General features: G+C 60.1%; 56 protein-coding genes and 1 tRNA gene (1 of these 57 running past the window's edge). 27 read left to right on the forward strand and 30 right to left on the reverse strand.

The annotated features are described in order from the left end of the window. The 10 genes from glpK to QOM08_RS22065 form a co-directional block, all read left to right on the forward strand. Nucleotides 1-317, forward strand: partial view of a glycerol kinase GlpK gene (gene glpK, locus QOM08_RS22020; RefSeq protein ID WP_139049301.1) — the 3' portion only. It extends 1189 nt beyond the left edge of the window; 317 of the gene's 1506 nt are visible here — the last part of the coding sequence; its start codon lies off the left edge, out of view; it ends in the stop codon at nucleotides 315-317. 96 nt (nucleotides 318-413) lie between these two features. Further along, on the forward strand, nucleotides 414-1169 hold the full coding sequence (locus QOM08_RS22025) for a DeoR/GlpR family transcriptional regulator (protein ID WP_047227030.1): 756 nt from the start codon (nucleotides 414-416) through the stop codon (nucleotides 1167-1169). A gap of 326 nt (nucleotides 1170-1495) precedes the next feature. After that, a complete protein-coding gene (gene glpD / locus QOM08_RS22030; protein WP_316912125.1) occupies nucleotides 1496-3034 on the forward strand; it encodes a glycerol-3-phosphate dehydrogenase in 1539 nt (512 codons plus the stop codon). A 446-nt stretch (nucleotides 3035-3480) separates the two neighbouring features. Next, a complete protein-coding gene (locus QOM08_RS22035; RefSeq protein ID WP_047227033.1) occupies nucleotides 3481-4395 on the forward strand; it encodes a glutamate/aspartate ABC transporter substrate-binding protein in 915 nt (304 codons plus the stop codon). Nucleotides 4396-4588: 193 nt separating this feature from the next. Further along, the gene (locus tag QOM08_RS22040; RefSeq protein ID WP_047227034.1) at nucleotides 4589-5335 is read left to right on the forward strand and encodes an amino acid ABC transporter permease; all 747 of its coding nucleotides are present in this window, start codon (nucleotides 4589-4591) and stop codon (nucleotides 5333-5335) included. Next, on the forward strand, nucleotides 5335-6006 hold the full coding sequence (locus QOM08_RS22045; protein ID WP_047227035.1) for an amino acid ABC transporter permease: 672 nt from the start codon (nucleotides 5335-5337) through the stop codon (nucleotides 6004-6006). The genes QOM08_RS22040 and QOM08_RS22045 overlap by 1 nt, the downstream gene beginning before the upstream one ends. Then, nucleotides 6003-6737, forward strand: coding sequence for an amino acid ABC transporter ATP-binding protein (locus QOM08_RS22050; protein WP_047227036.1), 735 nt, complete (start codon nucleotides 6003-6005; stop codon nucleotides 6735-6737). Before QOM08_RS22045 ends, QOM08_RS22050 begins: the two co-directional genes overlap by 4 nt. Nucleotides 6738-6897: 160 nt before the next feature. Beyond that, on the forward strand, nucleotides 6898-8799 hold the full coding sequence (locus QOM08_RS22055) for a sensor histidine kinase (RefSeq protein ID WP_316912126.1): 1902 nt from the start codon (nucleotides 6898-6900) through the stop codon (nucleotides 8797-8799). Beyond that, nucleotides 8796-10124, forward strand: coding sequence for a sigma-54-dependent transcriptional regulator (locus QOM08_RS22060; protein ID WP_047227038.1), 1329 nt, complete (start codon nucleotides 8796-8798; stop codon nucleotides 10122-10124). The genes QOM08_RS22055 and QOM08_RS22060 overlap by 4 nt, the downstream gene beginning before the upstream one ends. A 26-nt stretch (nucleotides 10125-10150) precedes the next feature. Continuing rightward, the gene (locus tag QOM08_RS22065) at nucleotides 10151-10480 is read left to right on the forward strand and encodes a GlpM family protein (RefSeq protein ID WP_173407518.1); all 330 of its coding nucleotides are present in this window, start codon (nucleotides 10151-10153) and stop codon (nucleotides 10478-10480) included. Between the two features lie 31 nt (nucleotides 10481-10511). On the opposite strand, the gene QOM08_RS22070 is transcribed toward QOM08_RS22065, so the two are convergent. Continuing rightward, complete coding sequence (locus tag QOM08_RS22070) at nucleotides 10512-11126, reverse strand: NAD(P)-dependent oxidoreductase (protein WP_316912127.1); 615 nt, start codon at nucleotides 11124-11126, stop codon at nucleotides 10512-10514. 96 nt (nucleotides 11127-11222) lie between these two features. After that, nucleotides 11223-12101 (reverse strand): MBL fold metallo-hydrolase, encoded by an 879-nt coding sequence (locus QOM08_RS22075; RefSeq protein WP_316912128.1) that lies wholly within the window; start codon nucleotides 12099-12101, stop codon nucleotides 11223-11225. A gap of 112 nt (nucleotides 12102-12213) precedes the next feature. Between QOM08_RS22075 and QOM08_RS22080 the strand changes: the two genes are divergently transcribed. The 8 genes from QOM08_RS22080 to QOM08_RS22115 all read left to right on the forward strand — a co-directional run bounded on the left by QOM08_RS22080 (nucleotide 12214) and on the right by QOM08_RS22115 (nucleotide 22433). Continuing rightward, nucleotides 12214-13119 carry a LysR family transcriptional regulator gene (locus QOM08_RS22080; RefSeq protein WP_188252002.1) on the forward strand — a complete coding sequence of 302 codons (906 nt, stop codon included), beginning with the start codon at nucleotides 12214-12216 and terminating at the stop codon, nucleotides 13117-13119. Nucleotides 13120-13328: 209 nt separating this feature from the next. Next, a complete protein-coding gene (locus tag QOM08_RS22085; protein WP_047227043.1) occupies nucleotides 13329-14837 on the forward strand; it encodes a sigma-54-dependent transcriptional regulator in 1509 nt (502 codons plus the stop codon). Nucleotides 14838-15268: 431 nt separating this feature from the next. Beyond that, nucleotides 15269-15652 (forward strand): glycine cleavage system protein GcvH, encoded by a 384-nt coding sequence (gene gcvH / locus QOM08_RS22090; protein ID WP_139049293.1) that lies wholly within the window; start codon nucleotides 15269-15271, stop codon nucleotides 15650-15652. A 10-nt stretch (nucleotides 15653-15662) separates the two neighbouring features. After that, entirely contained in the window at nucleotides 15663-18512 is a 2850-nt protein-coding gene (gene gcvP, locus QOM08_RS22095) for an aminomethyl-transferring glycine dehydrogenase (protein WP_316912129.1), read from the forward strand. 186 nt (nucleotides 18513-18698) lie between these two features. Next, a complete protein-coding gene (locus QOM08_RS22100; protein WP_047227046.1) occupies nucleotides 18699-20075 on the forward strand; it encodes an L-serine ammonia-lyase in 1377 nt (458 codons plus the stop codon). A 39-nt stretch (nucleotides 20076-20114) separates the two neighbouring features. Then, nucleotides 20115-21239, forward strand: coding sequence for a glycine cleavage system aminomethyltransferase GcvT (gcvT, locus tag QOM08_RS22105; protein WP_139049290.1), 1125 nt, complete (start codon nucleotides 20115-20117; stop codon nucleotides 21237-21239). A gap of 393 nt (nucleotides 21240-21632) precedes the next feature. Beyond that, on the forward strand, nucleotides 21633-21845 hold the full coding sequence (locus QOM08_RS22110) for a cold-shock protein (RefSeq protein WP_139049289.1): 213 nt from the start codon (nucleotides 21633-21635) through the stop codon (nucleotides 21843-21845). Between the two features lie 99 nt (nucleotides 21846-21944). Continuing rightward, entirely contained in the window at nucleotides 21945-22433 is a 489-nt protein-coding gene (locus QOM08_RS22115; protein WP_316912130.1) for an RDD family protein, read from the forward strand. A 49-nt stretch (nucleotides 22434-22482) separates the two neighbouring features. Here the strand turns inward: QOM08_RS22115 and nadA are convergent, their stop codons facing one another. Further along, nucleotides 22483-23541 (reverse strand): quinolinate synthase NadA, encoded by a 1059-nt coding sequence (nadA, locus tag QOM08_RS22120; protein WP_047227049.1) that lies wholly within the window; start codon nucleotides 23539-23541, stop codon nucleotides 22483-22485. A 393-nt stretch (nucleotides 23542-23934) separates the two neighbouring features. Between nadA and QOM08_RS22125 the strand changes: the two genes are divergently transcribed. The 6 genes from QOM08_RS22125 to QOM08_RS22150 all read left to right on the forward strand — a co-directional run bounded on the left by QOM08_RS22125 (nucleotide 23935) and on the right by QOM08_RS22150 (nucleotide 30294). Then, complete coding sequence (locus QOM08_RS22125) at nucleotides 23935-25668, forward strand: copper resistance system multicopper oxidase (RefSeq protein WP_188252007.1); 1734 nt, start codon at nucleotides 23935-23937, stop codon at nucleotides 25666-25668. A gap of 10 nt (nucleotides 25669-25678) precedes the next feature. After that, complete coding sequence (locus QOM08_RS22130; protein WP_188252008.1) at nucleotides 25679-26581, forward strand: copper resistance protein B; 903 nt, start codon at nucleotides 25679-25681, stop codon at nucleotides 26579-26581. 60 nt (nucleotides 26582-26641) lie between these two features. Further along, a complete protein-coding gene (gene copC, locus QOM08_RS22135; protein WP_047227052.1) occupies nucleotides 26642-27028 on the forward strand; it encodes a copper homeostasis periplasmic binding protein CopC in 387 nt (128 codons plus the stop codon). A 1-nt stretch (nucleotide 27029) separates the two neighbouring features. Next, nucleotides 27030-27956, forward strand: coding sequence for a copper homeostasis membrane protein CopD (gene copD / locus QOM08_RS22140; protein WP_316912131.1), 927 nt, complete (start codon nucleotides 27030-27032; stop codon nucleotides 27954-27956). A 126-nt stretch (nucleotides 27957-28082) separates the two neighbouring features. Next, nucleotides 28083-29270 carry a cyanate transporter gene (locus tag QOM08_RS22145; RefSeq protein ID WP_047227053.1) on the forward strand — a complete coding sequence of 396 codons (1188 nt, stop codon included), beginning with the start codon at nucleotides 28083-28085 and terminating at the stop codon, nucleotides 29268-29270. 112 nt (nucleotides 29271-29382) lie between these two features. After that, on the forward strand, nucleotides 29383-30294 hold the full coding sequence (locus QOM08_RS22150; RefSeq protein WP_047227054.1) for a DMT family transporter: 912 nt from the start codon (nucleotides 29383-29385) through the stop codon (nucleotides 30292-30294). Nucleotides 30295-30300: 6 nt separating this feature from the next. On the opposite strand, the gene QOM08_RS22155 is transcribed toward QOM08_RS22150, so the two are convergent. From QOM08_RS22155 to QOM08_RS22180, 6 genes are read right to left on the reverse strand one after another with little or no spacing between them, the layout of a single operon-like run. Continuing rightward, the gene (locus QOM08_RS22155; RefSeq protein ID WP_177513902.1) at nucleotides 30301-31722 is read right to left on the reverse strand and encodes an amidase; all 1422 of its coding nucleotides are present in this window, start codon (nucleotides 31720-31722) and stop codon (nucleotides 30301-30303) included. Then, nucleotides 31719-33059: an aspartate aminotransferase family protein gene (locus QOM08_RS22160; protein WP_076383700.1), complete on the reverse strand. Its 1341-nt coding sequence runs from the start codon at nucleotides 33057-33059 to the stop codon at nucleotides 31719-31721. The genes QOM08_RS22155 and QOM08_RS22160 overlap by 4 nt, the downstream gene beginning before the upstream one ends. After that, on the reverse strand, nucleotides 33037-34164 hold the full coding sequence (locus QOM08_RS22165; protein WP_316912133.1) for an aminotransferase class III-fold pyridoxal phosphate-dependent enzyme: 1128 nt from the start codon (nucleotides 34162-34164) through the stop codon (nucleotides 33037-33039). Before QOM08_RS22165 ends, QOM08_RS22160 begins: the two co-directional genes overlap by 23 nt. A gap of 8 nt (nucleotides 34165-34172) precedes the next feature. Next, complete coding sequence (locus QOM08_RS22170; protein ID WP_316912134.1) at nucleotides 34173-35054, reverse strand: TauD/TfdA family dioxygenase; 882 nt, start codon at nucleotides 35052-35054, stop codon at nucleotides 34173-34175. Beyond that, nucleotides 35029-36594 (reverse strand): AMP-binding protein, encoded by a 1566-nt coding sequence (locus tag QOM08_RS22175; RefSeq protein WP_316912135.1) that lies wholly within the window; start codon nucleotides 36592-36594, stop codon nucleotides 35029-35031. Before QOM08_RS22175 ends, QOM08_RS22170 begins: the two co-directional genes overlap by 26 nt. Continuing rightward, nucleotides 36591-37208, reverse strand: coding sequence for a thermostable hemolysin (locus tag QOM08_RS22180; RefSeq protein WP_047227059.1), 618 nt, complete (start codon nucleotides 37206-37208; stop codon nucleotides 36591-36593). Before QOM08_RS22180 ends, QOM08_RS22175 begins: the two co-directional genes overlap by 4 nt. 171 nt (nucleotides 37209-37379) lie before the next feature. Between QOM08_RS22180 and QOM08_RS22185 the strand changes: the two genes are divergently transcribed. Next, nucleotides 37380-38315 (forward strand): LysR family transcriptional regulator, encoded by a 936-nt coding sequence (locus QOM08_RS22185; protein WP_047227126.1) that lies wholly within the window; start codon nucleotides 37380-37382, stop codon nucleotides 38313-38315. Between the two features lie 126 nt (nucleotides 38316-38441). Here QOM08_RS22185 and QOM08_RS22190 read toward each other — a convergent pair. From QOM08_RS22190 to QOM08_RS22275, 18 genes are all read right to left on the reverse strand, one after another. Next, nucleotides 38442-38517, reverse strand: a tRNA-Lys gene (locus QOM08_RS22190). A gap of 63 nt (nucleotides 38518-38580) precedes the next feature. After that, on the reverse strand, nucleotides 38581-39255 hold the full coding sequence (gene queC / locus QOM08_RS22195; protein WP_171061329.1) for a 7-cyano-7-deazaguanine synthase QueC: 675 nt from the start codon (nucleotides 39253-39255) through the stop codon (nucleotides 38581-38583). A gap of 19 nt (nucleotides 39256-39274) precedes the next feature. Then, nucleotides 39275-39922 (reverse strand): 7-carboxy-7-deazaguanine synthase QueE, encoded by a 648-nt coding sequence (queE, locus tag QOM08_RS22200; protein ID WP_047227061.1) that lies wholly within the window; start codon nucleotides 39920-39922, stop codon nucleotides 39275-39277. A gap of 166 nt (nucleotides 39923-40088) precedes the next feature. Continuing rightward, nucleotides 40089-40919 carry a tol-pal system protein YbgF gene (gene ybgF, locus QOM08_RS22205; protein ID WP_316912136.1) on the reverse strand — a complete coding sequence of 277 codons (831 nt, stop codon included), beginning with the start codon at nucleotides 40917-40919 and terminating at the stop codon, nucleotides 40089-40091. A gap of 6 nt (nucleotides 40920-40925) precedes the next feature. Continuing rightward, complete coding sequence (pal, locus tag QOM08_RS22210) at nucleotides 40926-41423, reverse strand: peptidoglycan-associated lipoprotein Pal (RefSeq protein ID WP_003205029.1); 498 nt, start codon at nucleotides 41421-41423, stop codon at nucleotides 40926-40928. Between the two features lie 52 nt (nucleotides 41424-41475). Further along, nucleotides 41476-42777: a Tol-Pal system beta propeller repeat protein TolB gene (gene tolB / locus QOM08_RS22215; RefSeq protein WP_076383695.1), complete on the reverse strand. Its 1302-nt coding sequence runs from the start codon at nucleotides 42775-42777 to the stop codon at nucleotides 41476-41478. Next, nucleotides 42774-43817: a cell envelope integrity protein TolA gene (tolA, locus tag QOM08_RS22220; protein WP_076383694.1), complete on the reverse strand. Its 1044-nt coding sequence runs from the start codon at nucleotides 43815-43817 to the stop codon at nucleotides 42774-42776. The genes tolB and tolA overlap by 4 nt, the downstream gene beginning before the upstream one ends. Then, nucleotides 43817-44269 carry a protein TolR gene (gene tolR / locus QOM08_RS22225; protein ID WP_160893274.1) on the reverse strand — a complete coding sequence of 151 codons (453 nt, stop codon included), beginning with the start codon at nucleotides 44267-44269 and terminating at the stop codon, nucleotides 43817-43819. Before tolR ends, tolA begins: the two co-directional genes overlap by 1 nt. A gap of 23 nt (nucleotides 44270-44292) precedes the next feature. After that, entirely contained in the window at nucleotides 44293-44988 is a 696-nt protein-coding gene (tolQ, locus tag QOM08_RS22230; RefSeq protein ID WP_047227067.1) for a protein TolQ, read from the reverse strand. Further along, nucleotides 44978-45445, reverse strand: a complete 468-nt coding sequence (ybgC, locus tag QOM08_RS22235) for a tol-pal system-associated acyl-CoA thioesterase (RefSeq protein ID WP_047227068.1) — start codon at nucleotides 45443-45445, stop codon at nucleotides 44978-44980. The genes tolQ and ybgC overlap by 11 nt, the downstream gene beginning before the upstream one ends. Nucleotides 45446-45573: 128 nt before the next feature. Then, on the reverse strand, nucleotides 45574-46635 hold the full coding sequence (gene ruvB / locus QOM08_RS22240; protein WP_092393303.1) for a Holliday junction branch migration DNA helicase RuvB: 1062 nt from the start codon (nucleotides 46633-46635) through the stop codon (nucleotides 45574-45576). Beyond that, a complete protein-coding gene (gene ruvA, locus QOM08_RS22245; RefSeq protein ID WP_047227070.1) occupies nucleotides 46636-47244 on the reverse strand; it encodes a Holliday junction branch migration protein RuvA in 609 nt (202 codons plus the stop codon). It lies immediately after the preceding gene. A gap of 114 nt (nucleotides 47245-47358) precedes the next feature. Further along, complete coding sequence (gene ruvC, locus QOM08_RS22250; RefSeq protein WP_030140802.1) at nucleotides 47359-47883, reverse strand: crossover junction endodeoxyribonuclease RuvC; 525 nt, start codon at nucleotides 47881-47883, stop codon at nucleotides 47359-47361. A gap of 162 nt (nucleotides 47884-48045) precedes the next feature. Continuing rightward, nucleotides 48046-48792, reverse strand: a complete 747-nt coding sequence (locus QOM08_RS22255) for a YebC/PmpR family DNA-binding transcriptional regulator (RefSeq protein WP_188252013.1) — start codon at nucleotides 48790-48792, stop codon at nucleotides 48046-48048. A 119-nt stretch (nucleotides 48793-48911) separates the two neighbouring features. After that, nucleotides 48912-50687: an aspartate--tRNA ligase gene (gene aspS, locus QOM08_RS22260; RefSeq protein ID WP_047227071.1), complete on the reverse strand. Its 1776-nt coding sequence runs from the start codon at nucleotides 50685-50687 to the stop codon at nucleotides 48912-48914. A 75-nt stretch (nucleotides 50688-50762) separates the two neighbouring features. Continuing rightward, nucleotides 50763-50984 carry an FmdB family zinc ribbon protein gene (locus QOM08_RS22265; RefSeq protein ID WP_003178589.1) on the reverse strand — a complete coding sequence of 74 codons (222 nt, stop codon included), beginning with the start codon at nucleotides 50982-50984 and terminating at the stop codon, nucleotides 50763-50765. A 123-nt stretch (nucleotides 50985-51107) separates the two neighbouring features. Further along, nucleotides 51108-51485 carry a ribbon-helix-helix domain-containing protein gene (locus QOM08_RS22270; protein ID WP_047227072.1) on the reverse strand — a complete coding sequence of 126 codons (378 nt, stop codon included), beginning with the start codon at nucleotides 51483-51485 and terminating at the stop codon, nucleotides 51108-51110. 206 nt (nucleotides 51486-51691) lie between these two features. After that, complete coding sequence (locus tag QOM08_RS22275; RefSeq protein WP_047227073.1) at nucleotides 51692-52165, reverse strand: Dps family protein; 474 nt, start codon at nucleotides 52163-52165, stop codon at nucleotides 51692-51694. A gap of 374 nt (nucleotides 52166-52539) precedes the next feature. On the opposite strand from QOM08_RS22275, the gene QOM08_RS22280 reads away from it, so the two are divergent. Further along, the gene (locus tag QOM08_RS22280) at nucleotides 52540-53145 is read left to right on the forward strand and encodes a cold-shock protein (RefSeq protein ID WP_047227074.1); all 606 of its coding nucleotides are present in this window, start codon (nucleotides 52540-52542) and stop codon (nucleotides 53143-53145) included. Nucleotides 53146-53215: 70 nt separating this feature from the next. Here QOM08_RS22280 and QOM08_RS22285 read toward each other — a convergent pair whose 3' ends face one another. Continuing rightward, on the reverse strand, nucleotides 53216-53422 hold the full coding sequence (locus tag QOM08_RS22285; RefSeq protein ID WP_047227075.1) for a SlyX family protein: 207 nt from the start codon (nucleotides 53420-53422) through the stop codon (nucleotides 53216-53218). A 3-nt stretch (nucleotides 53423-53425) separates the two neighbouring features. Further along, nucleotides 53426-53851, reverse strand: a complete 426-nt coding sequence (locus QOM08_RS22290; protein WP_076383691.1) for an HIT family protein — start codon at nucleotides 53849-53851, stop codon at nucleotides 53426-53428. An 854-nt stretch (nucleotides 53852-54705) separates the two neighbouring features. Between QOM08_RS22290 and QOM08_RS22295 the strand changes: the two genes are divergently transcribed. Then, entirely contained in the window at nucleotides 54706-55974 is a 1269-nt protein-coding gene (locus tag QOM08_RS22295) for an OprD family porin (protein ID WP_316912137.1), read from the forward strand. 151 nt (nucleotides 55975-56125) lie between these two features. Here QOM08_RS22295 and QOM08_RS22300 read toward each other — a convergent pair whose 3' ends face one another. After that, complete coding sequence (locus QOM08_RS22300; protein ID WP_047227078.1) at nucleotides 56126-56968, reverse strand: mechanosensitive ion channel family protein; 843 nt, start codon at nucleotides 56966-56968, stop codon at nucleotides 56126-56128. Nucleotides 56969-57031: the final 63 nt, after the last annotated feature.

The raw sequence follows: 57031 nt of genomic DNA on the forward strand, positions 1-57031 counted from the left end.
CGGGCGAACGCCTCAAGGCCCTGCGCGTGGACGGCGGCGCGGTAGCGAACAACTTCCTGATGCAGTTCCAGGCGGACATTCTCGGCACCCGGGTCGAACGCCCTAAAATGCGGGAAACCACGGCTTTGGGCGCCGCGTATCTGGCCGGCCTGGCGTGTGGTTTCTGGGGCAGCCTGGAAGAACTGCGCGGCAAGGCCGTGATCGAGCGCGAATTCGAACCGCAACTGGACGAGCAGGCCAAGGAAAAACTCTACGCCGGCTGGCAGAAAGCGGTCAGCCGCACCCGCGACTGGGAACCTCACGAAGACGCTGAATAAGCCGAAGCTGGGTACGACGAGGGTCGTGAAACTGGTCGGGAGGGGATTCCTGCGGCATCATGGGCAAATTTTGTATGGCAGCCCAAAGGAAGCCCCATGAATCTGCCTCCCCGTCAGCAGCAAATCCTCGAACTGGTCCGCGAACGCGGCTACGTCAGCATCGAGGAAATGGCGCAGCTATTCGTTGTCACCCCGCAGACCATCCGCCGCGACATCAATCAATTGGCGGAACTGAACCTGCTGCGTCGCTACCACGGCGGCGCGGCCTATGATTCGAGCGTTGAGAACACCGCCTACGCCATGCGCGCCGATCAGATGCGCGACGAGAAGCAACGCATCGCCGAAGCCATTGCCGCCCAGATCCCTGACCATGCCTCGCTGTTCATCAACATCGGCACCACCACCGAATCCATCGCCCGGGCGCTGCTCAATCACAACCACCTGAAGGTCATCACCAACAATCTGCACGTAGCTTCGATCCTCAGCGCCAAGGACGACTTCGAAGTCCTGATCGCAGGTGGAAATGTCAGACGCGACGGAGGCGTGGTAGGCCAGGCCAGCGTCGACTTCATCAACCAGTTCAAGGTCGACTTCGCCCTGGTGGGCATCAGCGGGATCGATGAAGACGGCAGCCTGCTGGATTTTGACTACCAGGAAGTGCGGGTCTCCCAGGCGATCATCGCCAACGCCCGGCAGGTGCTGCTGGCGGCGGACTCCAGCAAATTCGGGCGCAACGCCATGGTCAGGCTGGGACCGATCAGCCTGATCGATTGCCTGGTGACCGATCAGCAACCCGTGCCGGCCCTGGCGCAATTGCTGAGCCAGCACAAGATTCGATTGGAAGTGGTCTGAGCTCCCCCGAAACCCTGTGGCGAGGGGATTTATCCCCGCTTGGGCTGCGCAGCAGCCCCAATACAGTCAACTCAATTTGCCTCATATACCGAGTCGCCTGGTTTTAGGGCTGCTGTGAGCCCAGCGGATAAATCCCCTCGCCACAAAAGCATCTCCGACCACATCAGCGACCCGCTTCATGTTCGAAAATTTTCCTTTCAGCTTCCTTTGATCAGTATTTTCAATCGAAGTCTGCTGGCTGTTGCCGAGTTTATGGGCTAGTATTTTCGCAAATGAACATTAATGTTCGAATTCAAATATTTCGAAAAAAAGCCCGAGGCCAGCCGATGCCCACTTCTACCTTGCCTACGCCCCCTCTCGCTGAGGTTTACGACGTCGCCGTCATTGGCGGCGGGATCAACGGCGTAGGGATTGCCGCAGACGCAGCGGGTCGCGGCCTCTCGGTGTTCCTTTGCGAAAAGGACGACCTGGCCAGCCACACCTCCTCGGCCAGCAGCAAGCTGATCCATGGCGGCCTGCGCTACCTCGAACATTACGAATTCCGTCTGGTGCGCGAAGCGCTGGCCGAGCGCGAAGTGCTGTTGACCAAGGCTCCGCACATCGTCAAGCAGATGCGCTTCGTCTTGCCCCACCGCCCGCACTTGCGCCCCGCCTGGATGATTCGCGCCGGCCTGTTCCTCTACGATCACCTGGGCAAGCGCGAACAACTTGCCGGTTCCAAAAGCCTGAAATTCGGCGCCGACAGCGCGCTGAAAAGCGAGATCACTAAAGGCTTTGAATACTCCGACTGCTGGGTCGACGATGCGCGCCTGGTGGTGCTCAACGCCATGGCCGCCCGGGAAAAAGGCGCCCATGTCCACACTCGCACACGTTGCGTGAACGCCCGTCGCAGTAAAGGCTTGTGGCATTTGCATCTGGAACGCGCCGACGGCAGCCTGTTTTCGATCCGCGCCAAGGCGCTGGTCAACGCGGCCGGTCCTTGGGTTGCCAAGTTCATTCGCGACGACCTGAAGCTGGAGTCGCCTTACGGCATTCGTCTGATCCAGGGCAGCCACCTGATCGTGCCGAAACTCTACGAAGGCGAGCACGCGCACATTCTTCAGAACGAAGACCAGCGCATCGTCTTCACCATTCCGTATCTGAACCAGTTCACCTTGGTCGGCACGACCGACCGCGAATATACCGGCGACCCGGCCAAAGTGGCGATCACCGAGGGTGAAACCGATTATTTGCTCAAAGTGGTCAACGCGCACTTCAAGAAGCAGATCAGCCGCGACGATATCCTGCACAGTTATTCCGGTGTTCGGCCGTTGTGCAACGATGAATCCGACAACCCATCGGCCGTCACCCGGGACTACACCCTGGCGCTGTCGGGCAGTGCGGACGAAGCCCCGCTGCTGTCGGTGTTCGGCGGCAAGCTGACCACCTACCGCAAACTGGCCGAGTCGGCCATGGCGCAGTTGGCCCCGTATTTTACCCAGATGCGCCCCAGCTGGACTGCCGTGGCTACCCTCCCCGGCGGCGAAAGCATGACCACCCCGCAAGCGCTGTGCTCGGCGATTCGTGACAAATTCGACTGGGTGCCGACCGAGCTTGCCCGTCGCTGGGCCACCACCTATGGCAGCCGCACCTGGCGCATGCTTGAAGGCGTGCACAACCTCGGTGACATGGGCGAATACATCGGCGCGGGCCTCTACACCCGGGAAGTCGACTACCTGTGCAGCGATGAATGGGCCATCGATGCCCACGACATCCTGTGGCGCCGCAGCAAACTTGGCTTGTTCACCACCGCGGCCGAACAGCAGAAGCTGCAGCAATACCTGGACAAGGTGGAGCACAACCGTCGCAAGATCGAAGCGGCCTGATCGGTTAACCGCTTATACGAAAGCCCCTGAATCTGGCGATTCAGGGGCTTTTTGCTATCTGGCATACACCGCCGCCCTCTGTGGGAGCGAGCCTGCTCGCGATGAGGCCATCAACTTCAACATAAGTCTCGCCAGGCAGGCCGCTATCGCGAGCAGGCTCGCTCTCACAAGACATGGAGAGGCCGGAATGCATTCGGTTTTCCGAACAAGACTCACCAGTCAATTCGGCCAACCGGATAAACAACCTGTGGAAAAAATCAGAAAAAAGATTAATTACGTTTAAAAACAAACAGTTAATGTGAGTCAACTGGTCTGGCACGACTCATGCTCTACACTCCTTCGAGACGAATGCCTGCATGCCAACACAACAGGAGCTGCCAGGTACTTCGAAGCACTCAGGGCCGACGAACCGGCTGAATAAGAAAAACAATGTCGAGGAAATATCGATGCGCATCGTTCCCCATCTCCTGGGCGCAGCCATTGCTGCCGCTCTGATCAGCACCCCGGTTTTCGCTGCCGAACTGACCGGTACGCTGAAAAAGATCAAAGAGTCCGGCGTCATCACGCTCGGGCATCGCGACGCTTCCATTCCGTTTTCCTATATCGCGGACGCCTCCGGCAAACCGGTCGGCTATTCCCACGACATTCAGCTGAAAGTCGTCGAAGCCCTGAAAAAAGAACTGGACGTGCCGAACCTGCAGGTCAAGTACAACCTGGTGACCTCGCAAACCCGTATCCCACTGGTGCAAAACGGCACCGTCGACCTGGAATGCGGTTCCACCACCAACAACGTCGAACGTCAGCAGCAGGTTGATTTCTCCGTTGGCATCTTCGAGATCGGCACCAAGCTGCTGTCCAAGAAGGACTCCAAGTACAAGGACTTCGACGACCTCAAGGGCAAGAACGTCGTGACCACCGCCGGCACCACGTCCGAGCGCATCCTCAAGTCCATGAACGCCGATAAGCAAATGGGCATGAACGTGATCTCGGCCAAGGACCACGGCGAATCGTTCAACATGCTCGAAGGCGGCCGTGCCGTTGCCTTCATGATGGACGACGCCTTGCTGGCCGGTGAAATGGCCAAGGCCAAGAAACCAGGCGACTGGGCCGTGACCGGCACCCCGCAGTCCTTCGAAATCTACGGTTGCATGATGCGCAAGGGCGACGAGCCGTTCAAAAAAGCCGTCGATGACGCCATCAAGGCCACCTACGCTTCTGGCGAAATCAACAAGATCTACGAAAAATGGTTCATGCAGCCAATTCCGCCAAAAGGCCTGAACCTGAACTTCCCGATGAGCGAAGAGCTCAAGAAACTGATCGCCGAACCGACCGACAAAGCGGCCGACGAAAAGAAATCCTGATTCCTGACTAACCTTGTCCCCTGGAAGTGCTTTTGCGCTTTCAGGGGATGGTCACTCCCTGCTGGCATATCTGGAAACACTCGAACCGGTGGCTGTCGAGCCGATCGTGTGTGCCTGCCCTTCAAGGGTCAGGTGGGAATGGAGCTTCCCCAGGCGGGTATTTGCATATCGATCGATCTGAGGGGAGACCCTAATGAATTACAACTGGGACTGGGGCGTGTTCTTCAAGTCCACCGGCATCGGCAGCGAGATTTATCTCGACTGGTACGTGGCCGGCCTGGGCTGGACCATCGCCATCGCCGTCGCGGCCTGGATCATCGCCCTACTGCTGGGTTCGGTTCTGGGCGTGATGCGCACCGTGCCGAACCGGCTGGTGTCGGGTATCGCCACCGGCTACGTGGAGCTCTTTCGTAACGTACCGCTGCTGGTTCAGCTGTTCATCTGGTACTTCCTGGTGCCCGACTTGCTGCCTGCGGACCTGCAGGAGTGGTACAAGCAGGACCTGAACCCCACGACCTCGGCCTACCTGAGCGTCGTCGTGTGCCTGGGCCTGTTTACCGCCGCGCGGGTCTGCGAACAGGTTCGCACTGGTATTCAGGCGCTGCCGCGCGGCCAGGAATCCGCCGCCCGGGCCATGGGCTTCAAGCTGCCGCAAATCTACTGGAACGTGCTGCTGCCCCAGGCCTACCGGATCATCATTCCGCCGCTTACCTCGGAATTCTTGAACGTCTTCAAGAACTCCTCCGTGGCCTCGCTGATCGGCCTGATGGAATTGCTTGCACAGACCAAACAGACCGCCGAGTTCTCCGCCAACCTGTTCGAAGCCTTCACCCTGGCGACACTGATCTACTTCACCCTGAACATGAGCCTGATGCTGCTCATGCGCATGGTCGAGAAGAAAGTCGCGGTGCCCGGCCTGATTTCCGTGGGGGGTAAATAATGGAACTCGACTTCACTGGCATCATCCCGGCCATTCCCGGTTTGTGGAACGGCATGGTGATGACGCTCAAGCTGATGGCCCTGGGCGTCGTCGGCGGGATCATCCTGGGAACCATCCTGGCGCTGATGCGCCTGTCCCACAACAAGCTGATCTCCAGCATTGCCGGCGCCTACGTCAACTATTTCCGCTCGATCCCGCTGCTGCTGGTCATCACCTGGTTCTACCTGGCGGTGCCGTTCGTACTGCGCTGGATCACCGGCGAAGACACCCCTATCGGAGCGTTTGGCTCCTGCGTCGTGGCGTTCATGATGTTCGAGGCGGCCTACTTCTGCGAAATCGTGCGGGCCGGCGTGCAGTCGATCCCCAAGGGTCAGATGGGCGCCGCCCAGGCGCTGGGCATGAATTATGGCCAGACCATGCGCCTGATCATCCTGCCCCAGGCGTTTCGCAAGATGACCCCGCTGTTGTTGCAACAAAGCATCATCCTGTTTCAGGACACCTCGCTGGTCTACACCGTCGGTCTGGTGGATTTCCTCAATGCTTCGCGGGCCAATGGCGACATCATCGGCCGCTCCCATGAGTTCCTGATCATCGCAGGTCTCGTGTACTTCACAATCAGCTTTGCCGCCTCGCTGCTGGTCAAGCGTCTGCAAAAAAGGTTCGCCGTATGATCTCTATCAAGAACATCAACAAGTGGTATGGGGACTTCCAGGTACTGACCAATTGCAGCACCGAGGTCAGCAAGGGTGAAGTTGTGGTGGTGTGCGGCCCGTCGGGTTCGGGCAAGTCCACGCTGATCAAATGCGTGAACGCCCTGGAGCCGTTCCAGAAAGGCGACATCGTGGTCGACGGTACGTCCATCGCCGACCCGAAGACCAACCTGCCGAAACTGCGCTCGCGCGTTGGCATGGTGTTCCAGCACTTCGAGCTGTTCCCGCACCTGACCATCACCGAAAACCTGACCATCGCCCAGATCAAGGTGCTGGGCCGCAGCAAGGAAGAAGCCACCCAGAAAGGCCTGCAACTGCTTGAGCGGGTCGGTCTGTCGGCCCATGCCCACAAGCACCCGGGCCAGCTCTCCGGCGGCCAACAGCAGCGCGTGGCGATTGCCCGTGCCCTGGCGATGGACCCGATCGTGATGCTGTTCGACGAACCGACCTCGGCCCTTGACCCGGAAATGGTCAACGAAGTGCTCGACGTGATGGTGCAACTGGCCCACGAAGGCATGACCATGATGTGCGTGACCCACGAAATGGGCTTCGCCCGCAAAGTGGCGAACCGGGTGATCTTCATGGACCAGGGCCAGATCATCGAAGACTGCGAGAAGGAAGAGTTCTTCGGCGACATCAGCGCCCGCTCCGAACGTGCGCAGCATTTCCTTGAGAAAATCCTGCAGCACTAAACAACACCGCTTCCCACTGTGGGAGCGAGCTTGCTCGCGATAGCGGACTGCCAGTCACCTTATTGTCGACTGATCAGCAGTCATCGCGAGCAAGCTCGCTCCCACAAGGGAGCAGTGTTGGTTTGTCGATTTGTGTTGTGGTTGACCCAAGGCTTCTGTGATGAAATGCGACCCCACTCTCTATCGCGCCGCGCCGCCATCACTCGCCGTGAAGCCTCGTCTGATTCGCCATCTGTTCCTGCCGCCGCTGATCATCGCCCTGATGATCGGCCTGGGTTACCTCGGCTTCTGGATCAGTGAGCACTACGGCATTCGCAGCCTGGGCGAGAACGGCGAGCGCCAGTTGGAGCTGCACGCCCGCGCGGTCGAGAGCGAGATCAGCAAATACACCTACCTGCCCAGCCTGCTGGAGCTTGAATCCAGCGTATCGCAACTGCTCGACGACCCCACGCCCGAGCACCGCAAGACCGTCAACGAATACCTCGAAGGCCTGAACCGCCGCAGCCGCAGTCGGGCCATTTATGTGATGGACACCACAGGCCGGGTCATGGCGACCAGCAACTGGCGCGACGTCGACAGTTACCTGGGTGAAGACCTGTCCTTTCGCGCCTATTTCCAGAACGCCGTACGCGGTCAGCCCGGGCGCTTCTATGGCATCGGCAGCACCAGCGGCGAGCCTGGCTATTACCTGGCCCATGGCCTGGAACAGCAGGGCAAGATCATCGGCGTGGCGGTGGTCAAAGTGCGCCTGGAAGCCATGGAAGAGCGCTGGCAGCGCGCGCGCCTGGAAGCCTTCGTCAGCGACGAGAATGGCATCATCATTTTGTCCAGCGATCCGGCGCGGCGGCTCAAGTCCGTGCGACCGCTGAGCGACGAAACCAAAGAGCGCCTGGCCCGCAGCCTGCAATATTACTGGTTCCCACTGAACGAGCTGGTTCCCCTGGCTCGGGAACGGCTGGCCGAAGGCATGGAAAAACTGACCTTCCCGGCCAATGCCGAACTGGTGTCCGACGAGCGGCCCATCAGCTATCTGTCACAGACCCGCCCCCTGAGCGACACACCCTGGAATTTCACCCTGCTGACGCCACTTGAAGACCTGCGTCGCCAGGCAATCAACCAGGGCATCCTGGTGGCCGTGGCCTTCGCCCTGGTGGCTTTCCTGCTGATCGCCTGGAACGAGCGGCGCAAGGTCATCGCCACTCGCCTCGCTGCCCGGGAGGCCTTGCAGGAAGCCAACAACCAGCTCGAACGTCGGATTACCGAACGCACCACCGACCTGCGGGCCAGCAATGAACGGCTCAAGGGCCAGATCCGCGAACGGCGGCAGGCCGAAGAGACGTTGCGCCGGGCCCAGGACGAACTGGTGCAGGCTGGCAAACTCGCCGCCATTGGCCAGATGTCCACCAGCATCGCCCATGAACTCAACCAGCCGCTGGCCGCGCTGCGTACCCTGTCCGGCAACACCGTGCGCTTTCTTGAGCGGGGCCAGCTGGATATCGCCAGCGCCAACCTCAAGACCATCAACGACCTGATCGACCGCATGGGCCGGATCACCGCCAGCCTGCGCTCCTTCGCCCGGCGCGGGGACGATCAGGGCCGGGCCAGCCTCGGCAAGGCGGTCGAAGCCGCGCTGCAACTGCTGGGCGGCCGCCTCGAAAGCCTGAAGATCCAGGTGCATGCCGGTTACGATGACGTGCAGGTACAGATCGACCAGACGCGTCTTGAACAAATCCTGGTGAACCTGATCGGCAACGCCCTGGACGCCATGCAGAGCCAACCCGAGCCGCGGCTGTGGCTTGAAGGCACTGCCTCGGATGGCAAATATCGCCTGCGGGTGCGGGACAACGGCCATGGCATCGATCCCGAGGCGCGCAAACATTTGTTCGAACCCTTCTTCACCACCAAACCTGGCGAACAGGGCCTGGGCCTGGGCCTGACCCTTTCGGCGAGCCTGGCCGCCGCCGCGGGCGGGCATCTGGAGGTCGAACACCCGGCCGAAGGTGGAACCACGTTTGCCCTCAGTTTACCGTTGGTAAGCCCTTTACCTGCCGAGCAGCGATGAATAACGACCTGAGCGTACTGATCGTCGAAGACGACCCCCATGTCCTGCTGGGTTGCCAGCAGGCCCTGTCCCTGGAAGACATTCCCTGCATCGGCGTGGGCAGCGCCGAAGAGGCTCTGGAGCGGGTCGGCGATGACTTTGCCGGCATCGTCATCAGCGACATTCGCCTGCCGGGCATCGATGGCCTGGAGCTGCTGACCCGCCTCAAGGCCCGGGACCGCAGCCTGCCGGTGGTGCTGATCACCGGCCACGGTGACATCTCCATGGCCGTCGGCGCCATGCAAAAAGGCGCCTATGACTTCATGGAGAAACCCTTCTCCCCCGAACGCCTGGTGGACGTCGCCCGCCGCGCCCTGGAGCAACGCAGCCTGGCCCGGGAGGTTTCATCGCTGCGCCGGCAACTGGCCGAACGCGACTCCCTGGAAGGCCGGATCATCGGCCGTTCACCGGCCATGCAGCACCTGCGAGAACTGATCGCCAACGTAGCCGACACCTCGGCCAACGTGCTGATCGAAGGTGAAACCGGCACCGGCAAGGAACTGGTCGCGCGCTGCCTGCACGACTTCAGCCGACGTCACAGCAAACAATTCGTCGCGCTCAACTGCGGCGGCCTGCCGGAGAACCTGTTCGAAAGCGAGATTTTCGGCCACGAAGCCAACGCCTTTACCGGCGCCGGCAAACGACGGATCGGCAAGATCGAGCACGCCGACGGCGGCACGCTGTTTCTCGATGAAGTGGAAAGCATGCCCCTGCCCTTGCAGATCAAGTTGCTGCGGGTGTTGCAGGAACGCACCCTCGAGCGGCTGGGTTCGAACCAGAGTGTGGCCGTGGATTGCCGGGTCATCGCCGCGACCAAGTCCGACCTGGACGAACTGGGTCGGGCCGGGCAGTTTCGCAGCGACTTGTATTACCGCCTCAACGTGGTGACCCTGGAACTGCCGCCCCTGCGCGAGCGCCGCGAAGACATTCTGCAACTGTTCGAGCATTTCCTGCAGCAGTCATCCCTGCGTTTCGACCGCACGGTCCCGGAGCTGGACAACCAGACGCTGTCCAACCTGATGAGCCACGACTGGCCGGGCAACGTGCGGGAACTGCGCAACGTCGCCGAGCGCTATGCACTCGGCCTGCCGGCCTTCAAGAAGTCGGGGGCCAGCGGCGCCAGCCAGGGCCTGGCCTTCGCCGAAGCGGTGGAAGCCTTCGAACGCAACCTGCTGGTGGACGCTCTGCAACGCAGCGGTGGCAATCTGACCCAGGCCAGTCTCGAACTGGGCATGGCCAAGACCACGCTGTTCGACAAAGTCAAAAAATATGGCCTGAGCCATTAACCTGGGGCAGTAAACCTGTGGACCTGATTTTCAAAGCAGCGCTCGGTGCCGCCGTGGTGGTCATCCTGGCGATGCTCGCCAAGACCAAGAACTATTACATCGCCGGGCTGGTGCCACTGTTTCCCACCTTCGCCCTGATCGCCCACTACATTGTTGGCAAGGGCCGCTCGGTGGACGATCTGAAAACCACCATCGTGTTTGGCATGTGGTCGATCATCCCCTACTTCGTCTACCTGGCGACGCTGTATGTGATGGTCGACCGGATGCGTCTGGAGGCTTCTCTGGCCGTGGCGGCGGTGGCTTGGCTGATGGCGGCGACGGTGCTGGTCAGCGTGTGGATGAGACTCCACAGCTGACCCCGCAGGAGCGCCTGTCCAAACCAGTGGTTCAATAACCGACGGTAAAGCGCTGCCGCGAAAACTGCGGCGTCTCCACTTCATCGATCATTGCAATGGCGTAATCGGCAAAGCTGATCCAGCTGCGCCCGGTGGCGTCGAACAGCAGGTGATCCTTGCCGATACGGAACTGACCGGTGCGCTCGGTCTCGACGAACTCCGCCGAGGGCGAGAGGAAGGTCCAGTCCAGGTCCTGTTCCTTGAGCAGCACGTCCAGGAACAATACTCCGGCGCTGGCTTCGGCGAGGTATTCTTCAGGGAAGCCTTCGCTGTCGATCACACGGCTATTGTCCGGCAGCAGCAACGAACCGGCCCCGCCCACCACCAGCAAGCGCTTGACCCCGGCAGCCTTGATTGGGGCGATGACCTTGTCGGCCGGCACGGTGGCGAAATGGGCGGCGCAGATCACCACATCATGACCGGCTACCGCTGCGATTAAGGCCTCGCTGTCCAATACATCCAACTGCTGGCTGACCACACCGGCCCTCTTACCGATCTTGGCCGTGTTACGGGCAATGGCCGTCACGCTGTGGCCACGACGCAGGGCTTCTTCCAACAACTGGCTGCCGGCCCGACCGGTGGCGCCGATGATTGCGATTTTGCTCATGATGTTCTCCATTGGTTAGCGATGTTGAAATACAGGCTCTTGTGGCGAGAGGATTTATCCCCTCGCCACAACGGTGCTCTGATCAAAGATCGGTATTCACCACTTCATCTCACCCTTGGCCACCTTGGCACTGAGCTCCAGGGAGCTGTCTTCCCCCAGATCGGGGTAGCGCTGCTTCATGGCGGCGATCAGGGCGGCGGAGCCCTTGGCTTTGGCGGTTTCTTCGTCGAAGGCCTTGATGTACTCGGCGGTGAATTTCACCGGAGCCAGAGACCGGGCACTTTCACCCAGGTAATGGCCGGGAATCACGGTGTTCGGTTGCAGTTTTTCAATGCCCTCCAGCGTCGCCAGCCAATCCTTGTGGGACTGCGGCGTCTGCGTGTCGGCCATCCAGACGTGAATGTTCTCGGCCACCACGACGCCGCCGACCACCGCCTTGATCGACGGGATCCACACGAAGCTGCGGTCCGGTTGCGGGCCATCAAGACCGATGATCTGCAAGCGCTTGCCCTCCAGGGTCAGGCTGTCGCCCTTGAGTACCTGGGGTACGATCGCTTTGCTCGGCGCATCCGCCTTGAGGATCGGCCCCCAATATTTCAACTTGCCGTCCATGGTGTGCTTGATGTGTTCGACGGTCGGCGCAGAGGCCAGCACCTTGGCATCCGGGAACGCGGCGGTCAGGGTCTCCAGACCAAAATAGTAGTCGGGATCGCCGTGGCTGATGTAGATCGTGGTCAATTGCTTGCCGCTGGCGCGGATTTTCTGCACCACCTGTTCGGCCTGGGACTTGCCGAACTGGGCGTCCACCAACACCACTTCTTTTTCCCCACTGACCAATACCGAGGTCACCGGGAAAACGGCCGCCGCGCCAGGGTTGTAGACCTCCAGGACAAGGTCGGCTGCCCAGGTGTTGGCCGCAAAAATCATCGAAGCGCTGGTCAGCAGCAGACGCTTGAATAAGGTGGATCCGGTCATGTTGTGCTCCGTTGTGCATAAGCCCGATTGGGAATGAGCGCAGCTTAGGGACCTGACTCGTTTCAAAAAATGCGATGCTTGGACATAGTTTGTTTCTGAAATCGGGCAAATCATGGATCGTCTACAAGCAATGCAAGTGTTCGTCGCCGTGGTGGAACTGGGCAGTCAGTCGGCGGCAGCCGAACACCTGGACCTGTCACGACCGGTGGTGTCACGGTATCTGGCGGAACTGGAAGACTGGGTCGGTGCCCGGCTGATGCATCGCACCACCCGCAAATTGAGCCTGACGGCCGCGGGTTTGGAGATCCTGCCGCGCTGTCGGCAGATGCTGGATCTGTCCGGCGACATGCAGGCCGCCGTCAGTACGTCGGACGACGCGCCACGGGGCATGCTGCGCATCAGCGCCAGCACCTCGTTCGGCCAGGCCCAATTGGCGGCAGCCATGACCGAGTTCGTCGTGCGCTACCCAGGGGTCAGCGTCGACCTGCAAATGCTCGACCGCACCGTGAACCTGGTGGACGAGCGCATCGACCTGGCGATCCGCATGAGCAACGACCTAGACCCGAACCTGATTGCCCGGCGCCTCACAGTCTGTCGCTCGGTGATCTGCGCCTCGCCCGGCTACCTGCGTGAACACCCAACGCCCCAACGGGTCGAGGATTTGAGCCGGCACAACTGCCTGACCCACTCCTACGTCGGCAAGAGCCTGTGGCATTTCGAGCAGGACGGCGAGCAGGTCTCGGTGCCGGTGCAGGGCAACATCAGCGCCAACGAGGCCAGCACATTGCTGCAGGCCACGATAGCCGGTGCGGGCGTGGCGATGCTGCCCAGCTACCAGGCCGGCACGCACATCAAGAACGGCGAACTGATCCGCCTGTTGCCCCACGCCGAACCCCGCCGGATGAACATGTACGCGGTGTATGCCTCACGCAAACACATGCCGTCGGCGCTGCGCAGCCTGCTGGATTTTTTGGTACTCAAATTTCCCGAGAGGCCGGAGTGGGATGTTGGGTTGTAGCTGCCGCCTGAGGGACTTCTGTGGGAGCGAGCTTGCTCGCGATGGCGGCGTGTCAGCCACCCTTTTATTAACTGACACACCGCTATCGCGAGCAAGCTCGCTCCCACAGGGGGTCACCGCCGTTCTCAAGTACTGCACCAGGATTTCACCAATAGCCCGCCCCAAGGCATACTTGCCACCCTCCGTATTCCAGAACCCAGAACCGCCCCATGCGTATCCACGTCAGTTTCATCGACCGCGTCGGCATTACCCAGGAAGTCCTGGCGCTGCTCGGTGGGCGCAATCTCAATCTGGATGCGGTGGAGATGGTGCCGCCCAACGTCTACATCGATGCCCCGACCCTCAGCCCGCAGGTGCTGGACGAATTACGCGAGGCGCTGTTCAGCGTGCGGGGCGTGCAGGCGGTCACCGTGGTGGACATCCTGCCCGGCCAGCGTCGGCATTTGCAGCTCGACGCCCTGCTCGCGGCCATGACCGACCCGGTACTGGCCCTCGACAGCGCCGGCCACGTATTGCTGGCCAACCCGGCGTTGATCGCCCTGTACGGGCGTGAACCGGCCGGGGAAAGCGTTGCCGAGCTGTTCGGTGACGAAGCCCTGTTGGTCGCTCTGCTGGAGAATGGTTTCCGCCTGCCGCTGCGGGAAATCACCCTTAACGGCCAGACCTTACTGCTGGACGCCACGCCCATTACAAACGCCGGTGCGTTGCTGACCCTCTATCAGCCAAACCGCATCGGCGAACGCCTGTCGGCGCTGCACCACGACCACGCCGAAGGGTTTGACGCGTTGCTGGGCGAATCCCCGGCGATCCGCACCCTCAAGGCCCGGGCCCAGCGGGTAGCGGCGTTGGATGCACCGTTGCTGATCCAGGGCGAAACCGGCACGGGCAAAGAGCTGGTGGCCCGGGCCTGCCATGCCATCAGTGCCCGCCACGGCGCGCCGTTCCTGGCCCTGAACTGTGCGGCGCTGCCGGAGAATCTGGCCGAAAGTGAACTGTTCGGCTACGCCCCCGGCGCCTTCACCGGCGCGCAACGGGGTGGCAAGCCGGGGCTGATGGAACTGGCGAACCAGGGCACGGTATTTCTCGATGAAATCGGCGAGATGTCGCCCTACCTGCAAGCCAAGCTGCTGCGGTTCTTGAACGATGGCAGCTTCCGTCGGGTCGGCGGCGACCGGGAAATCAAGGTCAACGTGCGCATTCTTAGCGCGACCCACCGCAACCTGGAAAAAATGGTCAGCGAAGGTTCGTTCCGCGAAGACCTGTTCTATCGCCTGAACGTGCTCAACGTCGAAGTGCCGCCGCTGCGTGAGCGTGGCCAGGACATCTTGCTGCTGGCGCGCTACTTCATGCAGCAGGCCTGTGCGCAAATCCAGCGCCCGGTCTGCCGCTTGGCCCCCGGCACCTACCCGGCGCTGCTGGGCAACCGCTGGCCGGGCAATGTGCGGCAATTGCAGAACGTGATCTTCCGCGCCGCCGCCATTTGTGAAAGCAGCCTGGTGGACATTGGCGACCTGGACATTGCCGGCACGTCCGTGGCGCGCCAGGGTGACGTGGAAGTCGAGAGCCTTGAGCAAGCGGTGGAAGCCTTCGAAAAACACCTGCTCGAAAGCCTCTACGTCAACTACCCCTCGACCCGCCAGCTCGCCAGCCGCCTGCAAACCTCCCATACAGCGATTGCCCATCGATTGCGTAAATACGGGATTTCCGGCAAGCCGTAAGCACGCTGCTGCCCTCTGAGGGAGCGAGCCTGCTCGCGATAGCGATGTATCAGTCAATATCCGTGCTGGCTGACCCACCGCTATCGCGAGCAGGCTCGCTCCCACATTGGGACCTGCGGCGTATCTGGAACCTGGCTCAAAAACGACCTCCACCTGTACTGAAAGCGCTACAGCGGAACGATATCGATACACTTGGCGCTAAGCTGCGCCGCGCAAGGCTTTGATCCCACAACGATTTTTTCCAGGCGTATAGCTGTAGCGTTTTCGCTACAGCCCAATACAATCTGTGTTCGAAAAAACCAAATAAGCCATTGATATATAAGCATTTATTATCATTGGCCGCATTCTTGCTAAGGATATAACCATTCGGCCGGGCCAAGCCCCGCGCCTTTCTTCGCGTCCACCAGACGAATCTGGCCCCAGGAGTTTCCATGAGCGAGTTGCGTTTCACTGAAGATCACGAATGGCTGCGCACTGAAGCCGACGGCAGCGTTACCGTTGGTATTACCGCGTTTGCCCAGAACGCCTTGGGCGATGTGGTCTATGTTCAGTTACCGGAACTGCAAAGCTACGCCAAGGGTGACGAAGCCTCTACCGTGGAATCGGTGAAAGCCGCCAGCGGTGTGTACATGCCGCTGGACGGAGAAGTGCAGGAAGTGAACCCGGCCCTGGAAAGCAATCCGGAACTGGTCAACGAAGATCCGCTGGGCGAAGGCTGGTTTTTCCGATTCAAGCCCGCCGACGCCACCCAAGTTGACCAACTGCTGAATCAGGACGCCTATGACCGCCTGATCAAAGCCAACGCCGAAGCCTGAGGAGCGCAACATGACCGTTAATCTCGGCACCGCCAACGAATTCATCGCCCGCCACATCGGCCCGCGAGCCAGCGACGAGCAAGCCATGCTCGAGCGCCTGGGCTACGACTCCCTGGAAGCGTTGAGCGCCAGCGTCATTCCGGAAAGCATCAAGGGCACCAGCGTGCTGGACATGGGCGACGGCCAGAGCGAAGCCGATGCACTGGCCTCGATCAAGGCCATCGCCAGCAAGAACCAACTGTTCAAGACCTACATCGGCCAGGGCTACTACAACTGCCACACGCCAGCGCCGATCCTGCGCAACCTGCTGGAAAACCCGGCCTGGTACACCGCCTATACCCCCTACCAGCCGGAAATTTCCCAGGGCCGTCTCGAGGCACTGCTGAACTTCCAGACCTTGATCAGCGACCTGACCGGCCTGCCGATCGCCAACGCATCCTTGCTGGACGAAGCCACCGCCGCCGCCGAGGCCATGACCTTCTGCAAGCGCCTGAGCAAGAACAAGGGCAGCAATGCCTTCTTCGCTTCCCGCCATTGCCACCCGCAAACCCTCGATGTGCTGCGCACCCGTGCCGAGCCCTTGGGCATCGACGTGGTCGTGGGCGACGAACGCGAACTGACCGATGTCGGCAGTTTCTTCGGCGCGCTGTTGCAATACCCAGCCAGCAACGGTGACCTGTTCGATTACCGTGAACTGACCGAACGCTTCCATGCCGCCAACGCCCTGGTTGCTGTCGCCGCAGACCTGCTGGCCCTGACCCTGCTGACGGCACCGGGTGAGTTCGGCGCCGACGTGGCCATCGGCAGCGCCCAGCGCTTTGGCGTGCCATTGGGCTTTGGCGGCCCACACGCGGCGTATTTCTCTACCAAGGATGCCTTCAAGCGCGATATGCCGGGCCGCCTTGTGGGTGTTTCCGTGGACCGTTTCGGCAAGCCGGCCTTGCGCCTGGCGATGCAGACCCGCGAACAACACATCCGTCGCGAGAAAGCCACGAGCAACATTTGCACCGCCCAGGTCTTGCTGGCCAACATCGCCAGCATGTACGCCGTGTATCACGGCCCTAAAGGCCTGACTCAGATCGCCAACCGCATTCATCACCTCACCGCGATCCTCGCCAAGGGCTTGGGCGCCTTGGGTCTGGCTGTCGAGCAGGACAGCTTTTTCGACACCCTGACCCTGCACACCGGCGCGCAAACCGCTGCCCTGCACGACAAGGCGCGTGCCCAGCGCATCAACCTGCGCGTGGTGGACGCTGAACGCCTGGGCTTGTCCCTGGACGAAACCACCTGCCAGGCGGACGTCGAAACGCTGTGGAGCCTGTTGGCCGACGGCAAGGCCCTGCCGGACTTCGCCGCCCTGGCCGCCACCGTGCACAGCCGTATCCCGGCCGAGCTGGTGCGCCAGTCGGCGGTCCTCAGCCACCCGGTGTTCAACCGCTATCACTCCGAAACCGAGCTGATGCGCTACCTGCGCAAGCTCGCCGACAAGGACCTGGCCCTGGATCGCACCATGATCCCGCTGGGTTCCTGCACCATGAAACTCAACGCCGCCAGCGAAATGATCCCGGTGACCTGGGCCGAGTTCGGCGCCCTGCACCCGTTCGCCCCCGCCGAACAGAGCGCCGGCTACCAGCAACTGACCGACGAACTGGAAGCCATGCTCTGCGCTGCCACGGGTTACGACGCGGTGTCGTTGCAACCCAACGCCGGTTCCCAGGGTGAATACGCCGGTCTGCTGGCGATCCGCGCCTATCACCAGAGCCGTGGCGAAGACCGTCGCGATATCTGCCTGATCCCATCGTCAGCCCACGGCACCAACCCGGCCACCGCCAACATGGCCGGCATGCGTGTGGTCGTGACCGCCTGCGATGCTCGCGGCAACGTCGACATCGAAGACCTACGGGCCAAGGCCACCGAGCACCGCGAACACCTCGCGGCGCTGATGATCACCTACCCGTCCACCCACGGTGTGTTCGAAGAAGGCATCCGCGAAATCTGCGGGATCATTCATGACAACGGCGGCCAGGTGTACATCGACGGCGCCAACATGAACGCCATGGTCGGCCTCTGCGCCCCGGGCAAGTTCGGCGGCGACGTGTCGCACCTGAACCTGCACAAGACCTTTTGCATTCCTCACGGCGGTGGCGGCCCGGGTGTCGGCCCGATCGGCGTCAAGTCCCACCTGGCACCGTTCCTGCCGGGCCACGCCAACATGGCGCGCAAGGAAGGCGCGGTGTGCGCGGCGCCATTTGGCAGCGCAAGCATCCTGCCGATCACCTGGATGTACATCCGCATGATGGGCGGCGCGGGCCTCAAGCGTGCCTCGCAGTTGGCAATCCTCAACGCCAACTACATTGCCCACCGTCTGGAAGAGCATTACCCGGTGCTCTACTCCGGCAGCAACGGCCTGGTGGCCCACGAATGCATCCTCGACCTGCGCCCGCTCAAGGACAGCAGCGGCATCAGCGTCGATGACGTGGCCAAGCGCCTGATCGACTTCGGCTTCCACGCCCCGACCATGTCGTTCCCAGTGGCCGGTACGCTGATGATCGAGCCGACCGAAAGCGAATCCAAGGAAGAACTGGACCGCTTCTGCGACGCCATGATCTGCATCCGCGAAGAAATCCGCGCGGTGGAAAACGGCAGCCTGGACAAAGACGACAACCCACTGAAAAACGCCCCCCACACCGCCGCGGAAATCGTCGGCGAGTGGACCCACCCCTATAGCCGCGAACAAGCGGTGTACCCGGTGGCGTCGTTGATCGACGGCAAATACTGGCCGCCGGTGGGCCGGGTCGACAACGTGTTCGGCGACCGCAACCTGGTCTGCGCCTGCCCGTCGATCGAAAGCTACGCTTGACCTGAGCGGAGGGCGATCTACCAGCCCTCCGAATCCTCTGTGGGAGCGAGCCTGCTCGCGATAGCGGCGTAACAGCCAATAGAGATGTTGCCTGACACTCCGCTATCGCGAGCAGGCTCGCTCCCACAAGGATCTATGCCAGACCTTAAACCGTCGATCCTCATAAAAAGAAACCGGAGAAACACCATGTCGTTAAGCGTGTTCGACCTGTTCAAAATCGGCATCGGCCCCTCCAGTTCCCACACGGTCGGCCCGATGCGTGCCGCTGCCCGTTTCGTCGAAGGGCTGCGTCGTGATGACCTGCTCAACACCACCGCCAGCGTCAAGGTCGAGCTCTACGGCTCACTCGGCGCCACCGGCAAAGGCCACGGCAGTGACAAGGCCGTGCTGCTGGGTCTGGAAGGCGAACACCCGGATACCGTGGACACTGAAACGGTCGACGCCCGCTTGCGAGAGATTCGCAGCAACGGGCGCCTGAACCTGCTGGGTGAACACTGCATTGAATTCAACGAAAAACTGCACCTGGCGATGATTCGCAAGCCGCTGCCTTTTCATCCCAACGGCATGATCTTCCGCGCCTTCGATGCGGCGGGCCTGCAGGTGCGCAGCCGCGAGTATTACTCGGTAGGCGGTGGTTTTGTCGTCGACGAAAGCGCTGCCGGCGCCGACCGTATCGTCGAAGATGCTACCCCCCTGACCTTCCCGTTCAAAAGCGCCAAGGACTTGTTGAGCCACTGCACCACCTATGGCTTGTCCATCAGCCAGGTGATGCTGACCAACGAAAGTGCCTGGCGCCCCGAAGCCGAAACCCGCGCCGGCCTGCTGAAGATCTGGCAGGTGATGCAGGATTGCGTGGCGGCCGGCTGCCGCAACGAAGGCATCCTGCCGGGCGGGCTGAAGGTCAAGCGCCGGGCGGCGGCGCTGCACCGTCAGTTGTGCAAGAACCCGGAAGCTGCCCTGCGCGACCCGCTGTCGGTGCTGGACTGGGTCAACCTGTATGCCCTGGCCGTCAACGAAGAAAACGCCTACGGCGGCCGCGTCGTCACCGCGCCGACCAACGGCGCGGCGGGAATCATCCCGGCCGTACTGCATTACTACATGCGCTTCATCCCTGGGGCCAATGAAGACGGCGTGGTGCGGTTCCTGCTGACCGCCGCCGCCATCGGCATCCTGTACAAGGAAAACGCCTCCATCTCCGGCGCCGAAGTCGGTTGCCAGGGTGAAGTCGGCGTGGCCTGTTCCATGGCCGCCGGCGCCCTGTGCGAAGTGCTCGGCGGCAGCGTGCAGCAAGTGGAAAACGCCGCCGAGATCGGCATGGAACACAACCTCGGCCTGACCTGCGACCCCATCGGCGGCCTGGTGCAAGTGCCGTGCATCGAGCGCAACGCCATGGGCTCCGTGAAAGCCATCAATGCGGTGCGCATGGCCATGCGCGGCGACGGGCATCACTTCGTTTCCCTCGACAAAGTCATCCGCACCATGCGCCAGACCGGCGCCGACATGAAAAGCAAATACAAGGAGACCGCCCGCGGCGGTCTGGCGGTCAACATCATCGAATGCTGATGCGCTTGCCTCACTTCTACATTTTTTCCAGGAGCTGATATGTCCACCGAACCATTGCTGAAGACCCCGTTGCACGCCCTGCACCTCGAACTCGGCGCCCGCATGGTGCCGTTCGCCGGCTATGACATGCCGGTGCAATACCCATTGGGCGTGATGAAAGAACATCAGCACACCCGCGATCAGGCCGGGCTGTTCGACGTGTCCCACATGGGCCAGATCCGCCTGAGCGGCGCAAACGCCGCCAAAGCCTTGGAAACCCTGGTGCCGGTGGACATCATCGACCTGCCGGTGGGCATGCAGCGCTATGCCATGTTCACCAACGAAAACGGCGGCATCCTCGACGACCTGATGGTCGCCAACCTGGGCAACGACGAGCTGTTCCTAGTGGTCAACGCGGCCTGCAAGGAGCAGGACCTGGCCCACCTGCGCGCCCATATCGGCGACCAGTGCAGCATCGAGCCACTGTTCGAAGCCCGCGCCCTGCTCGCCCTGCAAGGCCCGGCCGCCGTCACCGTGCTTGCACGACTGGCGCCAGACGTGGCAAAGATGACCTTCATGCAGTTCCAGCGCGTCACGCTGCTGGGTATGGACTGCTTTGTCAGCCGTTCGGGCTACACCGGTGAAGACGGTTTCGAGATCTCGGTGCCCGCCGCCGAGGCCGAAAAACTGGCCCGCGCCCTACTGGCCGAACCGGAAGTGGCCGCCATCGGTCTGGGCGCTCGCGACTCCCTGCGCCTGGAAGCCGGCCTGTGCCTTTATGGCCACGACATGAACACTGAAACGACCCCGATCGAAGCCAGCCTGCTGTGGGCGATCTCTAAAGCCCGCCGCGCCGATGGCGCCAGGGCCGGTGGTTTCCCGGGCGCTGAAACCGTGTTCGCCCAGCAACAGGGCGGCGTGAAGCGCAAACGCGTCGGCCTGCTGCCCCAGGAACGCACACCCGTGCGCGAAGGTGCAGAGATCGTCGACGAAGCGGGCGAGATTATCGGTACGGTGTGCAGCGGCGGTTTCGGCCCGACCCTGGGCGCTCCGTTGGCGATGGGTTACCTGGACAGCGCCTATGTCGCACTGGATACGCCAGTCTGGGCCATCGTGCGTGGGAAAAAAGTGCCTTTGCTTGTAAGCAAAATGCCATTTGTTCCACAACGCTACTACCGCGGTTGATTGACTGTTTCTATACGTAACGCGGTTGCGTTATACGTGCACTAATGTGTAACGCAACCGCCATAAAAAGGTGCATCTACTCGATATTGAAATTGCACCTATAACGTTGAAAACAATTGAACTAGCCTATCGAATAAGCCCCAGCCCGCAGCCCCTGTAAATACGAGAATGCTGAGCAAATACGGGGCTTTCAGAGGGGGTTGTTTTTTTGTTCATAGTTGGCGTAGAGTTTGGTCACTGTGTTTGCATGGGTCGCTTGGAACCGTGACCTGGGCAGTAGCCTATGAAGTTCGCTACATCCCGCTCGACGTCTCTTACTTTCCTGCAACCCAGCCCCAGTACTCTTTCATGTGAGAGAGGCTGTCATTAATTTAGCGTCAAGGAAATAAGAAAATGTCTGATCGTCAGAGCGGTACCGTCAAGTGGTTCAACGACGAAAAAGGTTTTGGTTTTATCACTCCTGAAAACGGTCCGGATCTGTTCGTGCACTTCCGCGCCATCCAGGGCACCGGCTTCAAAAGCCTGAAGGAAGGCCAGAAAGTCACTTTCGTCGCAGTGCAGGGCCAAAAAGGCATGCAGGCCGACCAAGTGGAACCCCTCCCATAGGTTGTAGCTTTTGCGCATTAAAAAAGCCCCTGATTGATATCAGGGGCTTTTTTATGGGCGTAAATCCGTAAAATGGCCTCTTTTTCGTCCGAGGCCGTCATGCCCAAACACCTGCTCATCCCCCAAGGCGAGTTCCCTCCCGCCACCCTGGGCCGTCGCCTGGCCGCGATGTTCTATGACTTTTTGCTGTGCACAGCCCTGCTGATCGTCACTGGCGGCGTCTACAAGATGATTCAGATGGCGATCATCGGCGAAGAAAAAATGCGCGCCCTCACCGACGCCGGCGCACTGGACGGCGACCCGCTACTGTCCACCGTGCTGCTTTTCGTGCTGTTCGGCTTCTTCGCCAAGTTCTGGACCCACAACGGCCAGACCTTGGGCATGCAGGTGTGGTGCATTCGCGTGCAGAACGCCGATGGCACGGCGATCAGCCTGTGGCAGGCCCTGTTGCGATTTGTCGTGTCGATCGCCTCATTGCTGCTGGCGGGACTGGGCTTCATCTGGTCGCTGTTAGACAAGCGCAAGCGCACCTGGCATGACCTCTACTCGGATACGCAGCTGGTGCGAATTCCCAAGAAAAAGAAATAGGTCGCAAGCTGCAAGCTTTGGACTTGCAGCTTGCAACTTGGAGCTACCTTCAGGCATTGCCCGCCAGCTTCATCCGCGCCGCCTGGGTGAAGTCCAGCATGCGCTTGAGCGGGCGAATGGCCTGGGGGATCAGCGCCGGGTCGACGAATATCTCGTTGGTGCCTTCCTGCAGGCTCTTGAGCGTGCGCTCCAGGGTATTCATCGCCATCCACGGGCAGTGCGCGCAACTGCGGCATGCCGCGCCGTTGCCGGCGGTGGGGGCTTCGATGAAGACCTTGTCGGGGCACAACTGCTGCATCTTGTAGAAGATGCCACGGTCAGTGGCGACAATCAGCGTTTTGTTCGGCAGGCTTTGGGCCGCGGCGATCAACTGGCTGGTGGAGCCCACCGCATCGGCCAGTTCAATCACCGAAGTTGGCGACTCGGGGTGCACCAGGATTGCGGCGTCCGGGTACAGCGCCTTCATGTCCTCCAACTGCTTGGACTTGAACTCTTCGTGAACGATGCAGGCGCCGTCCCAGAGCAGCATGTCGGCGCCGGTCTTGCGCTGGATATAAGTGCCCAGGTGCTTGTCGGGGCCCCAGATGATCGTCTCGCCGTTGTCCATCAGGCTCTCGACGATTTCCAGTGCGCAACTGGACGTCACCACCCAGTCGGCCCGGGCTTTGACCGCTGCCGACGTGTTGGCGTACACCACCACGGTGCGTTCCGGATGCTGGTCGCAGAACGCCGAGAACTCCTCCACCGGGCAACCCAGGTCCAGGGAGCACGTGGCTTCCAGGGTCGGCATCAATACGCGTTTTTCGGGGTTGAGGATCTTGGCGGTCTCGCCCATGAACTTGACCCCGGCCACCACCACGGTCTTGGCCGGATGGGCGTTGCCGAAGCGGGCCATTTCCAGGGAGTCGGACACACAGCCCCCGGTCTCTTCGGCCAGGGCCTGGATGATCGGGTCGCAGTAGAAGTGCGCGACCAGCACCGCATCCTGAGCCTTGAGCTCGGCGGCGATGGCGGCGCGGTACCAGGCCTCTTGCTCGGCGGTCAGCGGCTTGGGCTGTTTGGCGTCGAGATGGGCCTGAACCAGAAGGCGTTCGGAAATTTGCGTCATGTTCGCAAGACCTGCAGGCGCGTTTTGCGCGAAAGTCGAGTATACACCCGGCTCCGGACCACTCGGGTACCGCCGGGAAAGTGGGTATCAATCAGGCACGGTATAGCGTGAAGCCGGCAAGGCTACAGAATAACCCGCCGTTGCAAAAGATCATTCTGACCTGTGCCCTGTGGCCAGCGCTCTATCTGTGGGAGCAAGGCTTGCCCGCGAAGCTGGCGCCTCGATTTCTGAAAAACCGCATGGCCTTCATCGCGAGCAAGCCTTGCTCCCATAGCCGCGTCAACCTGACTGAAATGTAATCACTTCGCGTTCCCGCCTGTGTCATCTTTCTTTCAACCCTGCACACGGACGCCCCTGTGCTCGCTGCAAATCGACTGACGGACTTCAAACGGCATGCAATCAAATACTTCCCGGCGAACCTTCGTAAAAGGCCTGACTGCCGGCGGCATCCTGGCTGGCCTGGGCTTGTGGCGCGCGCCCGTCTGGGCGGTCACCAGCCCCGGCCAACCCAATGTACTGACGGGCACCGAATTCGACCTGTTCATCGGCGAAAGCCCGGTCAACTTCACCGGCAATCCGCGCACCGCCCAGACCATCAACGGCGGCATCCCCGGCCCGCTGCTGCGCTGGCGTGAGGGTGACACCGTGACCCTGCGGGTGCGCAACCGTTTGAAAGATCCAACCTCCATCCACTGGCACGGCATTCTGCTGCCGGCCAACATGGACGGCGTGCCGGGGTTGAGCTTCAAGGGCATCGAGCCCGATGGCATGTACGTCTATCAATTCAAGGTCCGGCAAAACGGTACTTACTGGTACCACAGTCATTCCGGCTTCCAGGAACAGTCCGGGGTCTACGGCCCACTGGTGATCGACGCCAAGGAGCCCGAGCCCTTCCAGTACGAGCGCGACTACGTGGTGATGCTCACCGACTGGACCGACGAAGACCCCGCCGATGTCATCCGCAAGCTCAAGAAGCAATCGGACTACTACAACTACAACAAACGCACCGTCGGTGATTTCATTGACGATGTCGGCAAGAACGGCTGGGCCGCCACCGTGGCCGATCGCAAGATGTGGGCCGAAATGAAGATGAACCCCACCGACCTGGCCGACATCAGTGGCGCCACCTACACCTACCTCATGAACGGCCAGACGCCGGACATGAACTGGACCGGTCTGTTCAAACCCGGCGAACGCCTTCGCCTGCGCTTGATCAATGGCTCCTCCATGACCTATTTCGACGTGCGCATCCCCGGCCTGAAAATGACCGTGGTGGCGTCCGATGGACAGTACGTCAAACCGGTGAGCGTCGATGAGCTGCGCATCGCCGTGGCCGAAACCTATGACGTTATCGTCGAGCCAAGCGAAGAAGCCTATACGCTGTTTGCCCAATCGATGGATCGCACCGGCTACGCCTGCGGCACCCTGGCGACCCGTTCCGGTCTTTCGGCAACGGTGCCGCCGCTGGATCCACGGCCACTGGTCACCATGGACGACATGGGCATGGGTGGTATGGATCACGGCTCGATGCAGGGCATGGCGGGCATGGATCACAGTCAAATGGCGGGGATGGACCACGGCTCCATGCAAGGCATGGACGACGGGCTGTCCCATCCAGACTCCGAAAAAGACAATCCGCTGGTGGACATGCAGGCCATGAGCGTCAGCCCCAAGCTCGACGACCCGGGCATGGGCCTGCGCAACAACGGTCGCAAGGTCCTCACCTACTCGGACCTGCGCAGCACGTTCCCCGACCCCGACGGGCGTGAACCGGGCCGCACCCTTGAACTGCACCTGACCGGCCACATGGAGAAATTCAGCTGGTCGTTCAACGGCGTGAAGTTCTCCGATGCCGCACCGCTGCTGCTCAAGTACGGCGAGCGCCTGCGCATCGTGCTGATCAACGACACCATGATGACTCACCCCATCCACCTGCACGGTATGTGGAGCGATCTGGAGGACGAGAATGGCCAGTTCATGGTGCGTAAACACACCATCGATGTGCCGCCGGGCTCCAAACGCAGTTACCGGGTCACCGCCGACGCCCTCGGACGCTGGGCATATCACTGCCACTTGCTGTTCCACATGGAGATGGGGATGTTCCGTGAAGTTCGGGTGCAGGAATGAGGAGCCGACCATGACCACTATTTTTCACTACCCCCTGGCACTTTTTGCCAGCCTCACCCTGGGCGCCACTGGCTCGGCCTGGGCCGCGAGCGATGCCATGCAAGGCATGGATCACAGCCAGATGCAGGGGATGGACCATAGCCAGATGCAAGGCATGGACTCGATGCAGGGTATGGAACCGATGCAATCGGCCCCCACCAGCAGCCGCACGCCGATTCCCGAGCTGACCGACGCCGACCGCGCCGCCGTCTACGAAGACCATGGCGGCCATGCCGTGCATGACAGCGCCATCCATTCATTCTTGCTCATCGACCAATTGGAATGGCAAGACGCCGATGATGGCAGTGCCCTGAGCTGGGACGCCTCGGGCTGGATCGGCGGCGACATCGATCGCTTGTGGCTGCGCTCCGAAGGCGAACGCACCAACGGCAAGACCGAGGAAGCCGAACTCCAGGCCCTGTGGGGGCATGCCGTCAGCCCCTGGTGGGACGTGGTCGCCGGCGTGCGCCAGGATTTCAAGCCGGGCGACCCGCAAACCTGGGCCGCCTTCGGTGTACAGGGCATGGCGCTGTATAACTTTGAAGCCGAGGCCACCGCGTTCATCGGCGAAGGCGGTCAGAGTGCGGTGCGCCTGGAAGGCGACTACGACATCCTGCTGACCAATCGTCTGATCCTGCAACCCACCGCCGAAGCCAACTTTTACGGCAAGAACGATCCCGATCGCGGTGTCGGCTCCGGGCTGTCGGACACTGAAGTGGGTGTGCGGCTGCGCTACGAAATCCGCCGTGAGTTCGCCCCTTATATCGGCGTCACTTGGAACCGCGTCTACGGCAACACTGCCGACTACGCCCGGGAAGAGAACGAAGACCGCAGCGAGGCACGCCTGGTGCTGGGCGTGCGCATGTGGTTCTAAGGGTGCATGTCATCTCAATCAACCAAAAAAACTAGAAACCTGAGCTGTAGGAGTCCTTGCATGTCATTTATCAGAACCGCTGTAGTCACCGTCGCGCTGTCCACAGGTCTGTTAATCAGTGGCCTGGCCCAAGCGCACCCAAAGCTGCTTTCCTCCACGCCCGCCGAAGGTGCTGAAGGTGCGGCGCCGGCAAAGATCGAACTGCATTTTTCCGAGAACCTGATGACCAAGTTCTCCGGCGCCAAGCTGGTCATGACCGGGATGCCCGGCATGTCGGCGCACTCGCCCATGCCCATGAAGGCCAAGGTCTCCGGCAGCGATGACCCCAAAACCATGGTCATTACCCCGAACGCTCCGCTCACCACCGGCACCTACCAGGTCCAGTGGCGCGCGGTGTCGTCCGATACTCACCCGATCACTGGCAATGTCACGTTCAAGGTGAAGTGACTTGAGCGCCTCGATCAACATTGACCTGCTCAACATTGTTCTGCGCTTTGCCCTGTACCTGGATCTGATGGTGTTGTTCGGCCTGGCCGCGTTCGGTCTGTATAGCTTGCGCGGTCCAGAGCGGATCTCGGGCGTGGTGGTGCACTTCAAAGCACTTGTGCTGACCACAGCGCTGTTTGGCGTGCTGTTGTCGGTGGCCGCCATGCTGTGCATGGCCTGGGCCATGAGCGGCGTCACCGACTGGAACGAGCTGCTGCCGCACATTGAAATGATGGTGTTCGAAACCGACGTGGGTTTGAGCTGGCGTGTTCGGATCGCGGCGCTGTTGCTGGCGGCAATAGCGGTGGCCCTGAACCACCCGGCACCGACCGCCAGCTTGTGGCTGGTCACCCTCAGCGGTGCCGTGGCCCTGGCGACACTGGCCTGGGCCGGGCATGGCGCCATGGACGAAGGCCTGCGCCGTAACTGGCACTTCATCACCGATTTTCTGCACCTGTGGGCGGCGGGCGGCTGGGTGGGCGCCCTGACTGCGTTTGCCCTGCTACTTCGCCGTGCTGAACACCGGCTGCCGGTCCTGGCGCGAACCCTGACCGGGTTTGAAACAGCCGGGGCGGTGATTGTGGTGGTGATCTGTGTGACAGGGGTGGTGAACTATCTGTTCATCGTCGGTCCTCGCGTCGACGGGCTGCTGGATAGCACCTATGGTCAATTGCTGGCGCTGAAAGTCGTGTTGTTCGCGGCGATGCTGGTGTTTGCCGCGCTGAATCGTTTTCATCTGAGCCCGTTGCTGGAACAGGCTCGGCAGACCGGGGAGCACAGCGTGGCGGTCAATGCCCTGCGGCGCAGCATGGCTCTGGAGTTGTCCGTGGCGGTGGTAATACTGGCGTTGGTGGCATGGCTCGGGACGTTGAGTCCGGCGATGGAATAGCACGACTGACTCCGCTGAACAGGGGTTTGGAGTGCACCTGATTTTTAAATACCCCCCACCAGATTTCAGTTTGCCCCACCCCTCACATCCCAGCCTAAATGGAGCTTTATCCAGCAAGGCTCTGTTATGGAAAACGTTCGAACTTCAAGCACCCACGCCGTCTGGCTGATGGTCAGCGTGGTGTTGGTGGCACTGAACCTGCGCCCCTCTATGGCGGCTGTCGGGCCATTGTTATCAGCCATTCGCGGCGAGGTGCCGCTGAGTTTCAGCACCGCTTCGTTACTGACCATGTTGCCGGTCATGGCCATGGGTCTGGCGATGTTCTTGGGCATGCGCATTGCCCTGCGCATCGGTGAGCACCGCACCATCGTGCTGTCGCTGCTGATCATCGGCATCGCCACGGCATCGCGCCTGTACCTGGACAGCGCCGTCGAGCTGATTATCAGCGCGGTGCTGGCGGGGATCGGTATCGCCCTGATCCAAGCCGTGATGCCGGCACTGATCAAATCGCGCTTCGCCGACAATGTCTCGTTGTTCATGGGCCTGTACGTCACGTCCATCATGGGCGGCGCGGCGATTGCGGCGTCGTTTTCACCGTTCGTCCTGGCGCAGACCGGCAGCTGGCGTATCGGCCTGGCGATCTGGGCACTGCTGGCGCTGATCGCCCTGGGCTGCTGGTACGCCCAGCGCGCGGCCGTCACGCCCTTGCCCGCAGCCCCGGCACAGCGCCAGGAATCGTTTTTCAGCAACTCGCGGGCCTGGCTGCTGGCGATCTTCTTCGGCCTCGGCACCGCCTCCTACACCTGCGTGCTGGCGTGGCTGGCGCCGTATTACGTGGAGAAAGGCTGGAGCGAACAGCACGCCGGCCTGCTGCTGGGGTTCCTCACCGCGATGGAAGTATTGTCCGGCCTCGTCACCCCGGCGATTGCCAACCGCAGCCAGGATAAGCGCCTGGTCCTGGCGGTTTTGCTGGCCCTGATCATCGCGGGGTTCTGCGGCCTGATCCTCAGCCCGGACCGCTTCAGCCTGTTGTGGCCTTGCCTGCTGGGGCTGGGCATTGGCGGTCTGTTCCCAATGAGCCTGATCGTGTCCCTCGATCACTTGGACAACCCACGTCGGGCCGGTGGTCTGACGGCCTTCGTGCAAGGTATCGGTTACCTGATCGCCGGGCTCTCGCCGTTGATTGCCGGGATGATCCGCGATCAGTTGGGCAGCTTCGAATGGGCCTGGTGGTCGCTCACCGCGGTCATGGCGCTGATGATCGTGATGGTCCTGCGCTTCAATCCCAAACACTACGCGCGACATATCAGCTAGTGACGTCAAAGGGCTGCAGTTGACTGCGGCCCTGTTTTTCACACTCACCATGACAGCCGGCCGATTTGTCCCTCATGACGTTCCGGTATTTGAAAGCAGGAATAGAACCTTGATGAAAAACGTCGGTTTCGCAGCCGCTCACTGGGGCATGCTCATCTGGGCAATCCTGATCGCAGCGTCGTTCTTTGCCGCGGCGCAGGTCAGTCAGTCAATCGATCCGATCCTGCTCACCGGTTTGCGACTGCTGTTTTCCGCCCTGATGTTCCTGCCGCTGTTGCTGCTGAAAAACACCTCGCCGGTCTCCGGCAAAGGCCTGCTGGCCCATGCCGTACTTGGCCTGTTGCTGGCAACGTACTTCGGTTCGTTGTTCGAAGCGTTGCGCTACACCTCGGCGGTCAATACCGCGACGCTGTACACGCTGGTGCCGTTGATGACCTTGTTGTTCGAGGTATTTCTGCTGCCCAACCCAAGCCTCAAGACCCGCCTGCTGCCGATGTCGACCGCAGCGATCGGCGCAGTGTTGCTGACCCTCAAGGGGTCGGCTCCGGGACAATTGCCGGCGCTCTATCCCGTGCTGGTTTTCGGCGCCGGTTGCCTGGCGATGGCGCTGTATTCCCCCCTCAGCCAACGGTTCAAGGTCCGCGCGCTGAAAGGCCGCGACCCGGTGACGATGACGTTCTGGAACATGCTGTTCGGGGCGCTGTTTCTGCTGGTGTTTTGCCTGTTCAGCGGCGGCTGGCGCAGCGCTCTGCAGTTGTCGACGCTGGATATCGGCTGGCTGATGTACCTGGCCGTGTTCGGCACCCTCGCCACTTTCTGGCTGTTGCACCGGGCAATTGGGGTAATCGCGCCGTCCACGGTGGTTTCCTATGTCTACCTCAGCACCCTGTTCGTGACCGTACTGCACTGGTTCTGGCTCAGGCAGCAACCGCTGATGATCGAGATCCTCGGTGCTGCCCTGGTGGGTATCGGCATGCTGGCACTGGTGCTCAGCAGCCGAAACACCAGAACCGTCACGGCTTGAGGGCGGTCAGTACGTCGATGCCGGACGGGGCGTAACCGGACTCCAGCGCTCCAGCTCACGCTCCAGGAAAGCAGCCACTGCCAACAACCGTTCTTCCTGCCAATGAGGCCCGACAATCTGGATGCCGATGGGCATCCCGGTAGTCGGGTCCGTTCCGGCGCGGATCACTACTGCCGGGGAACCGCTGAGGCTGAACGGGAACACGAAGGCATACCGGTCGCGATCCTCCAGGGACTCCCCGTGACGGAACGCGACGTCCGGAAATACCGGGCAGATGAACAGGTCATGCTGCTTGAAGAATTTCGCCAACTCATAGCGAAACGTATCGATCATGATCCAGTCGCGTTTGACCTCATCCACGGTCAACTCCACCGCCTCGCTCATGTCCAGCAATTGAGCGATGGCCGGGGTAAAACGTCGCTTGTTCATGGACTCGAACAATTGCCGCCAACCGCGACCGGCGTCAGCGCCGGTGATGAACACCCGCCACAGCACATCACAGGCCTCATCGAGCATCGGCGGCGCGACCGTGCTCACCTCGGCCACCACCGGACCCAGGCATCGTTCGACGTGCTGCAATACCTGGCTCACCGCCGCGCTGACCGGCGGGCGGCTCGACGCCGAGAACAGCGCCACCCGCAGGTTGGCCAGCGGCTCGCTGGCGGTGAACGGTACATCGACGGTGTCCGGATCTTGCCCATCGGCACCGCTGATCAATTGGCCGAGCAGCGCCAGGTCATCGACATAGCGGCCCATCACGCCAAAGGCCGAGGTCATGTGGAACAGCCCGGAACGGTCATTGGGAAACTGGCCGGTCAGCGGCACCCGCCCCTGGGTCAGTTTCAAGCCGCAGATGCCATTGAAGTGCGCCGGTATCCGCACACTGCCACATGCATCGGACGCCAGCCCGGCCGGGGAACACCCGGCAGCGATCGCCGCTGCCTCACCGCCGCTGCTGCCGCCGGCGGAGCGTTGCAAGTCGTGGGGGTTCAGGGTCCGGCCGTAGACCAGGTTTTCGGTTTCGAAGGCCATGCACAGCTCAGGCACATTGCTGATGCCCAGAATGATCGCCCCGGCCTGTCGAAGCCGGGCAACGGCCGTTGCGTCCTGCTCGCTGGGTTCGCCCAACAGCTCCCCCAGCCCTCGGGACATCTTGAAACCACGCACATGCAGGACATCCTTGATGGTGATGGGAATGCCATGCAGCGGGCCACTGATCTGGCCAACGCGCGCCATCTCGTCAGCCTCGCGAGCCTGGCGCCGCAGTTCCTCGACTGGCGCCAGCTGGATCAGTGCGTTGATGTGCCGGTTACGCTCAGCGATGCGTTGCAGGTAAAACTCCAGCAACGTGACACTGGTCAGCACGCCACGGCGCAGCAGACCGGCCATTTCCCGCAGGGTCAGCGTATCGGGGTTGAACAGGCTCATGACGCCTCCTTGCTGCGCAGCCACTTGTTGGGCAATAGATACATGTTGCGCACCACCAGGGAAAACGCTTTCACCGCCAGCGCCGGGCGCCGATCGATGGCTTGCAGGGACTCTTCGATCATCGCCAGGACATGCTGCAAGGCTTCGGGCGTGATATTCAGCGGCGGATAGAAACGCAACACCGGGCGTTCGGCCTTTTCATTCATGGAATGCCCGGCGTGGACGCCACGCTTGCCCAGCTCCATGCTCATCAGCGCCTCATAGACCGAACCACGCAGGCGCAGGCCCGTCATCAGGCCGACGCCCGGCACATCCTCGATGATGTGCGGATAACGCAAGGCCAGTCGTTGCAGACCGTGGCGCAGCAACCCACCGTTGGCCCGCGACAGCTCCACCAAGTTGTGTTGCTCGATGTAGTCGATGGCCGCGAGCGCCGAGGCACACGCTAGCGGATGCCCGCCATTGGTTCGCGTGTCGGGCTCGATTTCGCTGAGTGGATACTGGGTGGCCAGGCGCCGGCTGTACATGGCGCAAGCGAACGAGGTGTAGCCGCCGGTCAGGCCCTTGGAGAGGATCATGATGTCAGGCACCACGTCGTCATATTGCACGGCGAACCATTTGCCGCAACGGCCGAAACCGGTCTGGATTTCATCCGCCACCAGCAGCGTGCCCGTGGCGTCGCACAAGGCTCGAAGGTTGGCCATGTAGCCCACCGGAGGCACTTGTAGATGAGCGCCGCCCAGAATCGGCTCGACGTACACCGCACAGACACCCTCGCCCACCGCCTTTTGCAGGGCGGCGAAATCGCCGTAGGGAACACAGGTCACTTCGGGGCAAGCGATACCATAACTGCTGTGGTGCTGTTGCTGGCCCAGAATGCTCATCGCCGCCAAAGTCTTGCCATGATAAGAGCCGCTCATCACGACGATCCTGCGCCGCTGGGGCTGGATCCGCAGCACATAACGCAGGCTCTGCTCGACGGCCTCGGCACCCGAGACCATGAATTGCACGTCGCCCCATTCTCCCGGCACCAGTTGGCAAAGCCGCTCGGACAGCTTGTCTTGAAGCGGATGGCGCCGGCCTTCCGGGACCCAGGCCAACTGATTCAATTGCGCCTGCACCTGCTCACGCACCGTCGGGTTGCGATGCCCGACGATAAACACCCCGTAGCTGCACGCGCAGTCAATGAAGCGCTTGCCGGTGTGATCGGTGACATGGATGCCATCGGTCTGCTGTTCTACGCTGGTCTTGCCCAGGCGATACAGCTTGGCCGCCGATGCGCTCCAGTGCCGCTGGCAATCATCCAGCAGTTGTTCATGCGGCCTTAGTAAGGACATGGCTTAGCGTCTCCTTGATGAGGTGGGCGGCACGTTGAATCTGTTCGGGGCGTGCAGTGATCGGGCAGCGCAAGATCAATTCGCGGCCCCGGGGTGGGCTGATATAAACGCCTTGCTGGTAAAGCGCTTCGCACAGCAGGGACGGTTGCAGATCATCGGCCAGCGGCAGACTGACCCAGCCACCCACGGCCACCGCTCCGAATGGCGCCAGGGTTTGCACCAGCCGCTGACCGTTCTCCAGACAATGCAGAGGCGAGTCGTGGGCCTGCACATAATCCAGGGCTGCCAGGGCCGCTACACACGCCATCGGATTACCAGCGGTGGTGCTGCCGTGTTTGGCCGGACTGCTGCGCCCATAGACCTGCCAGGCCATGCGCTCGCTGCAGGTATAGGTGCCGATGGGAATCGCGCTGCCCCCCAAGGGGCCCCCAAGCACGACAATGTCCGGGACAGGACGATAACGCTGGAAACCGAACAGCGTCCCCAAGCTACCGAGGCAACTGTGGGTGTCGACCGCGATGACCGGCGCGCCAGCCTGTGCTGCGCGGGCATGCAATTGCTCGAGCAGTGCAGGATCGAGCAGTTGCAATCGGCCGCTGGCATCCACGCGGGTGTTGCTGTGGCACACCGCGAAACAATCGCTCCAGTCCACCGTGTCCAGGTCAGCGAGATGCCGAATCGCCACTCGCTTGAACCCTAGAAAACTCTGCACGGCCAGATCATCTTGCGCGGCGCTGAGGCAACGTCCGTAGGTCAGCGCGCCATAATCACCCCCCTGGATGAACACGATGGTGTTGCCCTTGGGCTTGAGGCCCTTACACAACTTCAATGCGCCCTCGAACGCCTCATCCCCGGAGCTGCACACATAAGAGTTGACGAGCGGCGCAGGCAGCAGCTCGGCCAGGCGTCGGCACAAGGCAATAAGCGGTTGGGACATCAGCACCCGGTTGGATAACCCCATGATGTCCGCTTGGCGACTGACCGCCTCGATCACCGGCGGCACCTGGAAACCGAACCCGCCGCTCAGGTCGATAATCTGCCGGCCATCGCCATCGAGATAACTCTCGTACTGTCCGCTGACAATGTATTTGTTGTTGTTCGTCATGATGAGTCTCAGCGATAGCTCAAGGCGTTGAAGATGCGTCGACGTTCGTCGACGATGGTTTCACGACCGTGCATGACCCGACGGTTGTCGATCATCACCACGTCGTGATCGCGCCAGCCAACCGGGTAGGTGTACTGGGCGGACACTTCGGCAATTTCCCGCAGAAACCCGGCAGGAATCGGCTGCCCATCCACGGTGTCGATCACCGGAGCTTCGTAGTTGAAGGAAGGTCCCAGGATGCTGTTGGCAAAGGCCGGACGCTGGCTGAACGCGGACGTGAGGATCGCCGGAGTGCTGAAGGCGTAGTGAATGGAGTCATCGGCCGGGTTGAAGGAAATAGCCGTCTGCGGGTCCTCCCCAATGATTTGCCACAGGTCCTCGATTTCGACGGCCGCCGGGTCCGACAATGCTGGCGAATAGTGGCAAACCAAGCGACGCCACTTTTCCCCCGCAACGGTACGGCTGTAGCGGATAGGGTTTTCTTCAAAAAAACTTCGGCAGGCTGGAGACAGTTTCGCCAACACCTTCTCACCGTCACACAACGTCGTTTGCGACCCCTTGCGTGGTGCTTCCTGACAATAGAACCAGGTCATGTCCGGCCAGAACGGCGAGTTACCGTTTTCGCAGTGCAGGCCAACCGCCTGATGTCCCGCGTCCACCAACTGTGCCGCGCCGCCCACCATGACGCGGGCCGGATCCAGGCTCAGCCGCGAACTGTTTTGTTTGACGTAGGCGCTGAAATCTTCGGCGCTGTGGATACAGTTACGAAACAGCACGACCCCGTAATGGCCCAGCAGCTCATACAGCTCGCTCTTGCCCAGGCTGGCGAAGTGGTGCGACTCGACGATAGAGATGTCCGCGGTTTCAAAGTGAAAGGCAGGCGTGGTCATTGGATGCAGTCCCTTGCAGAGTGGAAAAAACAGTGGCGATGTCGGCGCGTTTTGGCCGGCCGGTAACGGTGTAAAGCTGCTCGATCAACGGGTCGTCTTGGGTCAACAACCAGAGTCGGCTGGGTCTTTCGATGTCGGAAAAACGCCGGGCGGACCAGGCCACCAGCTCATCGCGCGCGGGGGCCGACTCGACACACAGCAACGCCACCAGGCCATGGCGCTCATCGAAAAACACTGCTGCATCGTTGACGCCGGGGTATTTGCGATACTCCAGCTCAACCTGTTCGGGGCTGACGTTGCGCCCGTTGGGCAGGCAGATCACGTTCTTCTTGCGCCCGTGCACATAGAGGTAGCCATCGTCGTCCAGCATGCCCAGGTCTCCAGTGTCCATCCAGCCATCGGCGGACATGGAGCAGGCGCTAGGGTCAGTGCCGGAATAGCCACTGAACAGTGAGCTGCTCTTGACCTCAATGGTCTGGTCGGCGCCAATACGCACCTGGACATGGGGCAAGGGTTTGCCCACGCTGCCCAGGCGCTGCTGTTCGAAGGTGTTCATGCTGACCACCGAGGCGTTCTCGGACAGGCCGTAGCCTTGGTACACAGCAATGCCCCGTTCTTCCAGTCCGCGCAGTACATCGATGCTGACCGCCGCACCGCCACAGGTAATATGCGCACCCGATTGCAGATAGCGCGCCAGTCTCTCGCCCTGCTCGCCGCCCTCGTCCATTTGTTCCAGGAAGCGGTTGACCATCACCGGCGGCACTGTCAGGGCCGTTGGCTGGACCTGCAGGATCCACTCGACCAGACGCTGTGGCGAAGCCCCAGGCTCGCCGAGCAATGCTTCGTTCGGTGGCAAGAAATGCACGGTTCCGCCCGCCAGCAACGGTAGATAGGCGGCAGTCACCTGTTCGAGCAGCAAACTCAAGGGCACCAGCGACAGATAACGGCGATGAGCATCGGCGGGCATACGTTGACGCAGCGATGCCAGCACGGCGCCGACCGCCTGGGTACTCAACTGCACGCCCTTCGGGCGACTGGTCGTGCCCGAGGTGTGAATGATTTTGCAGATCCAGTCTTCATCACCGTCAGCCGTATGCAACAAAGGCTGTTCGATGACCGGCTCGCTGATGTGGCGCAAACGGCTTTCAGGGAAATTCAACTTCCATCGCTGCGCCAGTGTCCGCTGCCCGGCGGCATCCACTACAAACCCGTCGCAACGCTCGGCCAGGTGCTCCGCCTGAGCCTGGCTGAAAGCCAATGGCAACGGTAACGCGGTAATCCCGGCAAACAGGCAAGCAAGATCGGCCACCAGCCAGTCGCTGCTGTTACGCGTGGCAATTCCCAAAACCACATGATCGCCATGGGCCGGGCTGGGAAAACGCCGTTGCAGTTCGGCGGCTAGATTGAGGGCACGATGTTCCAGCTCGCCATAGGTCAATGCCACCGGCTCGCCGCCCGACGCCGACCAGTCCACCGCGCAGACAGCCTGGCGATTGTCTTGCAACGCGCTTTGCAAGTGATGGATAAATCCGCCGCTCATGGCTGCGCCCTCGCCAGTGAATCGCCAGGCAGTTGGGTGAACGAGGTATTGAGCGTCATGGCCGCGAAACGCGAGCGCTGCGGGTCTACCCGGATGAACCCGGTGACCGGCAATTTGGAGTAATAAGTCCCCCAGTTCTTGCCACCCTCCTCGCCCAGGCGCGCAGGGTCTGCTGTCAGCAGCGGCTCGAAATCGATTTGGCAACTTTCCATCATTTGCCGAACGCGGGGCGTCACCGTACACAACAAGTAATGCCCACCCATGCACCAGGACAACAGGGGAATCATGTTGACCAGAATCATGCCGGCCGTCAGGTGATGGGAGATCAAATTGCCGATCTCGACAATGTTTGAGCGGTCGATCGTTTTCTCCAGGCGCTGGGACAAAATCACTTCTATCGGTTGCGCCAGGTATTGCTCGGAAAACAGTGTGCGGTGGTCCGCGAATGTAATACCGGCACAGGCAAGAATACGGTCTGACGGATCCTGGGTGACCGCAAAGTATTGTGGATTCGGTTCAACCGACGCCGAATAAGAACGGCGAAATTTCTCTTTCACTACTTCAGTGGCTTGCACCCATAACGGTGTCTTAGTTTCTGCGACGCGAATTTGCATATCGTCCTCCTCCGTCCTTGTGCAGGATTTCTATAAAAAGCGAGGCGAGCATATTTAAGAAAATTCCCACAAGCCATTTAAAAAATAAATGCCTTCCGCTAATATATAAATAAACCCCTTTGTCATAAAAACAAGGGACGCTAGCTGATGGATTGCGCCGAGAAGGATCTTATGCTCAATAGTAATTTGCTTAGAAAGCTGGACATGCAGGACCTGATGGTGTTTGTCGCGGTGTACGAGCAAAGCAGCGTCACCGAGGTGTCCGAGACCCTCTGTGTGAGCCAGTCAACCGTGAGCTACTGCCTGAAGAAGCTGCGCACAAGTTTCGAAGATGAGTTATTCATCAATACCCGTAGTGGCATGCGGCCCACGAACAAAGCCACGGCCATGTACAGCCATGTACTCAACATCCTCAAGACCATAAATATATGCCACTCCGGCATTCAAACATTCGACCCCACGCAGAAAGAAATAACATTCAATATTTGCGCCCCGGAGTATTTCGAACTTCTTATACTTCCCCAGCTAGTGAAACGATTCATTGGCAGCCGTTTCCCCGTCATCATTAACATCACGAAATTTCACAAAGATATTCCGGTTGACGAATTGATGGAGGGTCGATTCGACCTGGTTGTTTGTTTTGGCCCCAACTTTCATCGCGGCGCGAAGGGGTTGCGCTCGCAAGTATTACTGGAAGATGAACTGGTCTGCGTGGTCGATAAAGACTTTTCACTGCCCAGGGAGGAATTTGATCTGGAGGCGTTCGTCGCCTGCCAGCATGTTTTTCCGACGCCCTGGACCTCCGACACCAACATGGTGGACGGCTGGCTCGCCCGGCAAGGCTACAACCGACAGATTGTCGCTCGGGCCAACAGCTACGTGGCAGCACTGAATATGATTCCGGGAACAGACTTCATCCTGACGTTGCCTCGGCGTATCCAGGCGTTGACCTGCGATGAAGGCAAATACAGCCATCGCAGGCCACCAGTGGGCTTACCGAACTTTACGCTGGATATGATGTGGAGCGAGAAACCCGGCCAGGACAACGCCAACATCTGGTTTCGCGAACAGATCGTGAAGGTATGCGCCGAGGACGGCTTGCTTTAACAACCCAGGGAACCACTCGAATCGTCGGGTGGTTCCGGTTTTCAAGCGGCGAGTTTTCTACAGGCAAAAAAAAATCCGGAAATCCTCACTTTCGTGGGCCTTCCAGACTTTTAAAACTGCTAAAAATGGTGGGTCGTGTGGGATTCGAACCTACGACCAATTGGTTAAAAGCCAACTGCTCTACCAACTGAGCTAACGACCCGCTGTGTGGTGGCGCGTATAATACTGATTTCTAAGGACTATTCAACACCTAATTTGAAATAAATCAAAAATAAGGGGTTGGATCGCTCACACCCGCCGCCGCGAAGCCTTCGGCACGCAGGCGACAGCTGTCGCATTTGCCGCAGGCACGCCCCTGATCGTCAGCCTGATAGCAGGAAACGGTGAGCCCGTAGTCCACGCCAAGCTTCACCCCCGCCCGAACGATGTCGGCCTTGCTGAGATTCTGCAGTGGTGCCTGAATACGGAAGCCCTGCCCTTCTACACCGGCCTTGGTCGCCAGGTTGGCCATACGCTCGAACGCTTCGACGAACTCCGGACGGCAGTCCGGGTAGCCGGAATAATCCACGGCGTTGACGCCGATGAAGATATCACGGGCACCCAGCACCTCCGCCCAGCCCAGGGCCAGGGACAGGAACACCGTGTTGCGTGCCGGCACGTAGGTCACCGGGATGCCTTCGCTGGGAGTTTCAGGCACATCGATGGAGCTGTCGGTCAAGGCCGAGCCGCCGATGCCATTGAGGTTCAGGCCTATCACCTTGTGTTCGACGACGCCCAGGTCCCGGGCCACCCGCTCGGCGGCGTGCAGTTCGGCGCGGTGGCGCTGGCCGTAATCGAAACTCATGGTGTAGCAGCGGTAGCCCTCGGCACGCGCCATGGCCACGACCGTCGCGGAGTCGAGGCCGCCGGACAACAGGATGACGGCACGTTTTTCTGCAATGTTCGAGTGTTCAGTCATATCAGCGCCCCGGCTCGTCGTTCCAAAGATATTTATGCAGCTGCAATTGCAGGCGCACCGGCAAATTGTCCGCCACCACCCAGTCCGCCAGCTCCCGGGCGTTCAAGTCATGATGACTTGGCGAAAACAACACTTCGCCAGCCCGCTGGTCGAGCCCGTATTGAATCAGCTTGGACACGGCCCAGTCATAATCTTCCCGCGAGCAGATAACGAACTTGACCTGATCGTTGGGCGTCAACAGTTCGATGTTCTCATAGCGATTGCGATGGGCTTCCTTGGACCCTGGGGTCTTCAGATCGACGACGCGGCTGACTCGCGGATCAACGGGGGCGATGTCCAAGGCGCCGCTGGTTTCCAGCGATACCTCGTAACCGGCATCGCACAACCGCTTGAGCAAGGGGATCGCGTTGGGTTGCGCCAGTGGTTCGCCGCCCGTAACGCAGACGTAGCGCGGGCGAAAACCGGCCACCTGCTCAAGGATGTCGTCGAGGCTGCGCAGGGTGCCGCCACTGAAGGCGTAGGCACTGTCGCAGTATTGGCAACGCAACGGGCAACCGGTGAGGCGCACAAATACTGTGGGCAGCCCGGCCGTTCGCGTTTCACCCTGCAACGAGTAAAAAACTTCGGTAATTCTCAATGTGTCTTGCATAGTCGCCACGGGCGTAACAGCTAAACAGGCTGTCCGCCTCCGTCAGGCACTTCCAGCAACCCCGCCAACGCGCAGATCCCAAGAAGCGTGTTTCATAAAAAGGGCGTGAATTCTAACGAAAAAACCCGCGACAAGCGCGGGTTTCTTCGAAACGGATCAAACAGCCTCACATACGCTGCAAGTCACGCTGAGCCAATTGGGCGGCGGAGGTACCCGGGTATTGGGCCACCACCTGCTCCAGAATGCCCTTGACCTTGTCGGTGTGGCCCAGGCGACGCTCCACGTCAGCGAGCTTGTAGAGCGAGTCCGGCACCTTGGCGTGCTTGGGATAGAGCTGCGAGACCTTGGCGAAGGCCTGACCGGCACCTTGCAGGTCGCCCTTGGCCAGGTTCACTTCACCCAGCCAATATTGGGCGTTGCCCGCATACTGGCTGTTAGGGTATTTGCGAAGGAAAGCGGCAAAGGCCAGGCTGGCCTTGTCAAAATCCTTGGCTTTGATCAGATCGAAGGCCGCATCGTAATAGAGCTTTTCCTTCGCCGGATCAGCCGGCTCACCGCCGGCTGCAGGTGCCGGAGCAGTTGCTCCCGCGCCTGCGGCTGCGCCAGGGGCGTTCAAGTCGCCACCGGCTGGAGAATTCTCAGGAGTCGCGGCAGGTGCAACGCCGGTTCCTATGCGCCGATCAAGATCCTGGTATCGCTCCAGGCTTTCCTGCTTCATGCGCGAAATTTCATTTTGCAGAACTTCAATCGCGCCTTGCTGGCGTGAAATCTGGTCTTGCATTTGCTGCAGTTGGTTGAACAGCTGGCCCTGTGCCGAGACAGGGGCCGAAACCCCTCCCCCGGCATAGGCGCCGCTCGTACCGTAACCTGCAGGCGGATAATTGCTTGCGCTATTGTTATAGCCGGAATCATTATCGACCACGGGAACCGCAGCCCACACCGCAAGCGGCGCGAGGCTGAGAGCCAGAACAGTTACAGCACGGCGGCACGTTCGCATGACGAATTACTTACGCAGTTCGACGCGACGGTTTTGAGCCCAGGACTGCTCGTCGTTGCCGGTAGCAACTGGACGCTCTTCGCCGTAGGAAACCAGTTCCAGCTGAGCTGGGGAAACACCTTGCAGTACCAGGTAGCGTTGAACGGCTTTCGCACGACGCTCGCCCAGTGCCATGTTGTACTCACGAGTACCACGTTCGTCGGTGTTGCCTTCCAGAACAACGCGAGCACCGTTCGACTTCAGGTCTTTGGCGTGAACGTCCAGAGCGCGCATGGCTTCTGGCTTCAGGTCCGAGCTGTCGTATTCGAAGTAGAAGGTGGTGATTGCGCGCAGAGCAGCTTCTTCGCTCAGGGAGCCGTCAACTGCACCAGTGTTAGCGCCGTAACCAGCGTTTGGATCAACAGCGCCTTCACCGGCGTTGTCGCCGCCTTTGGACGAGCAACCTACAGCTACAGCCATGGCCAGAGCCAGCGCAGCAAATTTACCAAACTTCAGCATTTCCATCGTGAAACTCCTAATGAACCCCAGTGTGTTAAGTAAAACGTATTGCGCCGCGTCAGTTCAGGTAAGGGGACCAGGACGGTTCTCTGACTTCGCCTTGTGCGGTAGGAAGCGGGAGCCTCACGCGTCCATTAATGGACACGAGCATCAAGACTCCCCGGCCCTGCTGGCGGGTGGCGTAGATTACCATGGTGCCGTTGGGCGCAACAGTAGGTGACTCGTCCAGAGTGCTATCAGTGAGGATCTTTACACTACCGCGCTGCAGATCCTGAGCCGCCACCTTGAAATTGGTAAAGCCATCCTGGCGATGGATCATCACCAGGGTCTTTTCGTCCGCCGACAGTTTAGGGTTGGCGTTGTAGTTACCGACGAACGTCACGCGTTCGGCACCACCACCACTGGCGCTGGTCTTGTAGATCTGCGGCTTGCCGCCACGGTCGGAGGTGAAGTAGATGGTCGAGCCATCCTTGCCCCAGAACGGTTCGGTGTTGATGCCGGGACCGTTGGTCACGCGAGAAATCGCCCGCGAAGCCAGGTTCATCACATAGATGTCCGGGTTACCGTCCTTGGACAGCACAAATGCCAGGCGCGTACCATCCGGCGACCAGGCTGGCGCACCGTTCAGGCCTTCGAAGTTGGTGATTTGCTCACGGCGACCGGTGTCAATGTGTTGCATGAAAATACGCGGGCGCTTCTGTTCGAACGAAACATAGGCGATGCGCTTGCCATCGGGGGCGAAACGCGGCGACAGGATCGGCTCGCGCGATTGCAGCAGGGTCACTGCACGAGCGCCGTCATAGTCTGAACGCTGCAAGGTGTAACGAGTGTTTTTCTCAGAGAAGCGTTCGGCCGTCACATAGAGCATGCGGGTAGAGAACGCACCCTTGATGCCGGTGAGTTTCTCGAACGACTGATCGGAGATGTAGTGCGCCATGTCACGCAGTTGATCGACGCTGCCCGACACACTGCCGGTCAGCACTTGCTGCTCGGTGGCGACGTTGAACAGGGTGTACTGCACCTGCAGGCGACCACCGGCCGGCACAATGTTGCCGACCATGAGGTACTGGGCGCCCAGGGCTTTCCAGTCGCGATAGATGACTTCGCTGGCCTGGGTCGGCAGGCTGATCATGTTCTGCTTCGGAATCGGCGCGTAATAACCCGAGTTGCGCAGGTCATTACCGATGATTTCCGACATGTCGTCCGGCAGGACGCTGCCGCCCTGCCAGCCGAACGGTACGACGGCGATCGGGGTCGCCCGATCGCTGCCGCTGGTGACCAGAATGTTCTTTTCCTCTGCTACCGCTATCCCTGCCAGGCAGCAGATAACGACCAGCATTGATCGAAGAAGGTTTCTCACAAGGCTAGATCCTCAGGTGTGAATGTCATCTTGAATGAACGATAGGGAGCAAAATCGCTCGGTTTCATTCCTTGCATTTCCGTCAATCGCCCAATGTTCTTGACCGCTGCGACCGCCGAAGCGTCGAACGGGCCATCACCGCTGGACTTGGCCACGCTGACCGAGGTAACCGTACCGTCGGGCAACATGCCGATTTGCAATACTACAGTCATGCCTTTGCGTGCCGAAGGTGGACGAGCCCAGCCTTCTGCCGCTCGGGCGCGAATCAAATCATCGAAACTGCCGGCGACTTCATCGCCCTGCTCATCAGCCAATGCCTGCTGGCGCTGCGGCGTGTCGGAAAGCAAATCTGCCAAGGCCTGGGCCTTTTTCTCTTCGGCGGATTTACGCGCTGCGTCCTGAGCCTTTTTCTTGGCGGCGTCGGCGGCGGCTTTCTTCTTCGCGTCTTCGGCGATTTTCTTTTTCGCCTCGTCAGCTTCAGCTTTCTTCTTGGCGTCTTCGGCCGCTTTTTTCTTCGCGTCCTCGACAATCTTTTTCTTCGCTTCTTCAGCGGCCGCTTTCTTGGCCTCTTCTTCAGCGGCTTTCTTGGCTTCTTCTTCGGATTTTTTCTTGGCTATATCAGCCAGTTTCTTTTCTTCGGCCTTTTTGGCCTCGGCGGTTTTCTTCGCCTCGTCGGCCTTCTTGGCTTCGTCAGCCTTCCTGGCTTCTTCGGCCTTTTGAGCCGCTTGCTCTTTCTTTTGTTCCGCAGCTTTTATCTCTTCCTGCTCGACCTTCTTTTGCTCCATCTGCTCGACTTCGGTCTGGCGCGCGGCGGATTTCTTCGCCTCACCGGCAAGCTTCTGGTTGGTCTGCGTGGTGGCCTGGCTCTTGGACTTGAGCTGATACAGGGTCGCCTGCACGATCGGCTTGGCCGGCGGCAGCTCCGGCGTCATGGCAAAACTGACGAACAGCATGCCAAACACCAGCACATGCAGGCCAATTGCCCAGACACTAGGCCAGAAGTAGCTTTCCGAGGCGGACGGCTCTCGCTGTTGCTGCATCAGGGCGCCTCAGTGATTAAGCCAACATTACCGACCCCGGCTTTCTGCAGGCCGCCCATGGCGCCCATCACCGCACCGTAGTCGACGGTCTTGTCGCCGCGAATGAAGACCTGGGTGCGTTTGCCGTTGCTGTTGCCGGCGTTGATGATCTTGGTCACCGCATCGGTCATCTGCGGCAAGGTCATGGCCCGGTCCTGCTGCTTCTCGGTGTCGACTTCGCTGCCAAGGTTCCAGTAGTAGGTCTTGTCAGCCTTGATCGAAATGGTCAGGACCTGGGTGTCGTTGTCCTGCGGCAAGGCTTCACTGGAAACCTTGGGCAGATCAACCTTCACGCCCTGATTGAGCATCGGCGCGGTCACCATGAAGATGACCAGCAGCACCAACATCACGTCGATGTAGGGCACCACGTTCATCTCGGCAACCGGCTTGCGCTTTTTTCGGGCTCGAGCGATTAAAGCCATTGGGAAATACCTGCTTATTCTTCGCTGGTGTGCACTTTGCGGTGCAGGATCGCCTGGAATTCATCGGCGAAGGTGTAGTAACGGCTGGTCAGCGTTTCGCTGCGGGCAGCAAAGCGGTTGTAGGCGATAACAGCCGGGATGGCCGCGAACAGACCGATGGCGGTGGCAATCAGTGCCTCGGCAATACCCGGGGCCACGGTGGCCAGGGTCGCTTGCTGGGCAGTGGCCAGGCCACGGAAGGAGTTCATGATCCCCCACACGGTACCGAACAGGCCGATGTACGGGCTGACCGAACCAACGGTGGCCAGGAACGGCAGGCCTTGCTCGAGTTTTTCTTCCTCGCGGGAGATGGCGACGCGCATGGCACGGGCCACCCCTTCCATCACCGCCTCAGGATCCACGCCTGGTTGCTGGCGCAGACGGGAGAATTCCTTGAAGCCGGCACGGAAGATCTGCTCGACCCCCGAGTCCGGGTCCGGGTTGCTGCCGGCCTGGCGGTAGAGTTTGGACAGGTCGATACCGGACCAGAAGCGCTCCTCGAAGCTCTCCAGGGCTCGACGACCGGCGCGCAGCATGTTGCTGCGCTGAAAGATCATGATCCATGAGGTCACCGATGCGGCTACCAGGATCAGCATTACCAACTGCACCACAACGCTGGCATTGCTGACCAGGCTCCACATGGAGGAATGGTCGACGACGTTAGCTTCCACGCTTTATCTCCTGCTCTGAGTATGTACCGGCGCCGCTCACGCCGGCAAAGGCCGCACGTAGAGCTTCGGGAATGGCCCGGGGTTTCAAACTATGGGTGCGCACACAGGCCACCAGAAACTGCCCTTCACAGAGCAGCGCATTATCCGTAGCCCGCCTGACCTGCTGCTTGAAGCGCAGGCTGACACGGTTCAATTCGATGACATCGGCACTTACCAGAAGCTCGTCGTCCAGTCGCGCCGGCGCGTGGTAGCGCGCTTCGCTGGAATGCACGACGAATAACAGGTCCTCTCCCACCAGCGCGGATTGGGCAAAACCCAGTTCCCGCAGCCGTTCGGTTCGAGCCCGTTCCATAAACTTGAGGTAATTGACGTAGTAAACGATGCCGCCGGCATCGGTGTCCTCGTAATAAACGCGACAGCGATGTGCGAACGACTCCAGCCCGTTTTGCGCGCGCATACTCTAGTGCTTACTCCTCAGGTTGCCAATCGGCCAGGCAACTGTTTTTTCATTCTCGAAATGCAATGACGCTCCGGGTGTCGTCTGGGACAGCACGAACCTGAAAAAAGTCGCTGCACAGAGGTCGTTCAATCGTCCACGGCATCGAGGAATTCGTCTACCACCGGCATCTCACCCATTCGTGTCGGGATGTTTAAGCCGAAATGCAGATAGGCGTGACGCGTCACCACACGCCCGCGAGGGGTGCGCATGATGTAGCCCTGCTGGATCAGGTACGGTTCCAGCACATCTTCGATGGTATGGCGCTCTTCGCTGATGGCCGCCGCCAGGCTGTCCACGCCCACCGGACCGCCGTCGAACTTCTCGATCATGGTCAGCAGCAGGCGCCGGTCCTGGTGGTCGAAACCACGCTCGTCGATGTCCAGCAGGTTCAACGCCAGGTCGGCAATCGGTTTGGTGATGTGGCCCTTGGCGCGGACTTCGGCAAAATCCCGGACCCGACGCAACAGCCGGTTGGCGATCCGCGGCGTACCCCGCGCCCGTCGGGCGATCTCATAAGCGCCATCCGGATCCAGCGGCAACCCGAGAATGCCGGCCGAGCGGCCGACGATCGTCGCCAGATCGGCGTTGTTGTAGAACTCCAGGCGCTGGACGATACCGAAACGGTCCCGCAGCGGGTTGGTCAACATGCCGGCGCGGGTCGTGGCGCCCACCAGGGTGAACGGCGGCAGATCGAGCTTGATGGAACGCGCCGCCGGCCCCTCGCCAATCATGATATCGAGCTGGAAATCCTCCATCGCCGGGTACAGCACTTCCTCGACGATCGGCGACAGCCGGTGGATTTCGTCGATGAACAGCACATCATGGGGCTCAAGATTGGTCAGCAGCGCCGCCAGGTCACCCGGACGCTCGAGGACCGGCCCGGACGTGCTCTTGATCGACACGCCCATCTCCTGGGCGATGATGTTGGCCAGGGTGGTCTTGCCCAACCCGGGTGGGCCGAAGATCAAGGTATGGTCCAGGGACTCGTTGCGCCCACGGGCCGCCTGGATAAACAGTTCCATTTGCTCGCGAACCGCCGGCTGACCGATGTAATCGGCCAGACTGACGGGACGAATCGCACGGTCTTGTACTTCTTCACGGTCACGGGGGGCACCCGTGGCGGCGATCAGACGATCGGCTTCAATCACTTAAATCATTCCCTTCAGGGCACGACGAATCATGTCTTCGGTGCTCAAGCCTTTTTCCTTGATAGCGGAAATCGCCTTGCTGGCCTCCTGCGGCTTGTAGCCCAGGGAGATCAGTGCGGTGACCGCATCGTTTTCCGCGCTGGCCGCGGGCGCTGGCGCGTCCGGCTGGTTAGGCACCAGCGCGAACATGGCCGGCACCGCTTCCCAGGCCTTGAAACGGTCCTTGAGCTCAACCAGCAGGCGCTCGGCGGTTTTCTTGCCGACACCTGGCACCTTGGTCAGGGCCGAAGTGTCCTGGGACTGCACGCAGCGCACCAGTTCGTCGACTTCCAGGCTCGACATCAAGGCCAGGGCCAGTTTCGGACCGACGCCGTTGAGACGAATCAGCTCGCGGAAGAAATCCCGCTCGCGCTTGCCGACGAAGCCATAGAGTAACTGGGCATCCTCGCGCACGACCAAATGGGTGTGCAGCGTCAGCGGTTCACCGACCGACGGCAAGCGATACAAGGTGGTCATGGGCACTTCCAGCTCATAACCCAGGCCATTTACATCCAGAATCAGGTGCGGCGGCTGTTTTTCAGCCAGGGTGCCGCGCAAGCGTCCAATCACGTTTCAGATCCTTGGGCGTAGGCCAGCCGTGGGCTGGCGAGTAACGGCCGGAGCATGGAGGCCGACGACACAGGCGCAAAATGCTCGGGCTCACGAAAGATTGCGCTGATGCTATCAGAGACGCAGGCGCCCGCCACGACTGCGTGCGGCTCCCAGGCCATGCGGCAACAGGCTGGAACGGGTATGGGCATGGCAAATGGCGATGGCCAGGGCGTCGGAGGCATCGATCTGCGGCTTGCTGACCAGTTTCAGCAGATGCATCACCATCATTTGCACCTGTTCCTTGTTCGCCGCGCCCGTTCCAACGACTGCCTGCTTGACCTGGGTCGCGGTGTATTCGGCGATTTCCAGGTTTTCCTCGGCACCGGCCACAATGGCCGCCCCACGAGCCTGCCCCAGCTTCAGGGCAGAATCGGCGTTACGCGCCATGAAGACCTTTTCAATGCCCATGGTGACCGGGCCGTAGGTCTGGATGACTTCACGCACGCCGCGATAAACGATCTGCAAGCGCTCGTGCAACTCACCGGCACCGGTGCGGATACAGCCTGACGCGACGTACACGCAGCCGCGCCCGGTATCACGAACCACGCCGTAGCCGGTGATGCGCGAACCGGGGTCGATACCAAGGATTAAAGTCATAACGCCTGCGGTTTGAGGGGAGTTATTCAGACCTGTGGGAGCGAGCTTGCTCGCGATGGCGTCGGATCAGCAAGCACAGCGTTGACTGAAATACCGCTATCGCGAGCAAGCTCGCTCCCACATTTTGGTCATTCGCAATCGTCAATATTTGAACAAGCCTTCTCAGCCAAGCTGTTCAGCCACCGACTCCGGAATATCGGCATTGGAATAAACGTTCTGCACATCGTCCAGGTCTTCGAGCATGTCGATCATCTTGAGCACCTTTTCCGCACCTTCCAGGTCCAGTTCGGCGCTGGTGGTCGGTTGCATGACGATTTCCGCGTCGGCCGGCTTGAAACCGGCAGCCTCCAGGGCATTGCGCACGGCGTAGAAGCTGGCGAACGAGGTGAACACGTCGAACGAACCGTCCTCATGACTGACCACGTCATCGGCGTCGGCTTCCAGGGCCGCCTCCGTCAGGGCATCTTCATCGAGGCCCGGCGCGAAACTGATCTGCCCCTTGCGCTCGAACAGGTACGCCACCGAACCGTCGGTGCCCAGGTTACCCCCGCATTTGCTGAAGGCGTGACGCACGGCGGCGGCGGTGCGGTTGCGGTTGTCGGTCATGCACTCGACCATCACCGCTACGCCACCGGGGCCGTAACCCTCGTAGGTCAGCTCTTCCACATTATCGGCTTCGGTCGCACCCGCGCCGCGGGCGATAGCGCGGTCGATGATGTCGCGACTCATGTTCGCCCCCAGCGCCTTGTCCAGGGCCAGGCGCAAGCGCGGGTTGGAACCCGGATCACCGCCACCCTGGCGGGCAGCGACCGTCAGCTCACGGATCCACTTGGTGAATATCTTGCCCCTCTTGGCATCCTGACGTTCTTTGCGGTGCTTGATGTTCGCCCACTTGGAATGACCTGCCATAACTCGCTCCGGTTTCTCTTTGCAACATTGCCCGCCCTGCACTCGCACAGTAGCCGGCAACCAGAAATATCGACCCCAATGAAAAGGCGCATCCGAAGATGCGCCTTCAGGTGTCGGCCTTACTCAGCCTTTGGCTGTTCACGCAAACGGATGTGCAACTCGCGCAGTGCCTTGGCATCCACTACACCCGGAGCCTGGGTCATGACATCGGCCGCGCTCTGGGTTTTCGGGAACGCGATCACTTCACGGATCGACTGGGCGCCGGTCATCAGCATCACCAGGCGGTCCAGACCAAAGGCCAGGCCACCGTGGGGTGGTGCACCGTACTTCAGGGCATCGAGCAGGAAGCCGAATTTCTCTTCCTGTTCCGCTTCGCTGATGCCCAGCAGACGGAAGACCGCCTGTTGCATTTCCTTGCGATGGATACGGATCGAACCGCCACCCAGCTCGGTGCCGTTCAAGACCATGTCGTAAGCGCGTGACAGAGCGGTGGCCGGGTTGGCCTCCAACTCCTCAGGTGAGCACTTCGGCGCGGTGAACGGGTGGTGCAGCGCGGAGAAACTGCCGTCGTCGTTCTCTTCGAACATCGGGAAGTCGACAACCCACATCGGCGCCCACTCGCAGGTCAGCAGCTTGAGGTCGTGACCCAGCTTGATGCGCAGCGCGCCCAAGGCTTCGCTGACGATCTTGGCCTTGTCGGCGCCGAAGAACACGATGTCGCCATCAACCGCGCCGACGCGATCGAGGATCACGTTCAGGTTCGCTTCAGGGATGTTTTTCACGATCGGCGATTGCAGGCCGTCAACACCCGCCGCGCGCTCGTTGACCTTGATGTACGCCAAGCCCTTGGCACCGTAGATGCCGACGAACTTGGTGTAGTCGTCGATCTGCTTGCGCGGCATGCTTGCCCCGCCTGGCACACGCAAGGCCGCGATCCGGCATTTCGGGTCGTTGGCCGGGCCGCTGAACACCTTGAAATCGACTTCCTTGAGCTGATCGGCCACGTCCACCAGTTCCAGCGGGTTGCGCAGGTCCGGCTTGTCGGAACCGTAGCGGCGCATGGCCTCTTCGAAGGTCATGTGCGGGAACTCGCCGAATTCCAGACCCAGCACTTCCTTGAACAGGTTGCGGATCATGCCTTCGGTCAGGCCCATGATGTCTTTTTCGTCGAGGAAGCTGGTCTCGATGTCGATCTGAGTGAACTCAGGCTGACGGTCGGCACGCAGGTCTTCGTCGCGGAAACACTTGGCGATCTGGTAGTAGCGGTCGAAGCCGGCCACCATCAGCAGTTGCTTGAACAGCTGCGGCGATTGCGGCAAGGCAAAGAAGCTGCCGGGGTGGGTGCGGCTCGGCACCAGGTAGTCGCGAGCACCTTCCGGCGTGGCGCGGGTCAGGATCGGCGTCTCGACGTCGAGGAAGCCGTTCTCGTCCAGGTAACGACGGATGCTGGTGGTCATGCGCGAACGCAGACGCAGCTTCTCGGCCATTTCCGGGCGACGCAGGTCAATGAAGCGATAGCGCAGGCGGGTTTCTTCACCCACGTCGGAGTATTCGTTGAGCGGGAACGGCGGGGTTTCCGCTTCGTTGAGCACTTCCAGCTCATAGCCCAGCACTTCGATCATGCCCGAGGCCATGTTGGCGTTGCCGGCACCGGCCGGACGCAGGCGTACCTTGCCGGTGATCTTGACCACGTATTCGCTGCGCACGCGGTCGGCGGTGGCGAAGGTTTCAGCGCGGTCCGGATCGAACACTACCTGAGCCAGGCCTTCACGATCACGGATATCGAGGAAAATCACCCCGCCATGGTCACGGCGACGATGGACCCATCCGCAAAGAGTAACTTCCTGACCTTCCAGGCTTTCGTTCAGTTGGCCGCAATAATGGCTGCGCATCATGGTAGTGGTTTCACTTCTCGTAATTCGAAATTCGGTTGGAGGCCCTGCCCGTGCAAGAGCTCGCGCGTGTTCAACTCAGTCAGCTTTGTCGCCACCGGCCAGGTTCTTCTTGGCGCCGGTCTTGAAGTCGGTTTCATACCAGCCGGTGCCACCGAGGCGGAAACCTGGCATGGACAGCATCTTTTTCAGTTCCGGCGCCTGACAGGCAGGGCAGTCGACCAGCGGTGCCGCGCTGATCTTTTGAATGGCTTCCATCTGATGACCACAGGAAGCACATTGATAGTCGTACATCGGCATGGGGGTTGTCTCGGCGATCAGGTTACTCGCGCAAAGGCTGGGCTTTGCGGCAAAGAGCGGGATTATATCCATTAAATGCGGCCTGTGCAGCCGTAAGACGGCACAGGCCGTTGCCGGTCGGTTTCAGCCACTGACAGGCGCCACGCATTCATCACGCCAATGCCGCCCCACGACCGCTGTCCCAGCCTCTTTCAAACTGTGCACCACGCAAACCACGCGCACTAAACCGCTGAAGTTGCGTACCCCGCCATGGCGCAGGTGCACTTCCCGGTCCACATGGGACAGCAGAGTACTGATGGAACAGCTGTTGAGCTGGGCCATGTCACCGAGAATATCCCAATAGACCTGCTCGAGCCGAAGACAGGTGGCGAACCCGTTCAGGCGGATCGATCGGGACAGGGGCCGGGCCAGCTGCATGTCGAACCCCCGGACGAACGGGTCGATGGTAATGGGCTGAAAGCGCCCATGCACACCCTCCCCGGTTTCTTTTCCTTGAATCATACCGTTGACACTCCTTTGCCATACGAACCTCTCAATTGGAACAACCAATCTGTGGCTCTATGGAAGCTCAACGGCATCGCCAGTTCCAGATGACTTTATGACCATCGGCGTAGGACAAGCCAGCAGCAGGCAGGCGACGAATTACGACGTCCTACACAAAGGGCCAGCGATAATGCCAGCCCCTCCGTCATCGCCCGGCCCGGCGCTTACCGGTCTTCCAGCAGCGAGCGCAACATCCATGCGGTTTTTTCATGGACCTGCATGCGCTGGGTCAGCAGATCGGTGGTCGGTTCGTCACTGACCTTGTCCGATAAAGGAAGGATGCTACGGGCCGTACGCGTCACGGCTTCCTGACCCTCGACCAACTGGCGGATCATGTCTTCGGCGCCAGGCACGCCTTCTTCTTCCTTGATAGAAGACAAGCGTGCATACACGGCGTAAGCGCCCGGCGCAGGAAAGCCGAGGGCACGAATGCGTTCGGCAATCAGGTCCACCGCCAGCGCCAGTTCGTTGTATTGCTCCTCGAACATCAGGTGCAGGGTGCGAAACATCGGCCCCGTGACGTTCCAGTGAAAATTATGGGTCTTGAGGTACAGAACGTAAGTGTCCGACAGCAGCCGTGAAAGCCCCTCGACGATGGATTTGCGATCTTCTTCACTGATCCCGATATCAATGGCCATGTTGGTTGATCTCCTGCGGTGATGAATTCGACAGCGGCCCTTGCACTCTAGCCGGTGTTACCGCCGCCAGCCTGCGACAAATCGCCAGCCCTCCTGAACCGACAAGCCGCAACACCGGACGGTTCCGACGAGGCGGGAGATTTCACGCCCTTGCCTGATACCTTGCGCCGACGAACAGCGCGGTCCGCCCCCCGTAACGGGTTTGAGAAGGTCGGGGCTTTGCTGTTAAATAGGCAGTGTGTCGCTACGCCTATTTTTCCGGGCATGGCGCATAGGCTGATTCGGGAATGTGTCCAACGCCTCTCTATTGTTCCGAAGCGAACCGCCCCGATCAGCTCTTCCTTGTGATCCGTCTTAACCGTGAGTCAATCAAAATGTTGAAAATCGTCCACTTGCTAATGGGCGCAGCTGCCCTGCTGCTGTCCTTCATCCCTAGCCTGGGTTCCGAAGCCACGCCTTACCTGCAACATCCCGATGCGCTTTACCTGGCCTTTTTCGGCCTGCTCAACCTGACCCTTGCACCTGTTATCCCCTACTGGAACAAAGGCCCACGCCATCAACTGCAAAACCTGGTCAGCGCCTTGCTGGTGTTGGCCGTTGCCCTGCAAACCCTGACCCTGCTGGCACCCATGCCGCAAATCGCCGGTCAACCGGCCGTGCTGTTCAGCCTGGCCGCGTCACTGCTCGCCGTGGCATTGCACCTGGCTGTCAGCTTCTACAAGAAGTCGTCACCGGCCGCCGCACCGCAAAACTACGACATGTCCAACCGCGATACCGGCACCGTGAAGTGGTTCAACACCTCCAAGGGGTTCGGTTTCATCTCCCGCGACTCCGGCGATGACATTTTTGTGCATTTCCGAGCCATTCGTGGTGAAGGCCACCGCGTCCTGGTCGAAGGCCAGCGCGTGGAGTTCTCCGTGATGAACCGCGACAAGGGCCTGCAGGCCGAAGATGTGATCGCCGCGCTACCGCGCCGCTGATCCCAAGCGTAAAAAAACCGCGATGCAGCCAGGCTGCTCGCGGTTTTTTATTGCCTGTCGTTCCGGTCGGTCAGTAGTGAGGCGGAGGCGCTTCTTCTTCGAAGGTTTCAAATTGCCCGGCCATCTCTTCCTGGCGCTTGAGCAACGCGGCCATTTGCAGCTGCAGACGCTCGACCACTCGTTGCTGCTCCACCAGCACGTCATTTAATGCCTGGATGGTGTCATCCTGAAACGCCAGGCGGCTTTCCAGATCCGTTACACGCTCTTCAAGGTTCATGGTTCAGCCCTCCAGAAACTTGAAATCATCGGTCAAGGCCGCTCGCAATCGGTCGCGAATGACCTTCACCTGTTCAGCAGTATACGACCTGGCCGGGTGTTTGCCCCAGACCGGCGCTGGCCAGGCCGCGTCATCACGCTTGCGCACGATGACGTGCATGTGCAACTGACTGACGACGTTACCCAAGGTTGCAACGTTCAGCTTGTCAGCATTGAAGGAGTCCTTGAGGGTTTCGGCCAGGGCCGTGGTTTCCTTCCACAGCTGCCGCTGGTCGGCGTCATCCAATTGAAACAATTCGCTGATATTTTCCCGTCGCGGCACGAGGATGAACCACGGGTAATTGGAATCGTTGGACAAGAGCAACCGGCACAGCGGGAAGTCACCCATGACTAACGTGTCTTGTTGCAGTTGTGGATCTAAAGCAAACACCGCGCGCACTCCTCGCTGGTTATCGTTTTTGCCCGACTCAGCGGGCCTGAGTGGGACATAGATCCGCAGCATACCCTTGAACGTCGAAGGGTTCACTGCGTACTGTCATGACCCTGTCCGATGCTTTTTTTCCAGTACGCGCACCAACTCAGCGCGGCCGGTAACACATAGGCCTGAGACGGGCGCTGCGAGCACTGCCTCTTGCACTGAGCCTGTAAAATTTTCGTACAAGGTAGAGATTTTTTGCACCAAAACAGCACAACGCGTCTACGCTCAGTGCACGAAGCATCCGTGATCTACTCACTGAGAGGGTGAACCGGTAACGTTTTTGGTTGTCTCGCAGCGTTTAGCGGTTCTAAACACGAGAGCGACACAGCAGTCAACCCTAATTAAAACAAGGCCTTTGGAGCCCGGTTTCATGAGGTTTCACCGTGCCAGCAGGGAGAATGTGAAAAAAACGTGAACAAAAAACGGGTTTGAGCATGCTTGTTGCATTCATCCCCATATCGCCTGCAGGGCATCGCCGGAAGCGAAAACCTGCGGGCCTATAAATAAAGTGGCAAGGTTGCCCACAGGGAGCTTCAAGCGCAGTAACAAAGGAGTCTTTACACCGACGCCGGAAAAAAGAAGCAACTTCGAGTTGTGAGTCCGATTGCGCCGGAACAGCCCAAATACGACATGGATCGAGCCATTGGCGACAGGGTCGTAAAGAAGCTGAAAGATTGGATGGGCAAGTATCGCCAATGAATGTCGTCGTGATATAAGTTCGCGCCGACACAAAAAGAAAGAGCCGCCCAGATAAAAAAACAGGTGGGACGGCAAGACTCTTCTAAAAACCAAAGGAGCAAATCACGATGCGCGTGATGAAGTGGAGCATGATCGCACTGGCTGTTTCGGCCAGTACCTCGCAGTTCGCAATGGCCTCTTCCCAGGAAGAATCCAAGGGCTTTTTTGAAGATCAGAGCCTGAACGTTCTGAGCCGTATGCTGTACATGAATCGTGATTGGAAGAACAACGATAGCGACGAACAAAGTTATCGTGAAGAAGCCGGCCTTGGCGTACGCGCTATCTACGAGTCGGGCTTTACCCAAGGCACCGTAGGCGTAGGCGTTGACGCTTTCGCTTTGGGCTCCGTCCGCTTCGACGGCGGCAGCGGTCGTCGCGGTAACGGTTTGTTCGCCGCGGACAGCGATGGCAATCTGGAAGAAACTCAATCGAAGGCTGGCGGCGCAGTTAAATTCCGACTGTCCGACACCGTTCTGAAATACGGTAACCAGTTCACCAGCAGCCCAGTATTCTCCACCGACGACAGTCGTCTGCTGCCTGAAGTTGCCACCGGCACCCTGATCACCAGCAACGAAATCAAGGGCCTGGAACTGAGCGCAGGTCGCTTCACTTCCTTGAGCGATCAGGTTGGCATGGGTCGCGATAGCATTGACGTTACCGGCGGTGTACACCCTGGCCTAACCTCCGCCAACATTGCCGGCGCAACCTACCAGTTCACCGACAACTTCGTAGCTGGCGTGGCTGCTTCTGATGTGGATGACCACTTCAAGAAGAAATACCTCAACCTGAACTACACCCTGCCAATCAACGAAGATCAGTCCCTGAACTTCGACTTCAATGGCTACGACAGCAAGAGCCAGGGTCAAGACCTCAGCGGCGACATCGACAACCGCATCTGGTCCCTCGCAGCAGCCTATAGCATCGGCGCCCATAAATTCACCCTGGCTCACCAGCGCTCCACCGGTGACACTGGCTACGTTTACGGCGTTGACGGCGGCGGCACTATTTTCCTCTCCAACTCCGTCCAGTACTCCGACTTCAACAATAAAGACGAGCGTTCCTGGCAGGCTCGCTACGACCTGAACATGAAAACCTACGGCGTTCCTGGCCTGAGCTTCATGACTCGTTACATCACCGGTGACAACATTGACACCGCCACTAACGACGATGCTAAAGAACACGAACTCGACTTCGAAACCAAGTACGTTATGCAGAGCGGTCCAGCCAAAGACCTGTCTTTCCGCATTCGTAGCGCGTTCTATCGTGGAAGCACCGGTGTTGGCAGTGACAACAACGACTTCCGCTTCATCGTCGAATACCCTCTGAGCATCTTGTAATTCAGCGGTCATTCGATAGTTACACCGGCAACAAATAAAAAACCGCTCACCTGATCCAGGTGAGCGGTTTTTTTGTGCCCATTACAAGTCAACTTGAAAGCAACTTCGTAATTAGCAAGCTAACTAACAATCAGCTCATGCATTCAAAGCGTTACTGCGCAGCCCCTTCGTGGACCATACGAATAACCCGCTGTGGAAACGGAATATCAATCCCCGCGTCTTTCAAACGATCCCGGGCCTGTTCATTGAACATGAACATCACGCTCCAGTAATCGGCCGTTTTGACCCATACCCGCAACGACACCGTGATCGAACTGTCGCCGAGGGTGGAAATCACCGCCTCAGGCGCCGGATCGGCAAGTACACGCTCGTCCTTGGCCAGCTCCAACAACACTTCGCGAGCCTTTTGCAGGTCGGCCTGGTAATCCACGCCGACATCGAACACGACTTTGCGGGTCGGCTGGCGATTGGTGTTGGTGATGATGCCGTTCGACAGGTTGCCGTTGGGCACGATGACGGTTTTGTTGTCACCGGTGCGAATCACGGTGTGGAAGATCTGGATGCTGTCGACCGTACCGGCCACGCCTTGAGCTTCGATCCAGTCACCGATGCGGAACGGGCGGAACAACAGAATCAACACACCACCGGCGAAGTTCGCCAGACTGCCCTGCAATGCCAGGCCGATCGCCAGGCCTGCCGCACCGATGGCCGCGATGAACGAGGTGGTTTCAATGCCGATCATCGACGCCACGCTGACGATCAGCAGGATCTTGAGGATGATGTTCGCCAGGTTGCTGATGAACCCTTGCAGCGCCAGGTCGGCATTGCGCAGTGCCAACAGCCCGCCGAGTTTGCGGGTTACCTTGTTGATCAGCCACCAGCCAATGGCCAGCGTAACCACCGCCAGCAGCACCCGGCTGCCGTACTCCATGATCATGGGGATCCAGGCCTCGGACGCCTTGATCAAGTTGTCCACTTCAGCGTTCAAGTCCATCTACCTCTCCTTCTATTGCCGTAACCACGAAAGACCGGGCGAAGCATTGTGAAAAGAGCGTTT

This window comes from Pseudomonas sp. P105 (assembly GCF_032614175.1).
In the GTDB taxonomy this organism is placed as follows: Bacteria; Pseudomonadota; Gammaproteobacteria; order Pseudomonadales; family Pseudomonadaceae; genus Aquipseudomonas; species Aquipseudomonas rhizophila.

Bases quoted from the DNA above. Each gene is read 5' to 3' on its own strand.
- QOM08_RS22025 (WP_047227030.1), top strand. From the start codon at position 414: ATGAATCTGCCTCCCCGTCAGCAGCAAATCCTCGAACTGGTCCGCGAA.
- glpD (WP_316912125.1), top strand. From the start codon at position 1,496: ATGCCCACTTCTACCTTGCCTACGCCCCCTCTCGCTGAGGTTTACGAC.
- QOM08_RS22035 (WP_047227033.1), top strand. From the start codon at position 3,481: ATGCGCATCGTTCCCCATCTCCTGGGCGCAGCCATTGCTGCCGCTCTG.
- QOM08_RS22040 (WP_047227034.1), top strand. From the start codon at position 4,589: ATGAATTACAACTGGGACTGGGGCGTGTTCTTCAAGTCCACCGGCATC.
- QOM08_RS22045 (WP_047227035.1), top strand. From the start codon at position 5,335: ATGGAACTCGACTTCACTGGCATCATCCCGGCCATTCCCGGTTTGTGG.
- QOM08_RS22050 (WP_047227036.1), top strand. From the start codon at position 6,003: ATGATCTCTATCAAGAACATCAACAAGTGGTATGGGGACTTCCAGGTA.
- QOM08_RS22055 (WP_316912126.1), top strand. From the start codon at position 6,898: ATGAAATGCGACCCCACTCTCTATCGCGCCGCGCCGCCATCACTCGCC.
- QOM08_RS22060 (WP_047227038.1), top strand. From the start codon at position 8,796: ATGAATAACGACCTGAGCGTACTGATCGTCGAAGACGACCCCCATGTC.
- QOM08_RS22070 (WP_316912127.1), bottom strand. From the start codon at position 11,126: ATGAGCAAAATCGCAATCATCGGCGCCACCGGTCGGGCCGGCAGCCAG.
- QOM08_RS22075 (WP_316912128.1), bottom strand. From the start codon at position 12,101: ATGACCGGATCCACCTTATTCAAGCGTCTGCTGCTGACCAGCGCTTCG.
- QOM08_RS22080 (WP_188252002.1), top strand. From the start codon at position 12,214: ATGGATCGTCTACAAGCAATGCAAGTGTTCGTCGCCGTGGTGGAACTG.
- QOM08_RS22085 (WP_047227043.1), top strand. From the start codon at position 13,329: ATGCGTATCCACGTCAGTTTCATCGACCGCGTCGGCATTACCCAGGAA.
- gcvH (WP_139049293.1), top strand. From the start codon at position 15,269: ATGAGCGAGTTGCGTTTCACTGAAGATCACGAATGGCTGCGCACTGAA.
- gcvP (WP_316912129.1), top strand. From the start codon at position 15,663: ATGACCGTTAATCTCGGCACCGCCAACGAATTCATCGCCCGCCACATC.
- QOM08_RS22100 (WP_047227046.1), top strand. From the start codon at position 18,699: ATGTCGTTAAGCGTGTTCGACCTGTTCAAAATCGGCATCGGCCCCTCC.
- gcvT (WP_139049290.1), top strand. From the start codon at position 20,115: ATGTCCACCGAACCATTGCTGAAGACCCCGTTGCACGCCCTGCACCTC.
- QOM08_RS22110 (WP_139049289.1), top strand. From the start codon at position 21,633: ATGTCTGATCGTCAGAGCGGTACCGTCAAGTGGTTCAACGACGAAAAA.
- QOM08_RS22115 (WP_316912130.1), top strand. From the start codon at position 21,945: ATGCCCAAACACCTGCTCATCCCCCAAGGCGAGTTCCCTCCCGCCACC.
- nadA (WP_047227049.1), bottom strand. From the start codon at position 23,541: ATGACGCAAATTTCCGAACGCCTTCTGGTTCAGGCCCATCTCGACGCC.
- QOM08_RS22125 (WP_188252007.1), top strand. From the start codon at position 23,935: ATGCAATCAAATACTTCCCGGCGAACCTTCGTAAAAGGCCTGACTGCC.
- QOM08_RS22130 (WP_188252008.1), top strand. From the start codon at position 25,679: ATGACCACTATTTTTCACTACCCCCTGGCACTTTTTGCCAGCCTCACC.
- copC (WP_047227052.1), top strand. From the start codon at position 26,642: ATGTCATTTATCAGAACCGCTGTAGTCACCGTCGCGCTGTCCACAGGT.
- QOM08_RS22145 (WP_047227053.1), top strand. From the start codon at position 28,083: ATGGAAAACGTTCGAACTTCAAGCACCCACGCCGTCTGGCTGATGGTC.
- QOM08_RS22150 (WP_047227054.1), top strand. From the start codon at position 29,383: ATGAAAAACGTCGGTTTCGCAGCCGCTCACTGGGGCATGCTCATCTGG.
- QOM08_RS22155 (WP_177513902.1), bottom strand. From the start codon at position 31,722: ATGAGCCTGTTCAACCCCGATACGCTGACCCTGCGGGAAATGGCCGGT.
- QOM08_RS22160 (WP_076383700.1), bottom strand. From the start codon at position 33,059: ATGTCCTTACTAAGGCCGCATGAACAACTGCTGGATGATTGCCAGCGG.
- QOM08_RS22165 (WP_316912133.1), bottom strand. From the start codon at position 34,164: ATGACGAACAACAACAAATACATTGTCAGCGGACAGTACGAGAGTTAT.
- QOM08_RS22170 (WP_316912134.1), bottom strand. From the start codon at position 35,054: ATGACCACGCCTGCCTTTCACTTTGAAACCGCGGACATCTCTATCGTC.
- QOM08_RS22175 (WP_316912135.1), bottom strand. From the start codon at position 36,594: ATGAGCGGCGGATTTATCCATCACTTGCAAAGCGCGTTGCAAGACAAT.
- QOM08_RS22180 (WP_047227059.1), bottom strand. From the start codon at position 37,208: ATGCAAATTCGCGTCGCAGAAACTAAGACACCGTTATGGGTGCAAGCC.
- QOM08_RS22185 (WP_047227126.1), top strand. From the start codon at position 37,380: ATGCTCAATAGTAATTTGCTTAGAAAGCTGGACATGCAGGACCTGATG.
- queE (WP_047227061.1), bottom strand. From the start codon at position 39,922: ATGCAAGACACATTGAGAATTACCGAAGTTTTTTACTCGTTGCAGGGT.
- ybgF (WP_316912136.1), bottom strand. From the start codon at position 40,919: ATGCGAACGTGCCGCCGTGCTGTAACTGTTCTGGCTCTCAGCCTCGCG.
- pal (WP_003205029.1), bottom strand. From the start codon at position 41,423: ATGGAAATGCTGAAGTTTGGTAAATTTGCTGCGCTGGCTCTGGCCATG.
- tolA (WP_076383694.1), bottom strand. From the start codon at position 43,817: ATGCAGCAACAGCGAGAGCCGTCCGCCTCGGAAAGCTACTTCTGGCCT.
- ybgC (WP_047227068.1), bottom strand. From the start codon at position 45,445: ATGCGCGCGCAAAACGGGCTGGAGTCGTTCGCACATCGCTGTCGCGTT.
- ruvC (WP_030140802.1), bottom strand. From the start codon at position 47,883: ATGACTTTAATCCTTGGTATCGACCCCGGTTCGCGCATCACCGGCTAC.
- QOM08_RS22255 (WP_188252013.1), bottom strand. From the start codon at position 48,792: ATGGCAGGTCATTCCAAGTGGGCGAACATCAAGCACCGCAAAGAACGT.
- aspS (WP_047227071.1), bottom strand. From the start codon at position 50,687: ATGATGCGCAGCCATTATTGCGGCCAACTGAACGAAAGCCTGGAAGGT.
- QOM08_RS22265 (WP_003178589.1), bottom strand. From the start codon at position 50,984: ATGCCGATGTACGACTATCAATGTGCTTCCTGTGGTCATCAGATGGAA.
- QOM08_RS22270 (WP_047227072.1), bottom strand. From the start codon at position 51,485: ATGATTCAAGGAAAAGAAACCGGGGAGGGTGTGCATGGGCGCTTTCAG.
- QOM08_RS22275 (WP_047227073.1), bottom strand. From the start codon at position 52,165: ATGGCCATTGATATCGGGATCAGTGAAGAAGATCGCAAATCCATCGTC.
- QOM08_RS22280 (WP_047227074.1), top strand. From the start codon at position 52,540: ATGTTGAAAATCGTCCACTTGCTAATGGGCGCAGCTGCCCTGCTGCTG.
- QOM08_RS22285 (WP_047227075.1), bottom strand. From the start codon at position 53,422: ATGAACCTTGAAGAGCGTGTAACGGATCTGGAAAGCCGCCTGGCGTTT.
- QOM08_RS22295 (WP_316912137.1), top strand. From the start codon at position 54,706: ATGCGCGTGATGAAGTGGAGCATGATCGCACTGGCTGTTTCGGCCAGT.
- QOM08_RS22300 (WP_047227078.1), bottom strand. From the start codon at position 56,968: ATGGACTTGAACGCTGAAGTGGACAACTTGATCAAGGCGTCCGAGGCC.